This window comes from Janthinobacterium paucivorans, from assembly GCF_051380805.1.
Classification (GTDB): Bacteria; Pseudomonadota; Gammaproteobacteria; order Burkholderiales; family Burkholderiaceae_D; genus Janthinobacterium; species Janthinobacterium lividum_D.
Genome location: NZ_JBNYXR010000012.1, coordinates 115,344 through 166,325 on the forward strand (window position 1 = coordinate 115,344; position 50,982 = coordinate 166,325).

Genomic DNA, 50,982 nt, shown 5'->3' on the forward strand with positions numbered 1-50,982 from the left:
GCGTCAGGCGCGGCATCAGCGTTCGCCGCGACAGCCGCGCTGCCGTCGGCCAGGGCCGGATTGCAGAGCAAGGTGGAAGAAATAGTCAGGCACAGCAGGCGCGCGGCAAAGGCGATGCGACGGGGTGTAGGCAGGAATATCATGGAGCATCTTCACCTAGTTGAGAATGATTCTTATTATTATATGTAAATTCTGGTAAAGATGCCATGGTGATCTTGTTTTACGCGCCGTTTTCCAGCCTTGGCCAGGGTTGCATGTCGGCACAGGCAAAAAAAATGCCGCGCATGGCGGCGCGGCATTGTCATGCGTTTTCCTGATCAATCGTTTTTAATCACAATGCTCGGAAACTTGTTGCTCATATCCTTGGCTTTCTCCACCACCTTGATGGCGATGGTGCGGGCGATCTGCTTGTAGATCGCGGCGACGGGGCCATCCGGCTCGGCCACGACGGTCGGCGTGCCTGAATCGGTCTGCTGACGGATCGCCATGGTCAGCGGCAAGGCGCCGAGAAATTCCACGCCAAAGTCGGCGCACATCTTTGCGCCGCCGCCGGCACCGAAGATTTCTTCCGCATGGCCGCAATTCGAGCAAATGTGGGTGCTCATGTTTTCCACCACGCCCAGAATCGGAATGCCGACTTTCTCGAACATTTTCAAGCCCTTGCGTGCATCGAGCAGCGCGATGTCCTGCGGCGTGGTGACGATGACGGCGCCGGTGACGGGCACTTTCTGCGACAGCGTCAATTGAATGTCGCCCGTGCCTGGCGGCATATCGACGATCAGATAGTCGAGGTCGCGCCAGTTGGTCTGGTCCAGCAATTGCTGCAAGGCTTGCGTGACCATGGGGCCGCGCCACACCATCGGCTCGTCCGGATCAATCATGAAGCCGATCGACGATACTTGCAGGCCATGGTTTTCCATCGGCTCCATGCTCTTGCCATCGAGCGTCTTCGGCTGGCCGCTGATGCCCAGCATCATCGGCTGCGATGGGCCATAGATATCGGCGTCCAGCATGCCGACGCTGGCGCCTTCGGCAGCCAAGGCCAGGGCCAGATTGACGGCAGTAGTCGATTTGCCAACTCCGCCCTTGCCGGAAGCCACCGCAATGATGTTTTTCACGTTGCTCATCGGCTTCAAGCCGCGCTGCACCGTGTGCGAAATGATTTTCGACGACACGCCCACGCTGATATTTCCCGCGCCCGGCAGCACGCGCAGCGCGGCCAGCACGGCTTTACGGATCAGGTCGATCTGGCTTTTGGCTGGGTAGCCCAGCTCGATGTCGAGGGAAATATCACTCCCATCAACTTTCAGATTCTTGACGGTTTTACTGGAAACAAAATCTTTATGTGTATTGGGATCAATAACCTGGGCCAGCGCGGCCTTGACGTCTTCTACTGTGATGCTCATGTAAATCTCCATGTGTACTACCTACGTGCAATATGCGCAGTCTAGCGCAAATTCGCCAGGCGCGATCAAGACAAAAGCATCCGTTGCCAACGCTGCATCTGCTCATATTGCGTTTCCGCTGTTAAAATGACCTATTATCCATCCCAAAAGTGCATCAATCATGACTCGCAAGCTGTTCGTCACCACTGCCCTGCCTTACGCAAACGCCGCTTTTCACATTGGCCACATCATGGAATACATCCAGGCTGATATCTGGGTCCGGTACCAGCGAATGCAACGCGATGGCACAGCTAGCCGTGAAGTGCACTTTGTGGGCGCCGATGATACACATGGCACACCCATCATGATCGCTGCCGAAAAGGAAGGCATCACGCCGCAGCAATTCGTCGCCAACATCGCCGCCGGCCGCGCCCAGTACCTCGATGGCTTCCATATTGCCTTCGACAACTGGTATTCGACCGATTCGCCGGAAAACGTTGATCTGTCGCAATCGATCTACCGCAAACTGCGCGATACGGGCTTGATCGTCACGAAAACCGTCGACCGTTTCTTCGACCCAGTCAAGGGCATGTTCCTGGCCGACCGCAACATCAAGGGCGAATGCCCGAAATGCGGCGCCAAGAACCAGTACGGCGACAATTGCGAAGTGTGCGGCGCCGCTTACCAGCCTACCGACCTGGTCAATCCGTTCTCCGTGTTCACCAACGCGACACCGGTAATGAAGCCGTCGGAACAGTATTTCTTCAAGCTGTCCGACCCGCGCTGCTTCGAGTTTCTCAAGGATTGGCTCAACACGCCAGGACGCTTGCAGCCGGAGATGGTCAACAAGGTCAGCGAATGGCTGGGCGAAGCGGGCGAAAAGCTGGCTGACTGGGATATCTCGCGCGATGCACCCTACTTCGGCATCCCGATTCCCGATGCACCGGGCAAGTTCTTCTATGTGTGGATGGACGCACCGGTCGGCTACCTGGCCAGCCTGAAAAACTATTGCGACAAGAAAGGCCTCGATTTCGACGCCCTGTTGAACGATCCTGCCACGGAACAAATTCACTTCATAGGCAAGGATATCGTTTCCTTCCACTTGCTGTTCTGGCCCGCCATGCTGAAGTTTGCCGGCCACCCGGTGATCGACAAACTGAAAGTCAATGTCCACGGCTTCCTGACGGTGAATAACGAAAAAATGTCGAAATCGCGCGGCACGGGCATTTCGCCGCTGCGCTACCTCGATCTGGGCATGAACCCGGAATGGCTGCGCTACTACATCGCCTTCAAGCTGAACTCGAAAGTGGAAGACCTGGACTTCAACGGTGAAGATTTTGTCGCCCGCGTGAACAGCGACCTGATCGGCAAGTATGTCAACATCGCCAGCCGCTGCGCCGGTTTCATCGCCAAGCGTTTCGACGGCAAGCTCGCATCGATGCTGTCGCCAGGCGCGCAAAGCTGGATCAAGCGCGCGCTGACGGTGGACGTGAATGGCGTCATCGTCGAGCGCCAGGCCAGCATCGCAGCGCACTTTGAAAACCGCGAGTTCGGCAAGGCCTTGCGCGAAATCATGGAGATCGCCGACATCACCAACCAGTATGTCGATGAAAACAAGCCGTGGATCCTGGCCAAGGACGTCGAAAAGACGGCCGAACTGCACGACGTATGCACCACGGCCCTGATCCTGTTCCGCCAGCTGACGATTCTGCTGTCGCCGGTACTGCCGGGCGTGGCAAAGAACGTCGCGTCCTTCCTCAACGATGCCGAATTCACCTGGGCCGACACGCAAGTGTTCGGTGACGCCGTCTCGAACAGCATGCTGGGCCGTACCATCGGCGCCTACAGCCATTTGATGACGCGCATGGATGCGAAGATGATCGAAGCGCTGTTTGATGCACCCGCAGCCGCTACTGCTGCTGCACCAACTGGCGATGCCGTGCTTGACGCCGCCGCTCCCGCCGCCGCCGCCATCGAAGAACTGGCGCCCGAAATCAAGATCGACGACTTCCTCAAGGTCGATCTGCGCATCGCCAAGATCGTCAACTGCGAACTGGTGGACGGCTCCGACAAGCTGCTGCGCCTGACCCTGGATGCGGGCGAAGGTCGCCTGCGCAATGTGTTCTCCGGCATCCGTTCGGCGTATCAACCGGAAGAACTGGTCGGCAAGCTGACGGTGCTGGTGGCCAATCTGGCGCCGCGCAAGATGAAGTTCGGCATTTCCGAAGGCATGGTCATGGCGGCGTCCGCCGCCGATGAAAAGGCGAATCCGGGCATCTACATCCTGAACCCTTGGCCAGGTGCCGAACCTGGCATGCGCATCCGCTAACGATCGACACCAGGACCAACAGGAACCGATGATGAATATCGTGGTGCGCGAAGCAACGAATGCCGATGCACAACTGATGGCCGACCTGACCCGTGCTGCGTGGGCCGGCAAGGTCGCGGCCTCGTCCAGCGGACACCACGAGACGGCGCAGCAGGTACAAGCCCAGCTGCGCCACGGCGGCGGTTTTGTGTTGTTGATCGACGACATTCCAGCCGGTTCGCTGCGCTGGATGCCGCTCGATAGCGACTCCGCCATCTGGAAGATTTCACGCATGGGCGTGCTGCCAGCTTACCGCGGCAGCCACGTCTCGCAACACTTGCTCGAAGCCATCATTCATCACGGCCTGTCGTGCCAGGCCGAGGAATTGCGCCTGGCCGTGCGGCGCGACCAGCGCAAGCTGATCGATTTTTATGCGGCCTTCGAATTCGAACTGGCCGAAGAACTGGAATATTCGCACGCCAATCCCGCTGAACCGGCGCCGATGGTGATGCGACGCCTGCTGCGTTATTGATTTTTAGCAATTTCGCCCCCGGACTGACCGATACAACAACCCGCCAAGCGACATGGCGCGGTAAAATACGGCCGCCTGACCTTACTTATAAGACACTCAGAAGAAAATATGAAACTGCCTGCAAAACACAACAACTACGTATCCGACCATACCTTGTTCATCGCCGAACTGAAAGCCAAAAACCCTGGCATGGAAGCGGGCCAGCAAGCCGGCCGCGCCCTGCTGTGGGACAAGCCGGCTGTCAGCATCGATGAGCAGGAGCGCCAGCTGGCATCGGCCGTCAAGCAACAGCCTTACGTCTACCAGAACAAGAACTAAGATCTGGAACCGGCACGATGTTGCCTGAAGATTCTGCAGTGACGCCGCAAGCCGACGCTGCCGGTGCCGGCGCGGTCATCGAGTTGCCGCAGCCGCTTATTGGCGTCGATGGTGGCGTTGATGGTGGCGGCCCTGCAGCCCCTGCGACAGCGCCAACGGACGCAGCGCCCGCCGCCGATGCCCTGGGCATTGCCCGCCTGTATGGCGAGCCCATGCTGCGCATGCCGACGGATTTATACATTCCGCCGGACGCACTGGAAATCTTCCTCGAAGCCTTCGAAGGCCCGCTCGACTTGCTGCTCTACCTGATCCGCAAGCAAAACTTCAACATTCTCGACATTCCGATGGCGCAGGTCACCCTGCAATATCTGAAATATGTGGACCAGATTCGCGTGCGTAACCTGGAGTTGGCCGCCGAGTACCTGCTGATGGCAGCCATGCTGATCGAGATCAAGTCGCGCATGCTATTGCCATCACGCAAGAGCGACGTCGAGGAAGACGGCGGCGACCCGCGTGCCGAACTGGTGCGCCGCCTGCTCGATTACGAGCAGATCAAGCTGGCAGCCTACGACCTGAACGCCATCCCGCAGTTCGAACGCGATTTCGTGCGTACGCAGATTTTCATCGAGCAAAGCCTGACGCCGACTTGGCCGGAGGTGGAGCCGGTGGACTTGCAGCAGGCGTGGCTGGACGTGCTGAAACGCGCCAAACTGACCCAGCATCACCGCATCAGCCGCCAGGAACTATCGGTGCGCGAGCACATGTCGAGCATCCTGCGTCGCTTGCAATCGTCGCGCTTTGTCGAATTTAGCGAGTTGTTCGACATTGCCGGCGGCGTGCCCGTGGTCGTGGTCAACTTCGTGGCACTGCTGGAACTGGCCAAGGAAACCCTGATCGAAATCACGCAAGCAGAACCGTTTGCCCCCATCTACGTCCGGCTGGCATATTCGCCCGCCTGATCCTCTCCCTTTGTCACTGACCACCGTACAACGGGGTTTTAGCGAAAGCAATCCATGAAAATTATTTCCGACATTGAAGAATTGCGCGACCAGCTCAGCGGACAGCTGCGCACGGCGTTCGTCCCCACCATGGGTAACCTGCATGAAGGCCATTTGTCGCTGATGCGCCTGGCGCGCAAGCATGGCGACCCCGTCGTCGCCTCGATTTTCGTGAACCGCCTGCAATTCGGCCCGAACGAAGACTTCGAGAAATATCCACGCACCATGGCGGCCGACATCGCCAAGCTGGAAAAGGAAGGCGTCTACGTGCTATTTGCGCCGACGGAAAAGGAACTGTATCCGGAGCCACAGGAATACCGCGTACGCCCACCCGATGACCTGGGCAATACCCTCGAAGGCGAATTTCGCCCCGGCTTCTTTGAAGGCGTATGCACCGTCGTCACCAAGCTGTTTTCCTGCGTGGGCCCGAGAGTGGCCGTGTTCGGCAAGAAGGATTACCAGCAGTTGATGATCATCCGTAACATGGCGCGCCAGTTCGCGCTGCCGACAGAAATCATCGCTGCCGAAACGTACCGGGCCGACGATGGCTTGGCCTTGTCCTCGCGCAATATGTATCTGTCGGAAAGCGAACGCGCGGAAGCACCGGAGCTGTACCGTGGCCTCACAGTCGTCGCCGAAGAAGTGCGCAAGGGCAACTTGGCGGTGGGTGAACTGGAACAGGCGGCGATGCGTGTGCTCGACGGGCGTGGCTGGAAGTCGGACTATATCGCCGTGCGCAAGCGCGCCAACCTGCAAGCGCCAAGTGCCGCCGAACTGGCCGCCGGCGAGCCGCTGGTGGTCCTGGCGGCCGCCAAGCTGGGACAGACGCGCTTGATCGATAATCTGGAAATCTGATATCAAGTTCGACGGGGACATTCGGCCCCGTCTCTTTATCGCCCCAGCACTTTTCCATTCCTGCCAGCTGGAACTCGGCAAACAGCCGCTTGTCGTGGCCGCGTGCAGCCTGCCACATGTCATCGCTACCGCATCGAGCACAACGTCCTCTCACGCCCACAGCTTGTGCTGGGTCGCAGGCAGCCTCCGGCTGCGCAGAATGGCCTTTGCCTGGGCAAAAACTAAAGGTACTCAGCGCATCGGCCATCCATGACGCCCACCGTACTGACTGCGATGGCGGCCACGCATGAGGCCACCAGCCGGGGCAGCGTCGACGCCATTGCCCCCACGCGAGCGTTGGACAAACCAACAAACTGCGCGCGCGGACGGCTTGGTGCCGTCAAGGGACAAACCGATGAAAAAAACGCTGCCAGTTCACACGGGCAGCGTTTTTTTTAAGTGTAGCAAACCGGGATCAGGCGCCGGCTTTTTCCAGCTTCTCGAAAATCTTGTTCAGCTTTTCATCGAGGGTCGCGGCCGTGAACGGCTTGACAACATAACCGCTGGCGCCGGCTTGCGCGGCGGCGATAATGTTTTCTTTTTTCGCTTCTGCGGTGACCATCAGCACCGGCAGCTTGGCCAGTGCGGGATCGGCGCGGATATGCTGCAGCATCGTCAGGCCGTCCATGTTAGGCATGTTCCAGTCCGAGACAACGAAATCATACGATTCCGCGCGCAGCTTGGCCAGGCCCATCACGCCGTCTTCCGCCTCATCGACGTTGGCATAACCCAGTTCCTTCAACAGATTCCTGACAATGCGGCGCATCGTCGAAAAATCGTCAACGACTAAAAATTTCATCTTTGGATCAGCCATGAATAACTCCGTTGTTTCTGTAGCGGTTTGTTAATAATATCGACATGAATGCCGACATTATGGTCGACACTACGGCAGCAAGTTGTAGGATAGCATTTTCGTTGCTTTTAGGCGAACAAACTTGCCCCAGATCATACAAAACGTGGCTTACACGCGCAAAGCACGCATGCCATGCGCAGCCAGGTATCCCAGCACCATGCCCGGTAGCGCCGTCAGAGCGCCGACCTCATGCGTAGCACCGACGGCGATCGCCTCGCGTGGCATGCCGAACACCACGCAACTTGCTTCATCCTGCGCGAAATTATACGCTCCTGCAGCCTTCATATCCAACATACCTTGTGCGCCATCCTTGCCCATGCCGGTCAGGATCACGCCGACGGCATTCTTGCCCGCCGATTGCGCGGCAGAACGGAATAATACATCGACCGAGGGGCGGTGACGATTGACCGGTTCGCCCTGGTCGATCTTGGTCATGTAGTTGGCGCCGCTGCGCGTCAGTGTCAGGTGCGAATGGCCGGGCGCAATATAAGCATGGCCGGGCAGCACGCGTTCGCCGCCTGCTGCTTCCTGCACCGAGATCTTGCACAGTGAATCGAGACGACGCGCAAACGAGCGCGTAAATCCCTCCGGCATATGCTGCGTGATGAGGATGCCGGGACAATCGGACGGCATCTGCATCAGGAATTCACGGATCGCTTCCGTGCCGCCGGTGGAGGCACCTACGATGATCAGTTTTTCGCTCGACGTCAAGGGACTGCGCAGCGCGGGCAGCGGCGTGGCAACCTTGTCACCGGCCGCCGGCAGGGTGCGCGGGCGGATACGTGCCTTCGAGGCGGCGCGGATCTTGTCGGCGATCATGTCGGTGTACTCGCGCATGCCGCTCTGGATCGACATCTTCGGCTTGGTGACGAAATCGACGGCGCCCAGTTCCAGCGCGCGCATGGTGATTTCCGAGCCGCGCTCGGTCAACGACGACACCATCAGCACCGGCATCGGACGCAAGCGCATGAGTTTTTCCAGGAAGTCGAGGCCGTCCATCTTCGGCATCTCGACGTCAAGGGTCAGCACGTCTGGGTTGGTCTGCTTGATCATCTCGCGCGCTACCAGCGGATCGGGCGCTGCCCCCACCACTTCCATGTCGGGTTGGCTATTCACGATTTCCGTCATGACGCTGCGTATCAGCGCCGAATCATCCACGATCAATACTTTGATCTTCATAACATATCCTTCCAGGCCTTGCGGCCCTTATTCTTAATCGGTAAAACGCCAGACAAAAACGTTGCAAGGCGCACAGCGCGACGCGCAGTAGATTTGGTCTGGTGTTACTAGAACAGCTCGATCTCGCCGCCCACAGGCGCCACCTTGAGACGGCTTGCGTAATCGAGTTCGCGGCGTACCAAGGTGTCATTGTGCGTCTGCATCAGCTTTTTCACCAACACCTTGCCGGTGCGGGGGAAAAAATATACCTTGCGCGGGTGAATATCATTCAAGTCCTCGGCCACCACGCGCATTTTTTCGGCTTTCAGGTAATTGATGACGAAGGCCGCGTTGCGTTCCCCGACGTTAATCGCCGTGAAGCCGCGCAGCACGGCACCGCCGCCAAACACTTTCGCTTCCATGTTCTCGCGCCGCGCGCCGGCCTTCAGCAAATCGTTGATCAGGATCTCCATGGCGTAGGTGCCATAGCGCATCGATGCTGAAATCGGGCTGTTAGGATCGCTGCCGCCGTCGGGCAGCATGAAATGGTTCATGCCGCCCAGGCCCGAGACACGATCGCGGATGCAGGCTGAAACGCACGAGCCGAGCACGGTGACGATCAGCATATCCTTGTTGGTAAAGTAGTACTCACCAGGCAAGATCTTGGCGGCCTCACAATTGAACGTCCTGTCGTAATAGACGTTAGTGGCGAATTGCTCTTTGGATTCCATGCTCATATTTCACTCTCATGTACGATGCGACGATGCCTTGGGCGCGGCGTCCCGCGACTGGTCGAGCTCATAGACTGTTTTACCGCGTAGCTTCAATGAATCCGACACGTACAGAAAATTCTCCGAGTGGCCTGCAAACAACAGGGCATCGGGCTTCATCAGCGGCACAAAGCGCGACAGTATCTTGCGCTGCGTTGCCTTATCAAAATAAATCATCACGTTGCGGCAAAAGATGACATCGAAATGTCCCGTCAAGGGCCAGCTGTCGGCCAGCAGGTTGAGCGGCTTGAACGTGATCATCTGGCGCAGTTCCTGGCGTACCCGCACCTGCCCATCGCGATCGCCCTTGCCGCGCAAGAAAAAGCGCCGCGCACGCTCGGCCGGCATCTTCTCGAGCCGGTCCAGGTTATAGACGCCATTGGCGGCCGTGGCCAGCACATTCGTATCGATATCCGTGGCGATAATGGTGACCGGCGGCGTGAGCGTGTTGAACGCCTCGCACACCGTCATGGCGATCGAGTACGGCTCCTCGCCGGTGGAACTGGCTGAACACCAGATGGTGATCGGCCCACTCAATTTTTTCACATGCTCGGCCAGCAGAGGGAAGTGATGCGCCTCGCGGAAGAATGACGTCAGATTGGTCGTCAGCGCATTCGTAAACGCCTCCCACTCGTCGCCCATGCGGCCAGCTTCCAGGTCGTCCAGGTAGCGCACGAACGAGGAGATGCCCGTGGCGCGCAAGCGCCTGGCCAGGCGGCTGTAGACCATCTCCTGCTTGCTGTCGGCCAACGCGATGCCCGCTCGCTTGTAAATCATGGCGCGGACTCGTTCAAAGTCCTTGCCAGTGAAATCGAACTCCTTGACCGAATCCATTTTATTTTGCGGCATTTTATTTTTACCTCTCTATGACTACTCTGACCAATGCCTTTGCAAGTATAACTAGCGGGACCGGGTTGTCGTCAGAATTCTTCCCAATCGTCGCCACTGGCCGCTGCCGGCTTTTTTGCGGGCGGTGGCGTGCCGGCCTGCGCCGTCTTGGCCAAGCGCCGCGTATTTGTCGCCACTGCCGGCACCAGCCGTGCCGCCGCCTTCACCGGTACGGGCGCGGGCGCGGACACCAGCGCCGCGCTCTCGCCGTCGAGCTTGAAGATGCTCACGGCGTCGGCCAGCTTCTGCGCCTGGTCCTGCATGCTTTCGGCGGCCGCCGCCGCTTCCTCGACCAACGCCGCATTTTGCTGCGTCATCTGGTCCATCTGCGCGATGGCCTGGTTCACTTCCTCGATACCATGGCTCTGTTCCTGCGTTGCCGCCGTGATCTCACCCATGATGTCGGCCACCTGTCGTATCGACGACACGATCAGTCCCATGGTCTGCCCAGCCTCATCCACCAGACGGCTGCCAACATCGACCTTGTCGACCGAGTCGCCGATCAGGCCCTTGATCTCTTTCGCTGCGCCAGCGGACCTTTGGGCAAGATTACGCACCTCGGACGCCACCACCGCAAAACCGCGACCCTGCTCGCCTGCGCGCGCCGCTTCGACGGCCGCATTAAGCGCCAGGATATTCGTCTGGAACGCAATGCCGTCAATGACGCCGATGATATCGACAATCTTGCGCGAACTTTCCTTGATCGAGCCCATGGTATCGACCACTTGCGCCACCACCTTGCCGCCCTGCTCTGCCACCGACGATGCCGACACGGCCAGCTGGTTGGCCTGGCGCGCATTGTCCGCGTTCTGCTTCACGGTCGACGTCAACTCTTCCATCGACGATGCCGTCTCTTCAAGCGAACTGGCCTGCGTTTCCGTGCGGGCCGACAGGTCAGCATTGCCGCTGGCGATCTCTCTGGACGCTACGGTGATGGTTTGCGTTCCGTTGCGCACGTCGCTGACCGTCTGCACCAGGCTATCGTTCATGTCTTTGAGCGCCTGCTGCAATGCGCTCGTTTCATCCTTGCCCTCGACCACCACGCGCGATGTCAGCTCGCCGGCGGCGACCTTCTGCGCCACCGCCACGGCACCGGACAGCGGCACGGTAATCGAGCGCGTGATGAAGATGGCGCACCAGGCGCCGATCGCCACCGCCGCGCCGCCCAGAATGAACAGTATCATCATCAGGCGCGTATCGGCCGCCAGCGAGTCGTCCATGAAGCTTTGCTGGGCCACATGCTGCAAGTCGAGCAGCTTGTTGATGTCGGCCAGGGTGGTCTTGTTCAAGGGGTCGATGCGGGTGGCAATCACCTTGGCAGCGCCCTCGCTGTTAAACGCCAGCACCTGCCCCATCGCTTCCTTGAAGGCGGCATCGACTTCGCCGTCGACCTTGGCGACATTGGCCAGCAGCGTCTTTTCGCCATCGGACAGACCCAGGCTGGACAGCTTGCCGCGCGCACCTTCGTACAGCTTGCGTTGCTCGCGCACTTTGCCCTCTTCCACCTGCATCAGCCCCACATCGCCCTGCAGGCCGATATTGCGCATGGCGATGCCGGTTTCGAGCATCGCGCTTTTCATCAGCGACGCCTGCGTATTCTTTTCACTTGCCAGTGCCAGGCCCGTGAGCAACTGGGACTTGTTACGGTAATTCAATGCATTCGCCGAAACGATCACCACCACCAGGATGGCGAGGATGCTACCGAAACCTATTCCCAACCGGGTGCCTATCTTGAAATCACGCAAACTCATTACAGTCTCCAATATTTCTGTGAACGGCACCCTTTCAACCGTAAGGCGCCGTGTTGTGGCCTGGCCTCTGTCGGACCTTGCAGCCTGCCAGCGCGCGTTAAGCATTAAGATACTGCGCGCGTCGGCACATGCATATTTGCAGTGATGCTTGGCGTGGTAAAGCGGCGACGCACCGGGCGTCGCCTTGCTGCCATCGGGCCGCTTACGCCGCCAGCTTGTCGATCAGGCCCATCTCGCTGCTCGACATCAGTTTGTCGATGTCGACCAGGATCAGCATGCGTTCGTCGATGGTCCCCAGGCCGATCATATAGTCGGTCGAGAAGGCCGTGCCCATTTCCGGCGCCGGCTTGACCTGCTCAGGGCTGAGGGTGGTCACGTCGGAGACGCTGTCGACCACCATGCCGACGATGCGCCCGCCGATGTTCAGGATGATCACTACCGTGAACTGGTCATACACAGGTGTGCCCAGGTTGAACTTGATGCGCATGTCGACCACGGGAATGATGATGCCGCGCAGGTTGATCACGCCCTTGATGAATTCAGGCGCGTTGGCGATGCGGGTGACCGCTTCGTAGCCACGGATTTCCTGGACCTTCAGGATATCGATGCCGTACTCTTCTGAGCCAAGGGTAAAGGCCAGGAATTCACGGCCGGCGATGTCATTGCCGTCGCCCGCATTGCCTGCGGATTTTTGTTGAGTATCTGACATGGTGTGTTTTCCTATCTTAATCTATCGGTATTACGAAAAAATGGACTCGTCAGCCAGCTGGCGAGAGGAACGGATCAGGGCGGCAACATCGAGAATCAGCGACACGCCGCCATCGCCCAGGATAGTGGCTCCAGAAATGCCCACCACCTTGCGGTAGTTCGACTCGAGGTTTTTCACCACGACCTGCTGTTGCCCCACCAGGTCATCAACGAACAGGGCCGCCTTGCGCCCTTCCGTCTCGAGAATCACGCAGATGCCTTCCGAGGGACTGGTAAAGCGCGGTGCGATATCGAACATCTGGTATAGCGGGATCAAGGGCAGGTACTCGCCGCGCACCTTCACCACCTGGCCACGGCCAGCGATGTCCTTGACATCCTCAACGGCTGGCTGCAGCGATTCGATGACGAAGCCCAGCGGTAAAATATATACTTCGTCGCCGACACGGATCGACATGCCGTCCAGGATGGCCAGGGTCAGCGGCAGAGAAATCGAAATCGTCGTGCCAAAGCCCTTCGCCGAACGGATGTCGACGACGCCGCCCATGGCGCTGATATTGCGCTTGACGACATCCATGCCCACGCCTCGTCCCGACACGTCGGTGACCGCCTCGGCGGTGGAAAAGCCGGGCGCGAAGATCAACTGCCATACTTCGGCGTCGCTCATCGTGTCGGACACGTCTAGTCCCTGCTGCTGCGCCTTGGCCAGGATGCGCTCGCGGTTCAGTCCCGCGCCATCATCGGATACTTCGATGATGATGTTGCCACCCTGGTGACTGGCCGAGAGGAACAGGCGGCCAGCCTCGGTCTTGCCGGCTGCCACGCGGGCGGCCGGCATTTCCACGCCGTGATCGATGCTGTTGCGCACCAGGTGCGTCAGCGGATCGACGATGCGCTCGATAAGGCCCTTGTCCAGTTCCGTGGCGGCGCCATTGGTGATGAAATCGACCTTCTTGCCCAGCTTGGTCGCCAGATCGCGCACCATGCGCGGGAAGCGCGAAAAGACGAAATCCATCGGCATCATGCGGATCGACATGACAGCTTCCTGCAAGTCGCGCGTATTGCGCGTCAGGTGACTGACGCTGTCGAGCAATTTCTCGTGCAGCATCGGGTCGAGCGCACCTGCGCGCTGCTCGATCATCGCCTGCGTGATCACCAACTCGCCCACCAGGTTGATCAGCTGGTCGACTTTTTCAATCGAGACGCGGATCGACGACGATTCGGCACCAGCCTTGTCGCCCTCTTTCTTGGCCGGTTTCTTTTCCTGCTCTACCTCGGTCGCGGCGCTCGCCACGACCGGCACGCCGGCAGCGCCGGCGTTGCCTGCCTTGGCGGCGTCGGCGCGGATCTGGTCCAAAGGCTGGAAAAAACCATAGCCCTGTTCGGTGTCGCTGCGCACATCGGCGGCGGCGCGAATCTCCTCGAGCGGCTGAAAGAAGCCATAGCCGGGGTCCATCGCGCCCGCAGCGCCAGGCGCCCCAGGCAGCGGATCGAAGAAACCATAGCCCTGGGCTTTTTCCTGCGCCTTGCGGGCCGCTTCAGCTTCGCCTGGTGCCAATGGTGGCGCCTGGGTGATCACCATGTCGTCGGGATTGAGTACGAACGAACAGATGGCCAGGATATCGTCGAGGCTTTCATGCGTCGTCACTTCCAGCATCTTGCGCGCATCGGCCAGCGTGGACACGGCGACGTCACCCAACAAGCCCAGTTCGGCCGCCAGCGCATCGACTTCGCGCTCTTCCATCTGCGGCAGCGCGAGACGATAACGCTGACCACCGGCATGGTTGACAGCTTCTTTTTCCGCCGTATGGAAAGCTGGCGCGACGGGCGTGAGCGCAGCCACGGGCACGTCCGACGAGAACGACTGCAGCATCATGCGCACATTGGCCACGGCATCCTGGTCGACGGCGCTGCCCAGGCGATGGCCGTCGAGCTGCATCTTGAGGATGTCCTTGGCGGCCAAAAAGGCATCGACGTGATCCGCCGTCAGAGCCATCTGGCCCTGGCGGATACGGTCGAGCAGCGACTCGAGGATATGCGTCACCTCGCTCATGTCGGAAAGGCCGAAGGTCGATGCGCCCCCCTTGATCGAATGAGCGGTACGGAAAATAGCATTCAAGTCTTCGGCGTCAGGCGCCGCAATATCGACGGCCAGCAGCAGTCGTTCTTTTTCAGCCAGCAGTTCTTCAGCCTCATCGAAAAAGACCTGAAAAAACTGGCTAATATCGATGGTCATAGGGTGACTCCGTCATTTGCATCGTTGCGCTGCGCGGCTAGCATCAGCCGATCACCTTCTTGACCACTTCAATCAGGCGTTGTGGATCGAAGGGCTTGACCAGCCAGCCATTGGCACCGGCGGCACGTCCTTTCGACTTCATTTCGTCCGACGACTCTGTCGTCAGCATCAGGATGGGTACCTTCTGATAATTCGGCAGTTCGCGCAGCAGCTTGATCAGCTCCAGGCCATCCATGCGCGGCATGTTCTGATCCGTCAATACCAGGTCCACGCTTTGCAGCTTGGCTTTTTCCAGTCCGTCCTGGCCGTCGACGGCCTCCACCACCTGGTAACCGGCGGCTTTCAGACTGAACGCCACCATCTGGCGCAATGAGCTGGAATCGTCCACTGCAAGTATCGTTTTGGCCATCTTTGCTCCCACTTATTCCGGGCATCCTGCCCGAGTATTTGATTAAACAATCCACGCAACCGCAAGCGTTTCGCACTGGTATGCTAGAACAGCTCGATGTCGCCACTTTCCAAATGCTGTTGACTGACAGCCTTGCGCAGTACGCTGCGCAACTCCAGGCTTTGAATCGCCAGCGCCATGCTGACCCGCCCCAGCAAGGCGACAATTTCTTCGTTGTCGCTTTCCGGCAACATCTCCGCGCTATGCGAGCCCAAGGTGCCGAGGAACTCGCGCAAGCCCGTCACGCGCTTCAAGGTGCGGGCGATCAGCTGGCTGGTCATATCCTGGAACTGCAGGCTAGTGATGGCAGCATTGACATAGCCCCCCACTTCGTCCTGCAGTGCCAGCAATTTTTCCCGCTGCTGCTCGGCCGGAATACCACCTTCGAGCAACATGGCGATGGTATCTTGCTGCGCAGCGACAGCGGCATGTATCGCCATAAAATTGAAGGACAGCTTCTCGATCGCCTCTTCCAGCAAGATGCCGGTCTGCATCAGGTCGGTTTCCACCTCCGTCAAGTGCTTGCCGCCATGGTCCGACACGCCAGACATCAGGCGCTTTACATGCGAGCCAAGTATTTTCTTTCTTGTCATAAAGGTCTCATTGTTTCAATACACCACGCGTTGACATCATTACGTGTTATTTTTTCACCGCTGCCGGGCTGGCAGCTGGTGCCGCCGCAGGCGGCGCACCCGATACCAGCCCTGAAGCGACAGCGGCGGAAGCGGCATCGGTTACCGGCAGCTCTATCGCCGCCCCATCGCGCAGCACATTTTCTTCCGTGCGCTTGTTCATGACGATGATGCTGATGCGCCGGTTGATCGGATTGAAAGGGTCGAGCTTATCCAGGTGGGCGGCCGAGCCCAGTCCCACCACGCGCAATACTTTTTCTTCCTTCATGCCGCCTATCACCAGTTCGCGCCGCGACGCGTTCGCGCGATCAGCCGACAACTCCCAGTTGCTGTAGCCGGCATCGCTCATGTAGGGCGTCGAGTCGGTGTGTCCGGACAGGCCGATGCGGTTCGGTACTTCATTGAGCACGAAGCCGATGGCATGCAAGATTTCCTTGGTGTACGCTTGCAGATTAGCATTGGCGAGCGCAAACATCGGACGGTTCTGCTCGTCGACGATCTGGATGCGCAAGCCTTCGCTGGTAATATCGAGCAGCAATTGATTCTTGTACTTTTTCAGCAGGGGATCGGCATCGATGGTCGCCTCAATGCGCGCCTTGAGCGCCTGCAGGCGCTTGCCCTCCTCGCGCTCGAGCGCGGCCTTGGCGGAATTGAGGTCAAACGACTTGCGCTGCTGCTCTTCCTGCGCCTTGCGCACTTGCCCATCCTGGCGTGACAGATCCTGGCCACCGCCCTGGATCACGGAATTGCTTTCGCCGCTGCCTGAGCCGCCCGCCATCGCCACTTTCAAGGGGGTCTTGAAGAATTCGGAAATGCCGTTCAAGTCGCCCTTCGAGGTGGAGCCCAACAGCCACATCAGCAGGAAGAAAGCCATCATGGCCGTGACAAAATCGGCGTAGGCGATTTTCCACGCCCCACCATGGTGGCCGCCAGCCGTCTTCTTGATACGCTTGACGATAATCGGGCGCATGCCTTCATCGGCCATGGCGTCCTCCTTTCGTGTCCTGCAAATAAATCATAGTGTCCATACGTATGTACACAGCTTACTTCGTTTTCGATTTCTTGATATGGTCTTCCAGCTCGTTGAACGTCGGACGCTCCGTCGAGTAGAGGACCTTGCGGCCGAACTCCACGGCCAGCGCCGGCGCATAGCCGTTCAGGCTGGCCAACAGGGTGACTTTGACGCACTGGAACATCTTGCTCGACTCTTCGAGCTTCTGCTCGAGCAGGCTGGCCAGGGGCCCGACGAAACCATAGGCCAGCAAGATGCCGAGGAAGGTACCGACCAGCGCGTGCGCGATCAACATGCCCAGTTCGGCTGGCGGTATGCCCACCGATTCCATCGTGTGCACCACGCCCATCACGGCGGCGACGATACCGAAGGCGGGCAAACCGTCGCCCACCTTGGCAATCACGTGGGCTGGCACGGCGCCTTCGTGATGGTGCGTCTCGATTTCATTGTCCATCAGATTTTCAATCTGGAAGGCGTCCATATTGCCCGATACCATCAGGCGCAGGTAATCGGTCATGAATTCGACGATATGGTGGTCGGCCAGCACAGCCGGGTACTTGGAAAACAGAGGGCTCTCTTCAGGCTTGTCGATATCGCCTTCGATCGACATCAAGCCTTCCTTGCGCACCTTGCTCAGTACTTCGAACAGCATGGACATCAGTTCCATGTACATGTCTTTGGTATAGCGCGAGCCTTTGAACAGGCTGGGCAAGGCGGCAATCGTCGCCTTGATCGACTTGTTATTGTTACCAACAAGGAAGGCGCCCACAGCGGCGCCGCCGATCATCAGCAACTCCAATGGCTGGAACAGCGCCGCAAGATGCCCGCCCGCCATCGCGAAGCCGCCAAAGACCGAGGCGCAGACGATGATGTATCCGATTATGACTAACAAGTGCCCTGACTCCCAATAATGGCCGGGACTGCGTACCCGGCATGTTCAAACCTGTTCGCGCCCTCTGGCGACTGCGCCGACGAAGAAGGCCGCGACAAAAATGACTAAAAGTCAATAAACATGGCCGCTTTTCAATGCAATTTCGAGAAAATGCCTTCTGGAACTACAATAACGTGAGATTGCCCTATGGGCAAGCAAATAACGCAGACAATTGCTTAAAAGCACCATATGTAAAGCAAAGGGCCGCCCTCTGTGGCGGCGATGGTCTTGTCGGGTCGGCGTGCCGCAATCTGGAATTCGTAACTAAGAAGCATACTTCCGGGCAACATTTCTCTTTCCGCCTTGCGCCACAGGGCCGCCATGGCCGCCGGCGACAGATAGGCAAAGACCGCATCGTAGCAACTGAAATCGAGCGCTTCGTAGTCGCCGCGCAGGAAGCGCGCGCGACTGCCTGACAGCCGCGCACGCAGACGGCTCGCCAGCCACGGCAGTGGCGCCAGTTCGATGCCGGAAAACTGCCCATCGGGCCGACGCTGGGCCAAGTCCAGCACCAGGCCGCCCAGGCCGCTGCCTATATCGATCAGCCGCACGCCGGGACGGTCCGCGATCAACGCGGCGACCGCATGCCATACGCGCGGCCCCGACGGGTAAAACGGCACTTGCGTACGAAACGTCGACCAATACAGGCTCAACAAGAAAATAAACGCCGCCAGGAACACCGTCGGCGGCCATTCCAGCAGGCTGGCCGCCAGCAGCGCAGGCGCAAACAGCAGGCCGATGGCGCACCACCAGCGCGCCAGGCGCGCGCGCCAGGTAATGAGCGCCGCCAGGATGCCTTGCAGCATGGCGACGACTGGCAATGAGACGGTCACGCCTGCGCGCACCAGTCCATATACCAATAGCAATAGCAAGGGAAAGGCCAGCAGCTGGACCAGGATGGCCTTGAGCGCAGGCGCGCGCAGGATTTGTTGCAGCATGAGACAGTTATCGGAGGAAAACGCCAGTGTAAGCGAAAGCACGATGAAAAAACCGGAGTCCGGTATGGCGAGCGGCTCCGGCTTGTGCGATGCAACTAATATCAGGCGTTCATATCCTGCGGCGCGACAGCGGCAGCTTCGTCGCGCGCCTTCTTGGTCTTGCCCGCACGCGAAGGCATGTGGCACAGGCCGCAGACATAATCGGCATTCAGGTCGAGGCAGTTGACGACAAACTTGCCGCCGCACTTGCCGCAAGGCGCCATGTTCAGCATCTTGCTGCTGAAAAAGCGCACCAGAGTCCAGGCGCGCGTCAGCGACAGCAGCGGCTCCGCCCCCGCCTCGGGTGGCATCTGTTCCAGATACAGTTTATACGCCTTCATCACGGCTTCGATACCGGTGGCACCGGCGTGGTCAACGAGGAATTTGTGGATATTGATGAACAGCGATGAATGAATATTCGGCTGCCAGGTGAGAAACCAGTCGGTGGAAAAGGGCAGCATGCCCTTCGGCGGCGAGACACCTTTCAACTCCTTGTAGAGATTCAACAGGCGTTCGCGCGACAACGACACCTCTGTCTCCAGCAATTGCAGACGCGCGCCCAACTGTATCAACTCGATGGCCAGCTGGATTTCCTGCGCTTCCGATACGACACTTTTCTTGGCCATGCTGACTGCTCCGCGACTGAAGGACACTAATTTAACAAGGTTTCCGGCGAAAAGTTCAGTGCAACACGTGTTACCGAAGACAGTAAAAATATCGGGCGAGGCAATGCGCCGCCATGGACATTGAGGAAACCTTAGGCGATTTCTTCGACGCCCTGACCGGCCATCAGAATCGCTGCGTGCGACTGGGCCAGCGAACGATCCTTATTATAGTTCGTTAACATGCCCAGGATGGCGCTGTCGTCAAAGCGGAAGCGGGCCAGCATCATGTTGCCACCAGCGAGCTTCAGGATCTGCGCATTGCTCATGCCTTCGATCAATTCTGCGATGTCGGCGGCTATGCCCAAACGGAAGATGGCCGTTACCTTGTCTGCACGAATCATTTGCTGGGCCAGCATCAAGTAGCTCAGGTTAGCGTCGCGAATCTCAGCCATCATGTCGTTAGCAGTCATTTCCATCTCCTCAATCCGTTGAATTCAGCTGGCGTTGTTTGTTGCCAGTGAGATACATTCTGCAGGAGCGACATGAAACGCAACAGAGGCGGATCGCTGTATTTTTGGTCAGGCAATAGAGGATGCGATCGTAGGTGTTTGTCTGACAAACACTGCTCGATCATGCTCGCACGCCAGTAAAGGCGCGGATGTGGGAGGTGGGCACTGGACCTGATTTACCCAACTTCAGGCTTGTAAAAAATACCGCTTCTTTACAACAACTTGACCGGAATCAAGTCTACTTACCTAGATAACGGCTGCCTAGGCAGGAACTTTAGGGCTTTTTTGAAAAATATTTAAAAAGACCTAGATTCTTTTTGAACGGTTTACCACCGTTCATGTAGTCGTTCACGGCTGCGCCTGGCAAAACTTTAGGGTGATTTGAAAATATTTTTGAAAATCGTGCATTTTTTTGCTGCAGCACGATAGAGAGACACTTCGCGTCTCCATCTGTGACGGAAATTGCGCTTTTTGGCGGGGATTTGTTACACTGCCTGCTCCAAAACAATACTTTAAGCCTCAAGCAATATAGTACTATTGAGACAAGTATCAACCTGAAAGCCACCATGATTTCTCGACATGACTGCAGCGCGCGCGACCTCGATGATCCCCTGGCGTCCTTGCGCCAGCAGTTCGATTTGCCGCAAGGCGTGATTTACCTCGATGGCAATTCCCTGGGCGCACGACCGAAAGCGGCCCTGGCACGCGCCCAGCATGTCATCACGGCCGAATGGGGCAATGACCTGATCCGCAGCTGGAATACGGCTGGCTGGTTCGACTTGCCCAAGCGCCTGGGCGACCGCCTGGCACCGCTGCTGGGCGCTGACTGCGGCGAAGTGGTGATCACCGACACCACCTCCGTCAACCTGTTCAAGGCCCTGGCCGCAGCCCTGCAGATGCAGGCCACCACCCCCGCCCATGCCGCGCGCAGGATCATCGTCAGCGAACGCAGCAACTTCCCCACCGACCTGTACATGGCACAAGGCCTGGCCGCCTGGCTCGATCGCGGCTACCAACTGCGCCTGGTCGACAGCCCCGAGGAACTGACGCAGGCCATCGATGCCGATTGTGCCGTCGCCATGCTCACGCACGTCAATTACCGTACCGGCTACCAGCACGACATGGCCTTTGTCAGCAGCCATTGCCACGCGCAAGGCGCGCTGGCGCTGTGGGACCTGGCCCATTCGGCTGGCGCCGTCCCGCTGGACCTGAACGGCGCTGGCGCCGATCTGGCCGTCGGCTGCACCTATAAGTACCTGAATGGCGGCCCCGGCTCGCCAGCCTTCATCTGGGTACCGGCTAAGCATCAGGCGCGCTTCCATCAGCCGCTGTCCGGCTGGTGGGGCCACACCACGCCGTTCGCCATGGACCCGCTCTTTGTTCCCGCCGACGGCATCGCCCGCGCCCTGTGTGGCACCCAGCCCATCGTCTCGCTGGCATTGATCGAATGTGGCCTGGAGATCTTTGCGCAAACGAGCATGGAGGCAATCCGCCGCAAGTCGCTGGCACTGACGGATCTGTTCATCGCGCTGGTAGAACAGCGCTGCAGCAGCCATCCGCTAGGCCTCGTCACGCCGCGCGAGCATGCTCGGCGCGGCAGCCACGTCAGCTTCACGCACCCGCACGGCTATGCCGTAATGCAGGCGCTGATCGCGCGCGGCGTGATCGGCGACTACCGCGAGCCAGCCATCATGCGCTTCGGCTTCACCCCTCTCTACACCAGCTTTGCCGAAGTATGGGATGCAGTGGAAATCCTGCGCGACATCCTCGACACACTAGCGTACGACATCGCCGCCAAGCGCGACGCAGTGACCTGAACCTTCCCATGAGCGACGACAAGACTATGAACCAGGAAAACACCAGCGGCTGCCCCATGCATGCGGGCGGCCAGGACGCGCAGTGGCATGGCGCGCAGATGGATTTCAGCGAATCGATGAGCTACGGTAACTACCTGGCGCTCGATCGCATCCTGACGGCCCAGCATCCGCTCTCGCCGAATCACAACGAGATGCTGTTCATCGTGCAGCACCAGAGCAGCGAATTGTGGATGAAGCTGATGCTGCACGAAATGCATGCCGTACGCGCCAACCTGCAAAGCGGCGACCTGGCGCCCGCCTTCAAGATGCTGGCCCGCGTGGCGCGCATCATGGACCAGTTGGTGCATGCCTGGGACGTGCTGGCCACCATGACGCCGCCCGAATATACGGCCATCCGTCCCTACCTGGGCGCCTCGTCCGGCTTTCAGTCCTTCCAGTACCGCGAAATCGAATTCATTTTAGGAAACAAGAACTCGGCCCTGCTGAATGTACATACGACGGCGCCCGATACCTACAAAGTACTCGATACCGCCCTGCGCTCGCCATCCGTCTACGATGAAGCCATCAAGCTGCTGGCGCGCAGCGGCCTGCCCATTGCCCCCGAGCGCCTGGACGCCGACTGGACCTTGCCGACCGCCGCCGACGCCTCGGTAAAAGCGGCCTGGCTGGAAGTCTACCGCGACCCGTCGAAACACTGGGCCTTGTACGAGCTGGCAGAAAAACTGGTGGATCTGGAAACGGCCTTCCGTTTCTGGCGCTTCCGCCATGTGACAACGGTGGAGCGCATCATCGGCTTCAAGACGGGCACGGGCGGCACGGCCGGGGTGAGCTATTTGCGCAAGATGCTCGACGTCGTGTTGTTCCCCGAGCTCTTCGCCCTTCGCACGGAGCTCTGATCGCAAGAGGAGAACTGATGCCGGCCATGGCTCCTGGCGCGGCATCAAGGCGCTGCTGGCCGCTGGCGCGCCGGCCACCTTGAAGAACCCGATTCTCGCGACGGGCAACAGGCAGCACGACGAAAAGGCCGGCCTTGACTGGTATCAGCGACCGGCCGCCAGCTTGTGCTGCCACAGCGCCACGTCGATCATCACGCCATCGACGCCCGTGTTACGGATATACACGCGATAGCTGCCCTGCCCCATATCACCATCCAGATAGGCGGTGCGCTCGTTACGCTGCAGCCTGGCACCCTTGGCCAACTGGCGGTAACGCGCCACCACCGCGTCGAAACTGGCGTAGCTGCGCAGCGCCACTTCCAGGTCACGCGGCGGGCGGCCTTCTGCATGGTCCAGCACATTGTTCTGTTTCTTGCCCTTGAGCGTAAGCGGATAGGCAAATACGCCAGCGCCGGCCGACGTCAGCACCGTGGATTTATCGAGCAGCAGCGGCAAGAGCGCGGGCGGATAGGCAGGCGGCAACTGGGCGCGGTTCCAGCCTGGCAGGGCCGGCTGCGCCAGCACATATTCGACGCTGGCGATCTTCTGCCCATCGACGCCCGCTTCCTTGTCGCCCGCGATCAGCGCCAGCATGGGCGGCAATTGCCGGGCCCAGGCCAGCAAAGGCGCCGCTTCGCCAACCAGCATGCCTTTGCGGTGGAACACCGTCAGTACCGCATTCGGATCGGGGTTGCAGACTTTCGCCAGCGGCTGGCCCTCCAGGTGGCAATGCCCGTTGACCAGGCCAAAGGCAATGATGACACCACGCTTGTCGAGCAGCATGGCGCCCCGTTCACGGCCCTGCTGGCGGTCATTCATCGACGCCAGCAACTGGCGCCCGTCGGCCAGCGCGGTGCGCGTGGCGTCGCGCTTTTCGCTGATCGCTTCCAGCGCCTGCACCAATAGCAGTTCGTCGTCTTCCGTGTAGCTGCCGCGCGCGTAACCAAAGAAATCGAACAGGACCGCGCGCACCTGCGCATCGTCGCTCAAGCGCGGCAAGGGACCGCCAGCAGCGAGGGAAGACAGGCTTTTCCCGGCCGGCGACGAGGGTGCCGCCATGGCGCGGGCAGGCTGGGCAAGAACACAGGCCGCTGCCAGCAAGGCGCCACCCAAGCTGCGGCAATTGGAAAAGATGATATGCATGATTCTGTCTGTCGGGGATTTGGCCGCTATGACGGCCACGCATGAGGCGGCGACGATTCTAGCATGGCGCCAGCGCCCATGCGGTGCCGCTGGCAGCCGCAGCTTTGATCGCGGACCCGTCAGCCCGGCAGGCGCCTGCCAAGGCGCGCGCTGGCCAGCACCGCCAGCGAGCTCAAGCCACCAGAGAGCACGCTGAAGTAAATGGCCCGCAGCGGATGCTGGGGCAGCAAGTACGCGAGCACGGCCGCGCCCAGCAAGGCGCACAGCAGCGGTTTCAGCCTGCCGGGCGGCAGCAGCGCCAGCAGCAGATTCGTGCCCGCATACATGTAAAACACCAGCAGCAGGGCACGGCTACCAGCCACGCCGCGCGAATCGAGGCTGCCGAACAGCTGCGTGTACAGGAAAAACCCCAGCCAGCTCAACACAATAAACAGCAGACAGCCGAGCGCATGCGCGCCCAGGCCCGCCATCAAGCGCATTTTCATGCTGCTCCTTAAAGAAAAAGCCGGCCCTTGCACGCAGAAAGGGCCGGCTTGCTGACGCTGACAATAAGACGATTACTTCGCCGTATTGAGCAGCAATTCGTTCAGGCGCTTGACGAAACTGGCCGGATCGGCCAGCGAGCCACCTTCGGCCAGCATGGCCTGGTCGAACAGGATGTTGGCCCAGTCGCCGAACTTGCCGCCTTGCGCGTCTTCGTACTTCAAACGCGTCACCAGCGGGTGGTTCGGGTTAATTTCCAGAATCGGCTTCGATTCCGGCGCACTCTGGCCAGCAGCTTTGAGCATGCGCAGCAGGTTACCCGACAATTCGTTTTCATCGGCCACCAGGCAGGCTGGCGAATCGGTCAGGCGGAACGTCACGCGCACGTCCTTGGCCTTGTCGGCCAGCACGGTCTTCATCTTGCCCACCAGGTCGGCGTACGAAGTTTCCGTTTCTTCGTGCTCTTTCTTTTCCGCTTCGTCTTCCAGCGCGCCCAAGTCCAGGCCACCTTTTGCCACGGAGACCAGTTCCTTGCCTTCGAAATCTTGCAGGAAGGACAGCATCCATTCATCGACGCGGTCCGTCAGCAGCAGCACTTCGACACCCTTCTTGCGGAAGATTTCCAGGTGCGGGCTGTTTTTGGCAGCGGCGTAATTGTCGGCCGTGACGTAATAAATCTTGTCCTGGCCTTCCTTCATGCGTGCCACGTAGTCGGCGAACGCGGTGATTTGCCCATCGCTGTCGTTGCCGGTAGAAGCAAAGCGCAACAGCTTGGCCAGACGTTCCTTGTTGGCAGCATCTTCGCCGATGCCTTCTTTCAGCACCTGGCCGAATTCCTTCCAGAAGACGGCGTACTTGTCTTTCTTGTCCTGCTCGTCCGCATTTGCCAATTCTTCCAGCATGCCCAGCACACGCTTGGTCGAGCCTTCGCGGATCACCTTGACGTCGCGCGATTCCTGCAAGATTTCACGCGATACGTTCAGCGGCAGGTCGGCCGAGTCGATCACCCCGCGCACGAAGCGCAGGTAGGTCGGCATCAGTTGCTCGGCATCGTCCATGATGAAGACGCGCTTGACGTACAGCTTGATGCCGCCACGCTTGTTGCGGTCCCACATGTCGAACGGCGCCTTGGCCGGGATGTACAGCAGCTGCGTGTATTCGCTACGCCCTTCCACGCGGTTGTGCGTGTGACTCAAAGGCGACTGGAAGTCGTGCGAGACGTGCTTGTAGAATTCGTCGTACTGTTCCGGCGTGATGTCGGCCTTGTTGCGGGCCCACAGGGCGCTGGCCTGGTTGACGGTTTCGAATTCGTCTTTCAGGACGGTTTCTTTTTTCTCTTCGTCCCACTCTTCCTTCTGCATCACGATCGGCAGCGAGATATGGTCCGAGTATTTGCGGATGATGGACTTGATCTTCCAGCTCGACAGCAATTCATCCTCATCCTCGCGCAGGTGCAAGATGATATCCGTGCCGCGCGATGGTTTGTCGATGTTCTCGATGCTGTAGTCGCCTTCGCCGGCCGACTCCCAGCGCACGCCCTCAAGAGCGTCCGCGCCGGCACGGCGCGTTTCGACGGTGATCTTGTCGGCGACGATGAAGCCCGAATAGAAGCCCACGCCGAACTGGCCGATCAGGGCCGCGTCCTGCTGCTGGTCACCCGACAGCTTGCCGAAGAATTCCTTGGTGCCCGACTTGGCGATGGTGCCCAGGTGCGAGATCGCCTCGTCACGGGTCATGCCGATGCCGTTGTCGGAAATGGTGATGGTGCGCGCATCCTTGTCGAAGCTGACCTTGATCTTCAATTCGTGATCGTTGCCATACAGGGCGTCGTTATCGATCGCTTCAAAGCGCAATTTATCGGCCGCGTCGGACGCGTTCGAGATCAATTCGCGCAAGAAGATTTCCTTGTTCGAGTACAGGGAATGGATCATCAGGTGCAGCATTTGCTTCACTTCGGTCTGAAAACCCAGGGTTTGCTTTTCGGAGACAGCCATTTTTACCTCATAGTCTTGTGGCGTGGATGGAAACGTTTTCTCTCAATTGGGGATGCTGCAAGCGATTTCAAGAGCCCCTGCCGAATGTACCGCAATGCCGCGCCATGTCCCGCCTAAGCCAGTACGCGGGCAAAAAATGCCCAAATGCGCGGGTCCTGCACGGTCGCCAGGTTCAGGCGCATGCGGGTCGACGGTAACTGGCGCGGCGAAAACAGGCTGCCGGGCGCCAGCACCAGCCCTTCGGCCAGCGCCTTTTCGGCCAGCACATTCGTGTCGCAGCCCGCGTCAGCCCACACAAACATGCCCGCCGATGCCGGATCGAAGCGCAAGCCCGCTTGTTCGGCCTTGCGGTACGTGCCCTCGCGCACCTTGTCGAGCCGCGCGCGCAGGCGCTCGGCATGCTTGCGGTACAGTCCCTGCGAAACAATTTTATACACCACGCGCTCGCCGATGTCACTGGTGGTGAGCGTAGCGAGCATCTTGCGGTCGGCCAGGCGCTGCGCCCGCTCCTTTGATGTGGCGATGAAGCCCACGCGCAGGTTCGCCGCCAGGCTCTTGGAAAAGCCGCCCAGGTAAATCACGCGGCGCAGTTGGTCCAGCGCGGCCAGGCGCGTGGCAGGCTGCACCGCGCCGCCCGGGTGCATATCGCAATAGATATCATCCTCGACGAGCAGGAAATCGTGCTGCTCGGCCAGGCGCAGCACCTGGAAAGCCTTGGCTGCCGACAGCGACGTCGAACTGGGGTTGTGCAGCACCGAGTTGATCACATAGAGCTTAGGGCGGTGCAAGGCCGCCAGTTCGGCCAGCACGGCGATATCGGGGCCGTCACCCAGGCGGGCAATGCCGATGACGTTGATACCCATGGCGGCAAAGGCGCCAAACATCAGCCAATACGCGGGATCGTCGACGAAAATGGTTTCACCGGGACGGACGAACTCGCGCGCCACCAGGTCCAGCGCCTGCATCACCCCCACCGTCGTGACGATCTGCTCGGGCGGACAGGCGATTTCCAGCCCCGCCAGTTTCAGTTGCAACTGCTGGCGCAGCGGCAGGAAACCCTGCGGCGCGCCATACCCCAGCAGCAAGTTGCCGGGCTGGCGGCTGACGTCGCGCAAAGCGCGCGCCACCAGGTCGCCGTCGAGCCACTCGGCGGGCAGCATGCCGGAGCCGGGCGCGGGGATGGCGGGCGCCTGGCGAAACATATTTCGGATCAGCCAGACCACATCCATCGTCTGCGCCGCCGCATCCTGCGCGCCATCTGATGGCGCCGGCGCGTTCAGCGGCAAGCGCTCGCGCACGAAAAAGCCGGCGCCGCGCCGCGATTCGAGGTAGCCGCGCGCCACCAGCTTGTCGTAGCTGGCCACGACCGTGGCGCACGATACACTCAAGCTGGCGGCGCACCGGCGGATCGAGGGCATGCGCGCGCCGTCGCGCAGCAGCTTGTCGTCGATGCGTGCAGCCAGTGAACGCACGATCTGGTCGATCAGCGTTTCGCCCGAGGCGCGTGACAGCAAGGGGAGAGGCGGCGATGCAGGTGTATTGCTCATATGACCATGACAGTGTGTGAAATTATGTGCGAAAGTGTATTTGTACTGTATCGCTATTGAGCTCTAGGATAACAGCATTGGGCGCCTTCATTCAGCCCGCCGATAGACCCACGCCACCGGTACTAGGACAGCCATGCCATCGCACGCCACCACCTCCCCCAGCCACCTCCTGCGCCTAGCCGCAGACCGCAAGGGCCTGTTACTGGGATTGACAGCCGTCGCCATCTTCAGTCTCACCCTCCCCTTTACGCGCATGGCGGTGGCCGAACTCGACCCCACTTTTGTCGCCCTGGGCCGTGCCCTGGTCGCTGCCGCCCTGGCTGGCCTGTGGCTATGGCAGCAGCGGGCAGCGTGGCCGCGGCGCGAACAATGGCTACCACTGGCGCTCGTATCGCTGGGCTGCGTGCTGGGCTTCCCCTGGCTGACGTCGATCGCCATGCGCAGCCTGCCCGCCTCGCACGGCGCCGTGCTGGTGGGCATTTTGCCGCTGGCCACCGCCGTGTTTGCCGTGCTGCGCGGCAAGGAGCGCCCTTCTCCGGGATTCTGGCTGATGGCCCTGCTGGGCACGGCGCTGGTGGTGGCGTTCGCACTGCGCCAGGGTGGCGGCAGCTTCCACCAGGCCGACTGGCTGATCTTTGCCGCCGTGCTGCTAGCGGCGCTCGGCTATGCCGAAGGGGGGCGCTTGGCGCAAGTCATGCCGGGCCAGCATGTCATTTCCTGGGCGCTGCTGCTGGCCGCACCCCTCGTGCTGCCCGTGGTGCTATGGAACGCCTGGCCACAGCGCGCGCTGATGGCGCAGGCCAGCGCTGCGGCCTGGCTGGGCTTTGCATACATTTCCGTCTTTTCCATGTTTATCGGCTTCTTTTTCTGGTACCGGGGCATGGCGCTGGGGGGCGTGGCGCGCGTGGGACAGACGCAACTGCTACAGCCTTTTCTTACGCTACTGGGCGCGGCCGTGCTGCTCAATGAGCCACTGACAGGCGCAAGCCTGCTGTTTGCCGGCGCCGTGATCGCCGTGGTGGCCATTGGACGCAAGCTGAAATAGGCCAGCTTGACGCCCGTTTGCAACGCCCGTGCGCGTACGGATGGGCAGAGCGGCGTGCAAGCCGTACAATAAGGCGGCACCATGGCGACGCCTACCCGGCGCCGCTTGCGCACGCACCGCCACAAGCGGGCCAAAAAAACCAGCCGGCGCAGCTCGGCATCTTCTGTGAGACTCGTATGAAAATTGAAAATCCGAATCCGATCCAATGGCGCTTTGCAGAACGCGCGGAACAGCTGCAAAGCTCGTTCATCCGCGAAATCCTGAAGATCACGCAGCGTCCCGAGATCATTTCATTTGCCGGCGGCCTGCCCTCGCCAGCCACCTTCCCCGTGGAAGAAATGAAAACCGCTTTCGACAAGGTCCTGTCGAACAACGGCAAGGTGGCCCTGCAATACGGTCCCACCGATGGCTATCTGCCGCTGCGCCAGTGGATCGCCGACTCGCTCTGCGCCCAGGGCAGCAGCATCTTGCCCGAACAAGTGTTGATGACCTCCGGTTCGCAGCAGGCGCTGGACTTGCTGGGCAAGGTACTGATCGATGAAGGCAGCCGCGTACTGGTGGAAACCCCCAGCTATCTGGGCGCACTGCAGGCGTTTTCCGTCTATCGTCCCGAATTCGTTTCCGTCGATACCGATGACGAGGGGCTGGTGCCGTCGTCGGTCGACCCTGTCGCCGATGGCGCACGCCTGCTGTACGCGCTGCCGAACTTCCAGAACCCCACGGGCCGCAGCCTGTCGGTGGCGCGCCGCGTGGAACTGGTGGAGACCTGCGCCCGCCACGGCCTGCCGCTGATCGAGGACGATCCGTACGGCGCCCTCAGCTATAGCGGCGAGCCGTATCCGAAGATGATCAATATGAATCCGGACGGCGTCATCTACATGGGTTCATTTTCCAAGGTGCTCACGCCAGGCATCCGCCTCGGCTACGTGGTGGCGCCGATGCCGCTGGTGCGCCGCCTGGAACTGGCCAAGCAGGCGGCCGACCTGCACACGTCGCAGTTGACGCAAATGGTCGTGCATGAAGTGATCAAGGATGGCTTCCTGGAGCGGCATATCCCCAGCATCCGCAGCTTGTACGGCAAGCAATGCCAAGCCATGCTGTCGGCGCTGGAAGAGCACTTCCCGGCCGGCGTCACATGGACGAAACCGGAAGGCGGCATGTTCATCTGGGTCACTTTGCCGAAACACATCGACGCCATGAAACTGCTCGATGAAGCCATCGCCAACAAGGTCGCCTTCGTGCCAGGCGCGCCGTTCTATGCCAACACGCCGGAAACGCACACCCTGCGTCTGTCCTTCGTGACGGTGCCGCCGGAACGCATCGTCGAAGGTATCGCCATCCTGGGCAAACTGATCGCCGCAAAAATGTAGTGCCATTGTCCACGCCCCGCCTGCTGCGGGGCGTGTCTTGCTACCCCTTCCGAGCCAACGACTCAGCATCTTTCTCACGCAAAAGCCATCTTCACAACAGCAACTTCGTGTATCTATTTTCAAAAAATTCACACAAGTATTGCTTTAAGCTCTACGGCAACAACGATTTTTAACCCAAAAAATTGGCGAAGCGGTATGATTTGAGCACCGCATCAAATTTGAATCGGCTCAGCTTTTGACTATACATGCACAGGTGCCCGAGGTGCGGCCAGGGCCGCACCTCGGGCACTACTTTGTTCGCCGCCGCACGTGGCGGCCAAGGCGTGCAGGACTTCGGCATCACCGAAAGTACAGCAAATGCTGGCATCGCAGAGTACATCCAAGAAGGCCGGCAGCAATGAGTACAGGTAGTGTGGGGCATTCCCAGCGGCGCGAAGCCGCTATTTTGATAGTCGATGATGCGCCAGCCAACCTTGAGCTGCTGCGCAAGCTGATGACTGAACAGGGCTATCAAACCTATGTCGCCACGTCAGGCGAACGGGCGCTGGAGATCGCCCAGCGCGCCCATCCCGACCTGATCCTGCTCGACGTGCTGATGCCGGACATGGATGGCATCGAAACTTGCCGCCGTCTCAAGCAGCACCCGCTGACGCAGCGCATTCCCGTCATCTTCATGAGTGCCAGGACGGAAACGCAAGACGTGGTGGCCGGTTTCGACTGCGGTGCCGTCGACTACATCAGCAAGCCGCTGCGCATGGCTGAAGTGTGCGCGCGCGTGCGCGCCCATTTGCACATCCGCAACAACAATGAAAACCAGCAGGAACAGGCCGAGCGCCTTCGCACCATCGTCAACAATATGGCTGAAGGCTTGCTGATCATCGAGGCGGACGGGCGCATCCAGTACACCAATCCGGCCTGCGATCAGTACCTGGGCTATCGCGAAAACGAATTGGCTGGGCGCTCGATTGCCGAACTGCTCAGCCCTCTGGTGACGCAGGAATACCTCGATTACTTCGCCATGTACGCGGCCAATCCGGAAACGGCGCACAACCACGGCACGCGCGAAGTGGCAATCCGTCACCGTAGTGGCGCGTCGCTCAGCATGGACCTGACGCTGACCCCCATGTATCTGCGCCAGCCGCTGTACATCGGCCTGCTGCACGACATCACACACCACAAACAATCGGAAGACGCCTTGCAACGCGCCGCCTATCTGGACCCGCTGACAAAAATCGCCAACCGCCGGCATTTCGACAGCTTCCTGGAAAAAGAGTGGCAGCGCGCCGTTCGCGGCGGCGGCGCCCTGTCGCTCGTGGTGCTCGACGTCGACCACTTCAAGCTGTACAACGACAGCCTGGGTCACCCAGCCGGCGACATCTGCCTGCAACAGGTGGCGCAAGCCATCGCCTCGCATGCGGCCCGCCCGGGCGACTTGGCAGCCCGCTACGGCGGCGAGGAATTCGTCATGCTGTGTGCCGACACGGACGCCGACAGCGCACTGCTGCTGGCCGAAGCCATCCGCACGAACATCGAAGCACTGCAACTGGCGCACCCGCGCTCCATCACCTCGCCGTGGATCACCGTCAGTATTGGCGTGGCGAGCATCCACCCGCACCAGCTCGATGATCGCGAAGCGCTGTTCGTCGCCGCTGACCGCGCCCTGTACGCGGCCAAGGAAGGCGGCCGCAACCAGGTACGCACCACGCATTCAGGCAGCGCGGCCTGGGAAACGGTCAAGGCACTGGTGTTACGTTGACGTTTGAAGTTTGAAGTTGGAAGTTCAACGGAACATGCAACGGACCGGGAGTAGGCCCACGTCACAAAAAAAGGCACCCCGGGCCAAGCGAGCCTGAAAAATGTCGAGGGCAAGGCGCAGCGACGCAGACAGTACGCAAGTACGGCAAGGAAGCTGCAACGCCGCCATCGGCATTTTCTCAGGCCCGCGTCTAAGGCCCGCCGTTCTCAACGCGAATCAAAATTTTCTCGATACGCTCAACTTCGCATTGCGCCCCACGCCGGTGACCGCCTCGCTCAGATACGGCATATAGTTGCGGTTAAAGACGTTATCGACCGTCAGGCGCAATTGCGTGCCGTGCCAGATACCCTGCCCGCCATCCCAGGAAGCGAACAGCGTATGGAGCGCATAGCCTTTCGATGGCGGCAGGCGGTAGACATTCCCCAGCGGCAGGACGCGGTCCTGCTTCGCCACGAAACGGCCCTGCCAACCGATACTGGCCCCAAAGTCGGGCATGCGCCAGCCCACACCTGCCATCAATTTATTCGGCGCGATGGTCGACACGGGTTCGTCATGACCCCAGGGGTCGCGCTGGGATCCGGTGCGCGTGCCGCGCTGCTTCGACAACGAAGCGCTGGCAAACAGGCGCGGCGCGTTGTAGTAGGACTCGAGCTCCACGCCCTGCGTGTGGAAACCGGCCAGATTACGCTGGGTGGACAGGGCTGGCGGCAACATGCCCGAGCCAGGCACATAGCCTTCGATCAGGATGCCCAGGCGCGGGCCGATATTGTCGCTGACGCGGTTCTGGTAAGCCGTCAGGCGCAGCTGCACGTCGTCGCGCTCCATGAACACGTTCTGCCGGTGCAGCATGAAGCCCGTGCGCACGGCCGTCACACGTTCGACGGCCAGGTTGCGGCTGGTGCCCGGTGTCGATGAACCGAGCTTGGACGACACATAATATTCATTCGAATACATCTCGTCTATCGTCGGCGCACGCCAGGTGCGGCTCACATCGCCGAACAGCGCCACGCTGCTCGACGCCTTCCAGAACAGGCCCAGGCGGGGCGACCAGTCCGCGTGCACCTTTTCGCTGAAGTCGTGACCAGCCGCCGCCAGCGCGCTGTTGTAGCGCGGCGCCTTGTTCGGCACGCCCCCGGAAACAACCCGGTCATGACGCAGCGCCGCCGTTAGCGTCAGGTCGCCATACGTCATCGCATCCTGCAGATACAGGCCCGTGGTTTCCTGGCGCCCGGCCGGCATATAGTAAGGCTGAAAGTAGCCGTAGTTGTAGCTGGGATCCTTCAGCGCCGTCGACGATGGGTAATACATCAGGGTGTCGCGCACGTTCTTGTGCCATTGCAGGCCCATGAGCAGCACGTGCGAAATGGCGCCCGTCGTCAACACGCTTTCATTGCGCAGCTCCGCAATGCGGTCCACGTACGAGGCCCAGCTCTCGTTGCCCAAGGATCCCAGGTAAGAGCCCAGCGAAGCCGATGGCAGGCGCTTGTCATGTTGCTCCGTGTGCGAATAACCGACGCTGGCCGTCAGCTTGATCCATCGATTATCCTGCGGCGCGTACTGCCACTTCACGGCATACGTATCGTCGTCCTGGTCGCGATATACGGCCTTGCGCTGCCACGCCTCGTCCAGTCCATACTTCCTGATCTCCGCCTCGGTCGGCGTGGGCACGTCTTCACCCATGGCGGCGAACGGGCCCCAGCCCGCGCTACCGCTCTGCATGGCCGTCAGGGTCAGCAGCTGTTCCGGCGTCAGGCGGATATTCAGCTTCGCCAGGCTCGATGGCGCGTCGATGGCGGAAAAGCGGAATGGCTTGCCATCGGGTTTGCGCAAATCGTCGGACTTGCGCTGCGTGGTGAAGGCCATCGCATCGTAGCGGCCGTCTTCCGTGCGGCCATAAACGGCCACGGTGGCGTCGTTTTCCCCGTTATTGGAGTGGCGCGAGTACTTGAGCATGGCGCCCACTTTCTCGCCGCCTTCCAGCAAGTCTTGCGCGTCCTTGGTCTCGACCGTGATGACACCACCGAAGCCGCCATTGCCATACAAGCTCGTATGCGCGCCCTTGTTCACCTCGATCTGCTTGATCAGCTCCGGCTCGATGAAAATGGAACCCTGGCGGTATTTTTCGAAACCCTTGGGCACGCCGTCGAGGATGACTTTCACGTCCTGCACTTTATTGAAGCCCCAGATATTGAGGCTCTGGCCGCTGGGACGGGCCGTGCCGGCCAGGTCTACGCCGGGCAAGGTATCGAGCAAGGACGCGACATTGTCCGCCTGCTGGCGTTCGATATCGGCGCTGTTGATATACGAACGGCCCGCCGTGCCGGCGCTGATGGCGTCGCCAAATACGCTGATGGCGGGCATCGACACCTCATCGGCCTGGTCGGCCATCGCTGCCGCTCGCGCATGGCCCTGCGCGCCGCCCAATGCCAGCGCCAGCGCGGCGGCCAGCGGGGTCCATCCTTGCAGCGGGGTCCGTCCTTGTTTACTGCTACTCTTCATCGCTATCCTTGCCTGGTTTTCATACTGATGGAATGAAAAAATGCTGGGGCAGAGGAAGACTGTGCACGATCAAGCGGTGGCGTTGAAGCAAGCGTTGCGGCGCGACTCTGCCCGCACGGACGCGCCGCTGGCGCATGGCCGGCGGCGCACTGCAATCACTGGAATAAGTTGCCTTAGTGAAATGCAAAACACATCATATATCAGATGCGAATGATTCGCAATACGGTGTCATGCGTTTTATTCCGGATAGCCGGTGATATCGGCGATTTCGCGGTACAAGGGCTGCAGCCGCGCATACATCTTGCGATACACGCGCCGGTACAGCTGTTCGTAGATTTTGCAGTGCTCGGGATGCGGCTGGAATACCTTGCCCCTGCGCGTCATGGCTTGCACCGCGGCGGGGAAATCCGCATGCCAGCCCAGGCCCACGCTCGCGGCGATGGCCGCGCCCAGGCCCGAACTTTCATACACATGGGCGCGCGCAGCGGGCAAGCCGAAGATGTCGGCCGTCAGCTGCATGGCCGCGTCGCTTTGCGAGCCGCCGCCTGCGATGCGCAGCTCCGTAATGGCAATGCCGCTGCGCCGCTCGATGCGCTCCTTGCCTTCGCGCAGCGCATACGCAAGCCCTTCGAGGATGGCGCGGTACATATGCGCGCGCGTATGCACATCGCCAAAACCGATCATGGCGCCCTTCGCTTCCGGGCCAGGCACCTTGATGCCGGGACTCCAGTACGGCTGCAGCATCAGGCCCATGGAACCGGGCGGCACGGCCTCGACCAGGCACTCGAACAGCGCCTCGGCAGAGCAGCCCGTGCCATCTTCGGCAGCGGCCGCCCGTTCGCGGTCGCCGAACTGCTCCTTGAACCAGTTGACCATCCAGTAGCCACGAAAAATCTGCACTTCCGTGCTGTAGGCGCCCGGCATGGCGGCCGGATACGGCGGAATAAAGCGCGTCACTTCCACGTAGTTGCGGTTGGTCGTGTTGATGGTGGCCGTGGTGCCGTAGCTGAGGCACGCCACATGCGGCTCGACGCAGCCGGCGCCCAACACTTCGCAAGCCTTGTCGGCGGCAGCCGCCAGCAAGGGCGTGCCTTGCAAGATGCCCGTCGCCGCAGCCGCCGCAGCCGTGATGGCACCCATGCGCGTGCCCGGCGTCACCAGCTCCGGCAGCATGGAGCGCTTGATCGCCAGTGCCTGCCACTTCCAGTCGAAGCGCCCGGCCCAGGTGTGGCGCTTGTAGTCGAACGGGATGTAAGCCACCTGGGAACCCGTCGAATCGGCATAACGTCCGCAGAGGCGGTGGTTCAAGAAGCCAGACAGCAGCAGGAATTTATGCGTGCGGCGCCAGATGTCAGGCTGGTGCGCGCTAATCCAGTTGATCTCGGCCTCGCGGCGGAAATACGTGATCGTACCCTCGAGGCGCGTGACGCGAAAAGCGGCGCGCCACCACGGCGCCAGCGGCGGAATCTGGCGCGTGCAGCGCTGATCGAGCCAGGTGATGGCGGGGCGCAGGGGAACGCCATGCTCATCGACATTGACCACCGTGCCGCGCTGCGTGGTCACCGCCACGCCGACCACCGAGGACTTGGCTATGGCCGTGCTGCGCCACAGTTGCTGGCACGCTTCGCAGACGGCTTGCCAGTAGCCTTCGGCATCATGCTCGGCCCAGCCGGGATGCTCGGAATAATATGCCTCCAGGAACACCTGCGCCTTGGCCGCCAGGTTGCCGTCCCTGTCAAACAGAAGCGCGCGCACGCTTTGCGTGCCATTGTCGATGGCAAGAATGTAAGCTGCCCGGTCCGATACGCTCGCCATGACTTCAGCGCGCAACGTCGAGCGCGACTCGATACCAGCCGACGTCGACGAGGTCGCCATTCGCGCAGGTGATGTGCAGCAGGTCTTCGCCCAGTTCCTCGACGAGGGCGGCCACGGGCTGGCGCAACAGGATGGTCTCGATGATACTCTCCTCTTTTATATTTTTATGATCGCTTCAGTTGCTTTGCGGCACGCTGTAATGACTGCGCCACAGGGCCAGGTAGCGCGCCTGCTCCGCGTCCCAGCGCGCATCGTCCCAGCCCAATTCATGCTGGCAGATGGCACGCAGGCGCGTCATGATAGCAAGCGCGCCGCCGGCCAGCTGCACACCGAGGCGCGTGCGCCGCAGCAGCAGATCGTCCAGGTGCTGCACGTTCTCATTGCGCGCGCCCCAGCGCAGCTGCGCCCAGAGCGTCTGTGTGCCGGCAATTTGCGCCAATTCGCCCTCGTGCGACGCATCGCACAGGGCCTGCGCGGCCGCGCCATAACGCCCGAGCAGACGCGCGCGCTGCTCGCCATCGAGCAGCAAAGCCTTGCCCGACAAGGGCGGCGTTGCGTCAAAAATTGGCAATGGGCGCAGATCCGCCTGCCAGCCTGGCAACAGCGGCGCGGCGCGGCGCAATGCGTCAAGGGCGATCACACGAAACGTCGTCAGCTTGCCGCCCGCCACCGTCAACAAGCCATGCTCCAGCCATAGCGCATGTTCGCGCGCCTCCTTCGACGGGTCAAGCTGGCCGCTATCGATGACGGGACGCACGCCGGCATACGTGGCCAGCACGTCGTCTTCGCCCAGCGCCAACTGCGGAAACTGCCAGCGCAACGCCACCAGCAGGTAGTCGAGTTCGCCGCGCGTGATGGCAGGCTCCAGGTCGAGGCTGGCGTCATGGTCGACATCGGTGGTGCCCACCAGGGTCACGCCCTCCCACGGATAGGCGAAGACGGGGCGGCCATCGCGCGGGTGCATCAGGCTGACCGCTTGCGCCAGCGGCAGGCGCCAGGCAGGCAGCAGCAAATGGCTACCGCGCAGCGGCCGCAGCTTCGGCTTTTCTCCCACCTGGCCGCGCAAGCGGTCGGCCCAGGCGCCCGTGGCGCTGATCACCAGGCGCGCGCGCGCCGTCAATGTTGCGGCGCCGATGCCATCGTTCAAAACGGCCCCCACGACCCTGCCATCTTCGCGCAGCAGCGATTCCACGCCCAGATAATTGACGGCCACGCCGCCATGGCGGCGCGCTTCCTGCAGCACGCGCAGCACCAGGCGCGCGTCGTCCGTCTTGGCGTCCTGGTACAGCATGCCGCCGCGCAGTCCTTCGCGCTGGACATGCGGCGCCAGCATGGAAAAATCGGTCGCATCGACATAGCGGCGCGCCCGCTGCCCCGCCATCACGTCATAGATGGCCAGGCCCAGCATGAACTGGCGCCGTCCCGGTTTCCTGCCCGCGTAGTCGCCAAAGGCGAAGCCCTGCGGCTCGACCAACCCGGCCGCGTCGGCCAGCAAGGCTTGCCGTTCATGCACCGACTCGCGCGTCATCGCGAACTGCCCCTGCTTGAGGTAACGCAAGCCGCCATGCACCAGCTTCGAGGAGCGGCTCGACGTGCCCCAGGCGAAATCGCGCTGCTCGACCAGCAGCGCCTTCAGGCCGCGCCGCGATGCTTCCAGCAAGATGCCAGCGCCGGTGATGCCGCCGCCGACGATCAGCACATCCCAGTGGCGCGCCAGGACGCCAGGCAAATCGTCGCGGTTCACGGCGCACCCGCCACTTCGGGCAGCAGTTTACCGGGGTTCATCATGCCCTGCGGGTCAAACTGATGCAGTAGTGCGCGCATGGCGGCGATGCCCAGTGGACCCTTTTCGGCAGCCAGCCACGGCGCATGATCGCTACCCACGCCGTGCTGGTGGCTGATGGTGCCGCCGTTGGCCACGATGGCAGCGCAGGCCGCCTCTTTCAGGCTGCGCCAGCGCGCCATGTTTTCTTCATACGTGGGCGCCAGCCGGTACACATACGTGGTGTAGACGCTGGCGCCCTGCGCATACACATGCGACAGATGCGTGTAGGCGTGCACCTGCTCGCCATGCGCGGCCAGCGCCCTGGTGCCGGCCTGCTCCAGCGCTGCCATCATGGGCGTGACGCGGGGCCAGTCGACGGCAGTTTCCACCGTGTCGATGACATAGCCGTGCTCCCAGGCGCCATTGCGCAGGTAGACGTTGCGAAAGCGACCCTGCTTCCACTTGTCGCCCATGTGCCGCCCCACATGCACGCCCTTGTGCCGCCGCGCCAGCGCCAGGGCGTCGCGCAGGGCCGCGCGCGCCGGTTTTGCGTCTCCGCTGACGCCCACCATCAGCATGCACTTGCCTTGCGCGCAGCCGCGCAGGGACAGGTAGCGCTCCAGCAGTGCCACCAGTTTCTTGTGGCCGGCCAGGGTCAGCATGGTTTGCGTCTCGAGCGCGTTCGACAGGCGCAGCATGCATAAAGGCAGACGCGACTGGGCCAATGCCCGCACGGCCGCCTGCGCCTGGCCCCAATCGGCGAAAAACACGGCATGGAATGCTTCATGGGGCGGCAGCGGTGAGATGCGCACGGTAGCTTGCGTCAGGATGCCCAGGCGCCCTTCGGAACCGAGCACCATTTCGCGCAGGTCGATGCCGGCCGCCGAGGCGGGAAAGGTGGGAATCGTCAAAGTGCCGGATGGCGTTTCTACTTCACCGCCCGCGAACAGCTGCTCGATGCGGCCATAGCGCAGTGATTGCTGGCCCGACGAACGCGTGGCGATCCAGCCACCCAGGGTGGAATATTCGAACGACTGCGGATAGTGGCCCAGGGTATAACCCTGCGCGCGCAGCTGCGCTTCCAGGTCGGGGCCGTAGACGCCGGCGCCGAAAGTGGCCAGCTGCGCTTCGCGGTCCAGATGGCCCAGCGCGCACAGGCGCACGAGGCTCAACGACAGCACGGGGCGCGCGCCCGCAGCCACCGTCAAGTGCCCGGCCACGCTGGTGCCGCCGCCGTGGGGTATCACCGCCACACCGGCATGGTGCGCATACGCGAGCAGCTGGCGCACCTGCAGCGCACTGTCGGGAAAGGCCACGCCGTCGGGTACCGCGCCGATGCGGCCGTGGCGCAGCTTGAACCAGTCGGGCAGACTTTGGCCGAGCGCATGACGCACGCGCGTGGCAGGCTTGGTATCGATCAGCGGATGCGGCGCCAGGCGCGAGGCGGGAACTGCCGCACAGACGGCGTCAAATGTGGCATCGTGCATGCCGCTACCCGGCCCCAGGCGCTCGCCCAACAAAGCCAGCGCCGCCGCGCTCAACGCAAACGTGACGCTCTCGTCACCCCAGCCATTCCAGCGTTGCATCGAAATCCCCTGTAGTTGGCCAGTTGCACGCCACGGCGGCTTGCTATACTGTGCTTGCCTGATTTTCTTGCTAGATGAATAGCATATGCCGCCAGAGACGAAAGATATTGGTTTTTCATGACAATTGCATTGTTGCATCATGCCAGGCACTGACAGCGACCACGCGCAAGGGCGGGTCGCGGGCGCCTATCTGCAGCCGCTGCTGGAAGCGGCCGGCGCGCACGGCATCGCTGCCGCCACCCTGGCGCAGGCGGCAGGCATAGCGCCGCACAGCCTGGAAGCGTCAACGGCCAGCCTGGCCGCACGCGACTACGTGCGCCTGCTCGATGCAGGCGCACAACTGGCGGGCGACGCGCATTTTGGCCTGCACGTGGGCCAGCGCGTGCGCATGGGTACCTATAGCGCGTATGGCTTGATTTTGCTCAGTTGCAAAAATATGGGCCAAGCGCTGGAACAGACGGCGCGCTATGAACGGCTGGCGCACGACCTGGGCCGCTCGACCCTGCAGCGCGATGGCGCCGTCGCGCATTACGGCTGGAGCAGCCACTATCCGGGCGCCAGCCGGCACTTGGTCGACAGCGTCTTTGCCGGTGTCAAAGTGTGCGGCGACTGGCTGGCGGGCGTACCCCTGCCGCCGGCCCGACTGGCGTTCACCCACGATGGCGGCGGCGACTTGCTGCGCTGCGCCACGCACCGCGACGAATATATGCGCGTGCTGGGCAGCCTGCCCGCGTTTGGCGCCAGCACGAACACGGCCAGCTTCGAGGCGCAATTGCTGGACTGGCCCGTGCCGAACGCCGACGTCAGCCTGTACCCCGTGCTGTGCCAGCACGCGGAGCAGTTGCTGGCACAGCGCCAGGCCACAGCAGAAAGTAGCGGCGCCATCGAGACGCAAGTACATGCGGCCATCGTGGCGGGCTTGCGCCTGGGTTCGGCGCGGCTGGCCAGCGTTGCCGCCATGCTGGCCGTCACGCCGCGCACCCTGCAGCGCAAGTTGGCCGACGCCGGCACCAGTTTCCAGGCCTTGCTGGACCAGACCCGCTATAGCCTGGCGCGTGATTATTTGCGCACGCCGGACCTGTCGCTGGTCGACATCGCCTTTCTGCTCGGCTACCAGGAACAAAGCGCGTTCAACCACGCGTTCCGCGTCTGGGCGGGCACCAATCCCGGCGCCTGGCGCCTGCATCAATTGCAGGCGAGACAAGCCCGATTCTAGGCATGGGCGCGCCGTGCCCGGCGCATTTTCTGGCTATACTGACATGCTCTGACTTCCCACGATCACTCCAACCCGCAATGCAAAGGATTAATATGCAACTCAAAGACAAAGTCGCACTGATTACCGGCGCCGCCAGTGGTATCGGCAAGGAAATAGCCATTGAATATGCAAAACAAGGGGCCAAGGTGGTCATCGCCGACCTGGCGCTGGAAGCGGCCAGCAAGACGGCCGAGGAAATCAAGCAATCGGGCGGCCAGGCGTTTGCCGTGGCCATGGACGTTTCCAGCGAAGCACAGGTCGAGCAGGGCGTGGCGGACGCCGCGGCCCACTTCGGCGGCATCGATATCCTGATCAGCAATGCGGGCATCCAGATTATCAGCCCCGTTGTCGACTACCCGTTCGATCAGTGGAAAAAAATGCTGGCCATCCACATGGACGGCGCCTTCCTCACCACGCGCGCCTGCATGCGCGAAATGATCAAGGCCGGCCGCGGCGGCGCCATCATCTACATGGGCTCCGTGCACTCGCACGAAGGTTCGCTCTTCAAGAGCGCCTACGTTGCCGCCAAGCATGGCTTGCTGGGCCTGGCCAAGGTGGTAGCCAAGGAAGGTGCGAAAGATGGCATCCGCGCCAACGTCATCTGCCCCGGCTTCGTGCGCACGCCGCTGGTCGACAAGCAAATCCCGGAACAGGCAGCCCAGTTGAACATCAGCGAAGAAGACGTGATCAAGAAAATCATGCTGAAAGACACGATTGACGGCGAATTCACCACCACCGAGGATGTGGCACAAACAGCCGTCTTCCTGGCAGCCTTCCCATCGACGGCGCTAAGCGGCCAGTCCATCGTCGTCAGCCACGGCTGGCACATGCAATAGTGCCAACTGCCGCAGGCAGCCACGCCATTTGCCTGCTGCGTGACACGGTGAACCTCAAGGAGCGGACAGGGCGGCGGCTGTCATGTGGCGGCGCGGCGGCGCGGCGCGCAGGGACGTGGCCGTGGCCGCCTGGCCGTCGCGCCGCCGTTCCAGCTTGAACAGGGCCATCGCTTGCTCCAATTGCATGGCCTGGTCTTGCAGCGAAGCCGAGGCCGCCGCCGATTGCTCCACCAGCGCCGCGTTCTGCTGCGTCACTTCATCCATCTGCGTGACGGCCATATTGACCTGACCGATGCCATGGCTCTGTTCGCGCGAGGCTGAAGCAATCTCATCCATGATGCCGTGCACGCCCTGCACGGCGCCCAGCATCTCGGCACTGCTGACGCCTGCCTGTTGCGCCAGTTTCGCGCCCGCCTGCACTTGCGCCAGCGATGCCGTGATCAATTGCTTGATCTCCGTGGCGGCCGACGCGCTGCGCTGGGCCAGGCTGCGCACCTCGCCTGCCACGACGGCAAAGCCGCGCCCCTGGTCGCCTGCGCGCGCCGCTTCGACAGCCGCGTTCAGGGCCAGGATGTTGGTTTGGAAGGCAATACCCTCAATAATTCCGGTAATGTCGCCTATCTTCTTGGAAGCGGCGTTAATTTCATCCATCATCATCACTACCTGGCCAACGATTTCACCGCCGCGCCCCGCCAGGCCATGTACCTTGCCCGCCATGTCGCTGGCCTGCACGGCATTGCTGCTGTTTTGCTGCACCGTAGCGGCCAACTGCTCCATGCTCGACGCCGTCTGCTCCAGGGCCGACGCCTGCGCTTCCGTCCGGCCCGACAAATCCATATTGCCGGCAGCGATTTCCTGGCTGGCCATGCTGATGCGCAGGAAATTACCGCGCACATCACCGACGATGGAGTGCAAATTGACGCGCAACTGGCGCAACGAGCGCAGCAGTTGCCCCATCTCGTCGCGCCGGGCGGTATCGAACTCGCCCGTCAGGTCGCCGCCCGCCATCACGTCACAGGCCTGGCGCGCCTGTTGCAAGGGCTGCAACACGGCGCGGTGCAAGCCACGCCAGAAATACAGGGTCGCGCACAAGGCCACCGCGGCCAACCCCGTTATCCAGCCTCCCGCTCTGGTCGGCAACAGACCCGCATCCCACGCCAACTGCAACAGCAATAGCAGGCTCAGCGAGCCCAGGTTCCAGCCTATGCGCTTGCCCAGTGCCAAGTCACGCAAGCTGAGCACCTTGGCCAGCCAGCCCGTGCGCACGGCTACGCCCTGCCTGATGATGATGCCATTGGCCTGCCCCGCCTTCATGCGCGCGTACAGGGCGCACGCCTGCGCCACCTGCTGGCGTGTCGGCTTGGTGCGCACGGACATATAGCCGACAGCCACGCCATCCTCGACTACCGGCGTCACGTTCGCCAGCACCCAATAGTAATCGCCATTCTTGCAGCGGTTCTTGACCATGCCGCTCCACGAACGCCCCGCGCGGGCGGTGGCCCAGAAATCGGCAAACGCTTCGACCGGCATATCCGGATGGCGCAAAATGTTCTGCGGCGCGCCCATCAATTCGTCCGCACTGTAACCGCTGATGGCGATGAAGTAAGGGTTCGCATACGTGATATTACCTTGCAAGTCAGTAGTCGAGACGATGGTCTCGGTATCGCTCAGGGTGATCTCGGTATCGGTGACGGGAAGATTGAGTCGCATGGTTACACCCTCAGAATGAGCCCGTGCGGTGACGGGTAAGCGGACAAGGAACGATCACCAGGCAGGAAAACGGATGCGGCACTGGCACCCTTATTCTAATGTTTTATTATAAATAAAATATCCTTTATTCCGGCTATGCCGCGGCAGGTTCGCCGGCCCAGTAACGGTCGACGTCCAGCAAGCCCCACTGGGCGGCGCTTTCCGTGGAAACAATACGCTCCTGACAACCCGGCGCGGCCAAGTCGATGACGCTGGGCACGATGCAAGTGCCGGCGCGGATGGAAAAGAATGCACGCACGGTCGGCGAGGTCAGCGTCTTGCCCTCCGCCTGTCCCACCACCACGGCCAGGCGCTCCGACTGCAGCCGCACCAGAGTACCGAGCGGATAGATGCCCAGACATTTGACGAAAGCGGCAAACAGTTTCGCATCCAGGTGCCCGCCGCGCCAGGCGGCCATGCGGCGCAGCGACTCGGCCGGGCACCAGCCCTGCTTGTATGGCCGGTTCGAGGTGACCGCGTCGTATACGTCACAGATGGCGCCCATGCGCGCATACAAGCTGATTTCGTCGCCACGCAATCCTTTGGGATAACCGCTGCCATCGAGTTTTTCATGGTGGTGCAAGCACACGTCCAGCGCCACCGGATCGATATCATCGACTTCGAGCAGCAAGCGATGGCCGGCCGCCGCATGGGTGCGCACGCAGGAAAACTCCGCGTCGCTGAGGCTGCCAGGCTTGTTCAGGATGGCCGATGGCACAGCCATCTTGCCGATGTCGTGCAACAATCCCGCCAGGCCGGCCGAGCGCACCTGCTCGGGCGCCAACTCCAGCTCCCGGGCCAACGCCGTCATCAGCGCACATACGGCCACCGAGTGCATATAGGTATAGTTATCGGCGGTTTTCAGGCGAGCCAGGCCCAGCAACATGCCGCCGCCCAGCAGCACCGAGGCGGCGATATCATCGACCAACTCGTAGGCATGCCCGACGGGTAGGGCCTTACCCATGCGCGCTTCGTCAAACATCGTTTGCACGGCTTGGCGCGTGCGCTCGATCAACCGCCGGGCATGCGCCATTTGCTCGTCGCGCGACAGGCTGGGCGCGACTTTCGCAACGGCGACGTCTATCACATGCGCTTTGGCTTCGGTGCAAACTGCTGCGGCTGCGGCTGCGGCTGCGGGTGCTTCTGGGGGCGGTGCGGCAACGACAACAGGTTCAGGCGGCGCCAGGCCGCGTGCGGTATCGATCCACACTTCGTTCAGCCGGGCCGCCAGGATACGCTCCAGGTCAGCCGGCGATTCGAGCAAAAAAGAACGCTTCCAGAACGGCGTCTCAAGCCAGGAGCGGCCGAGGCGCTCGATATACATACCCAATACCAAGTCGGTACTCGCTATTTTTTTCAGCACGGAGGCTCTCCAGACATTCAGGTTGCGACAGCGCATTGCGTGTGACACATCATACGCTGGAATAAATGATTCAACCAAATATACCACTTTACATTGCACATTCGCAACATATTGGGGATAAACGAACACAAAATAATGAATTTTGATCATTAACACCAATTACATGCCAAAAATAATTAAATTTAACAATTTAATTGATTTTATATTGACACGGGGCAATTTTTTGGGCATGACATGGCTATCGGTGCACATTGGCGCGCGCCATTGAGCGTGGCGAGCCGATGCTCACTGCTGACAACGCCAGCACGCCCAGCAATGCCGTCGGCGCGGCCGGGGGCAGCGTGGCGCCTAGCGCGGCACGTAACGCCAGCCGGCGCTTTCCAGCATGAAGGTGAGTTCCGTCTTGATGCCATCAGGACGGCTCGGCACGCTCAACTCGGTGTCGCACACCAGGTAACCCGTCTTGCTCTTGACCTCGCACTCGTTGATGGCCTTGACCTGCATGGTGCTCTGCGCCTCCTGCATCTGCACATCCTTGGCCGCTTCCGGATCGCGCGCCACTTCCTCTTTGGCCCAGGCGCGCAACATGGCTTGCGCCTCGGCCGGCGATGGTCCGGCGAACTTGGCGTGCTTGCGCTCGACGCCGACCCAGGTATCATTATCCTTGCGCAGGGGCAACACTTGAAAGCCATCGCGCATGCCGGCGCGCATGCCCACCAGGCACACCACCTCGCCTGGCACTTCCTGCGATTCGCGACAACCGTGCAAGCTGCTCACCTTGACGCTGATCGGCAGGCTCGATGGCGCCTTCGCTTGTGTCTTGGCCACGCCCGCCTGCACGGCCGCCTGGATTTGTTCCTGCGTGGGCATGGAGGCGGCATGGGCCGGCAAGGTGGCGAACAGGGCGGCAAAGGTCAGGGCGAGAGTCGTCAGGCGCATGGGCATGGGCATGGGCACCAAGAGTGGTCGTTAAAGATCGAAAGTCTAGCACTTTGCATAAAAACAGCTGTTTCTGTACAGACATGTTCCCAGCGTCCGGCGCGGGGTGGCTCGCCTCACAGTAAACGGGAGCCTGGCGCAACTGCGGCAACTGCGGCAACTGCGGCAGCTTGCGCCATTGCGTAGCGTGCCAGCAACTGGCACTGCCAGCCGGCTAAGCGACGCTCAACTCGTCATGCAAGCACCTCTTTATTGCTATGATATCGGGCTGCCGGCGGTACAGCCGGCCACGTCGATACCATATCAATAACGTCGTCATCAGAATCGGGAGTTTGAATGAGTTTACGTCTGCTGCTCTTGGGAGCATTCAGTGCCGCCATGGCCACCACCGCCATTGCTGCAACACCGGCGCTAGCGGCGCCGCGCGGCTTCACCGTCGAAGACATGGTGGCCATGGAACGCGTGGGTAGCCCCGTGCTGTCGCCGGACGCCACGCGCGTCGTCTACACGGTGCGCAGCACCAACCTGGACAAAAACCGTGGCAACACGCAGCTGTGGATGATCGACCTGCGCGCGCCGAACGCGGCGCCACGCCAGCTCACGCGCGGCGAATCGAGCGCCAGCGACCCGCAATGGTCGCCGAACGGCGACGCCATCTACTTCCTCTCGGGCCGTTCCGGCTCCTCACAAGTGTGGCAACTGCCCCTGAACGGCGGCGAAGCGGCCAAGGTCACCGACCTGGCGCTGGACGTCGACACCTACCGCTTATCGCCGCAAGGCGACCGCCTGGCGTTGAGCATGGGCGTCTTCCTCGATTGCGCCGATATCGCCTGCACCAAGAAGCGCTTGAATGAAAAAGCCAGGAACAAGGCGAGCGGCATGGTCTACGACCAGATGTTCGTACGCCACTGGGATAGCTGGGCTGACGGCCGCCGCAACGCGCTGTTCTCGGCGCCCATCGACGCCAGCGGCAAGGTCAGCGCCGAGCCTGTCAGCCTGAGCGGCAGCCTCGATGGCGACGCCCCCTCGAAACCGTTCGGCGACAACGGCCAATACCACTTCAGCCCGGACGGCAAGACGGTGGCATTCTCGGTGCGCGTGGCCGGCAGCAAGGAAGCGTGGTCGACCAACTTCGACGTCTACACGATTCCAGCAACGGGCGGCCAGGCGCCGCGCAACCTCACCGCCGACAATCCGGCCTGGGATGCCAAGGCCACCTATTCGCCCGATGGCCGTACGCTGGCCTATGTCGCCATGACCAAGCCGGGCTTCGAAGCAGACCGTTTTCATTTGGTGCTGATGGATGTTGCCACGGGCAAGAAGCGCACCCTGGCCGATGACTGGGACCGCTCCGTGGCCGATTTCCGCTGGACGCCGGACGGCAAGGCTTTCCTGGTCGCCGCCGATGACGTGGGCCAGCATCGCCTGTTCCACATTGACGCGGCCAGCGGCAAGGTCAATGCGCTGACCGGCAAGGGCGCCGTGGGCGACTTCGACGTGCGCGGCAATACCATCGTGCTGGCGCAAGCCAACCTGGCCTCGGGCGCGCAGCTGTACACGCGCAAACTCGACGCCAAGTCGGAGACGGCGCCGATGCTCCAGCTGACGCAGCAAAATGCAGCCGCGCTGGCCAACGTGCGCTTCGGCGAGTACGAGCAATTCTCGTTCGCGGGCGCGAATGGCGAAACCGTCTACGGCCACGTGATGAAGCCATGGAATGCCAAGGCCGGTGAAAAGTATCCGATCGCCTTTTTGGTCCACGGCGGCCCGCAAGGCAGCTTTGGCAACGGCTGGAGCTACCGCTGGAATCCGCAAGTGTATGCGGGCGCCGGCTACGCCACCGTCTTCATCGACTTCCACGGCTCCACCGGCTATGGCCAGAAGTTCACGGACTCCATCAGCGGCGACTGGGGCGGCAAGCCGCTGCTCGACTTGCAGAAGGGCCTGGAAGCGGCCACCAAGAAGTTCCCGTGGCTGGACCGCGAACGCAGCTGCGCACTGGGCGCCTCGTACGGCGGCTACATGATGAACTGGATCGCCGGCAACTGGCCGGACGGCTTCAAGTGCCTGGTCAACCATGACGGCGTGTTCGACAACCGCGGCATGGCTTACGCGACCGAAGAACTGTGGTTCACCGAGTGGGAAAACGGTGGCACTTACTACGACGCGCCAGCCAAGCACGAACAGTTCAACCCCGTCAACTTCGTGAAGAACTGGAAGACGCCGATGCTGGTGGTGCAGGGTGACCTGGACTTCCGCATCCCTACCGCGCAAGCCTTGGGCACTTTCACGGCGCTGCAGCGCCAGGGCATTGCGAGCAAGCTTCTGGTCTTCCCGGACGAGAACCACTGGGTGCTGAAACCGGCAAACTCGCTGTTGTGGCATCACACGGTGCTGGACTGGCTCAATACGCATACTAAAAAGTAAGCCTGGCGCAAAATAACAAAGCCGCACAGTTCGCACTGTGCGGCTTTTTTTCATCGGTCAAACTGCATCAATACGCCATCAATACGCAGCGAGCGCCTTGGCGAACTTCACGATCCACAAACGGCTAGGACGCTCGCGGTCGTCGCCGCGCGCCACGCGGATACTGTTGGCAGCGTTGCAGCCGACCGCGCTGCTGGTGACGATGGCGCCGTTCGCATCAACCGTGCACTTGGTCACGTCGGCGTCTGCTACTTCCATGCCATTGGCGTCAAAGATCTTGGTTTTCAGGCCGAAGTCGTTGTCATTCGCCAGCGCGATGGTGGAGTCATCGATCAGGGTCAGGCCTTCGGCCTTTTCCGCCGCCCAGCCGATGGCGTTCAAGTCCAGTAGCAGGGTTTTCTTGAGCGGCGTGACAGCAGCCCAATCGGCGCCGTTGACGGCTGCGCCACCCATGCTGCTTTTTTCCAGGTCGGACGTCGTCGCGTTGAAGGCGGCGGCCGCGATATCGGTAGCGCCCTTCAATTCGACCAGCATCAGCTTGTTGAAGACCTTGCCCGAAGGTGCAGCACCTTGCTCGATGACGAGGAACTTGCCGCCGCCCAGCGCCACCATGTCGCCCAGCTTGGCGTTGCCCGTGCGGCCATCCTGGTAGTCGGCGCCATTGAGCGGATACGCATACATCTTGCCGCTGCTGCCCGTCGTCGGATCGAATTCGATCCAGCGCGTGAAGCGGGCGAAGCGTTCGACCTGTTCATTCTTCTTCGTCACCGTGTACGGCGCACTGCCGTCCGACAAGGGGCTTTGCAGGAAGGCATACAGCTTGTCGTTGCTGGTGTCGAGTGTCATGCCTTCCATGCCGCGATTCGCGCGGCGCTTGGCGAACAGCGCCGGCAAGCCCTTGCCCGGCTCGTACTTGGCCTGGATGACGCCCGTGGCGGCATCGATCTTGATGATGAAGGGGCCGTATTCATCGGACACCCAGAGCACATTGCGCTTCGCATCGACAACGATGGCTTCCGAATCGAGACCGCCCGCATTGAAGACAGCCTTGCCGGTCGCGTCGAACTTCATCGCATCCATGACGGGAATTTCGGCCGAATTGCCGACCTCGCCGATGGGCACGGGCAAGCCCGAACTGTTGACGCTGGCCGATACCTTGATCGGCGTGCTCGCTGTCAGCATGGCGCCATTTTTGCCCACCGTGATCACGCCGAACGAAGGGGTAAAACTGGGCGACGGGAAGATCTTGCTACCGCTGCTGCCCTTGCCCGATGGGTCAGGTACCTGCGGGCCATCGCCGTTCGGTCCGCGATCCGTCAAACCATAGAATTCCAGCTCGCCAGCGGCGTTCTTGCCCTTGTAAGCCAGTCCCGAGCCATACGACGGCAGGAAGCCTTTCGGGAATTCGCCCTTGATCTTAACGTTCGCGCCTTCGTACGGCACATAGTATTTGTCGGCCGCCTGGATCTGGTAGCGCGTCACGGTGACTTTTACTTCACCCACCGGGTTGGCCTGCGTCAGCGCTTCATTCACGGGCGCGCCCGCCTTGGAAGCGAGCGTATCTTCAAAGTGCTCGCGCACGAGGGTACGGCGCTCGGCATCGACCGTGCGGCTGGCGAATTTGCCACCCACGCTGCTCAAGTGTGCGGCCAGGGCCGCGTTAAAAACGGCCGGGGCGCCAGCAAAGTCGAGCGTCTTGCCGGCCAGCGCCGTCTTCACTTCGGCCGTCAGCTTGATGCCATTCGACGGATCGCTGTCCTCATCGAGCAGTTGCAACGCCAGCAGGCGGTTGACGACCTTGTCGTCGGCGACATTCGTGCTGGCCGCCAGCGCCAGCGGCGTGACGATAGCGCCACATGGCGCCGAACCCAGGGCCAGGGCGCCGATACTGAACGCTAGCGTATCGCCGGGGTTGCAAATGAATTCGCCCTTGGCATTGGTGCTGGCCTTGACCGCACTGCCGGCCACGTAATCGAGGCCTTCCACCGCGCCGTCGAGGAACACGCCCGTCTGCGCCACGGGCTTGGCCGGTTCCGCCGGCGTATTATCGCTGCCGCCGCAAGCGGACAGGCACAGGCTGGCGGCAATGGCCAACAGGGTCAGTTTCGGGGTCGACATTACAGCATTGTTCATGCATTCCTCGGCTAGGGTGAAATTCAATCCTGCAGAGTAACTGGCCAAAGTGACAAGCCCATGACAGCCTTCACGCCAGTGGCGTATCCGCGACAAGCCGATGCCGCCAGAACGGTCATCGGCCTGGCACCGGCACGCCTTGGGCGTGACGCCTTTCACCTGCGGGTAGCGGCGCTTGAAGTTGGCCCCGTCATTCAATCCCACTGCGCAACAGACGTTGCTGACATAAGCGTCCGTCTGCTCCGGAGCAGTATGTGCAAGCGTATCGATATGCAGTAAAAACAACACTCTGAAGGAAAGTATTGTCACTTATTCGTTTTGTGTCAGGCCGCCTAAAAAAGCGCTGCTAGACTTGGTTTGCGGCATTAGACCGTCTGCGCTCGCCGTCCCCCGGGGAGGCCAGCGCTACCAACCACATTATTTTGGAGAACGCATGAATCGCCCTGCATTGCAAACTTTAGCTGCCTTACTTCTGGCCATCACCAGCGCTTCCGTCATCGCCGATCCCATGTATCCATCCGACGCCGAAGGCTTCCACGGCTACCTGCGCGCCGGCGCCGGCAGCAATACCTCGGGCGACGGCGGTTCGCAAGGCTGCTTCGGCCTGGGTGGCAA

The 50,982-nt window shown here is 61.1% G+C and carries 41 protein-coding genes and 1 pseudogene (1 of these 42 cut by a window edge); 14 read left to right on the forward strand and 28 right to left on the reverse strand.

Features of this window, described 5'->3' with window-relative positions; translation table 11 throughout:
* Both ACQ4V8_RS15505 and apbC read right to left on the reverse strand, forming a co-directional pair.
* Positions 1-143, reverse strand: the 5' portion of a protein-coding gene (locus ACQ4V8_RS15505) for a TonB-dependent siderophore receptor (protein ID WP_010396693.1). 2,023 nt of this gene lie to the left of the window's left edge; 143 of the gene's 2,166 nt are visible here — the first part of the coding sequence; its start codon is at positions 141-143; the stop codon falls past the left edge of the window.
* A gap of 174 nt (positions 144-317) precedes the next feature.
* On the reverse strand, positions 318-1,406 hold the full coding sequence (apbC, locus tag ACQ4V8_RS15510) for an iron-sulfur cluster carrier protein ApbC (protein WP_436571766.1): 1,089 nt from the start codon (positions 1,404-1,406) through the stop codon (positions 318-320).
* A gap of 160 nt (positions 1,407-1,566) precedes the next feature.
* Between apbC and metG the strand changes: the two genes are divergently transcribed.
* The 5 genes from metG to panC all read left to right on the forward strand — a co-directional run bounded on the left by metG (position 1,567) and on the right by panC (position 6,396).
* Complete coding sequence (gene metG, locus ACQ4V8_RS15515; RefSeq protein WP_070347024.1) at positions 1,567-3,714, forward strand: methionine--tRNA ligase; 2,148 nt, start codon at positions 1,567-1,569, stop codon at positions 3,712-3,714.
* Between the two features lie 31 nt (positions 3,715-3,745).
* Positions 3,746-4,225, forward strand: coding sequence for a GNAT family N-acetyltransferase (locus ACQ4V8_RS15520; protein ID WP_010396689.1), 480 nt, complete (start codon positions 3,746-3,748; stop codon positions 4,223-4,225).
* A 108-nt stretch (positions 4,226-4,333) separates the two neighbouring features.
* Positions 4,334-4,543 (forward strand): DUF3460 family protein, encoded by a 210-nt coding sequence (locus tag ACQ4V8_RS15525; RefSeq protein WP_010396687.1) that lies wholly within the window; start codon positions 4,334-4,336, stop codon positions 4,541-4,543.
* Between the two features lie 17 nt (positions 4,544-4,560).
* The gene (locus tag ACQ4V8_RS15530; protein ID WP_010396685.1) at positions 4,561-5,502 is read left to right on the forward strand and encodes a segregation and condensation protein A; all 942 of its coding nucleotides are present in this window, start codon (positions 4,561-4,563) and stop codon (positions 5,500-5,502) included.
* A 54-nt stretch (positions 5,503-5,556) separates the two neighbouring features.
* Positions 5,557-6,396: a pantoate--beta-alanine ligase gene (gene panC / locus ACQ4V8_RS15535; protein WP_010396682.1), complete on the forward strand. Its 840-nt coding sequence runs from the start codon at positions 5,557-5,559 to the stop codon at positions 6,394-6,396.
* A gap of 454 nt (positions 6,397-6,850) precedes the next feature.
* On the opposite strand, the gene cheY is transcribed toward panC, so the two are convergent.
* The 14 genes from cheY to flhD form a co-directional block, all read right to left on the reverse strand.
* Positions 6,851-7,249, reverse strand: coding sequence for a chemotaxis response regulator CheY (cheY, locus tag ACQ4V8_RS15540; protein WP_010396677.1), 399 nt, complete (start codon positions 7,247-7,249; stop codon positions 6,851-6,853).
* A gap of 147 nt (positions 7,250-7,396) precedes the next feature.
* A complete protein-coding gene (locus ACQ4V8_RS15545) occupies positions 7,397-8,467 on the reverse strand; it encodes a protein-glutamate methylesterase/protein-glutamine glutaminase (protein ID WP_436571767.1) in 1,071 nt (356 codons plus the stop codon).
* Between the two features lie 107 nt (positions 8,468-8,574).
* A complete protein-coding gene (cheD, locus tag ACQ4V8_RS15550; RefSeq protein ID WP_010396674.1) occupies positions 8,575-9,183 on the reverse strand; it encodes a chemoreceptor glutamine deamidase CheD in 609 nt (202 codons plus the stop codon).
* A 9-nt stretch (positions 9,184-9,192) separates the two neighbouring features.
* The gene (locus ACQ4V8_RS15555; protein ID WP_010396672.1) at positions 9,193-10,065 is read right to left on the reverse strand and encodes a CheR family methyltransferase; all 873 of its coding nucleotides are present in this window, start codon (positions 10,063-10,065) and stop codon (positions 9,193-9,195) included.
* A gap of 71 nt (positions 10,066-10,136) precedes the next feature.
* On the reverse strand, positions 10,137-11,855 hold the full coding sequence (locus ACQ4V8_RS15560) for a methyl-accepting chemotaxis protein (protein WP_436571768.1): 1,719 nt from the start codon (positions 11,853-11,855) through the stop codon (positions 10,137-10,139).
* Between the two features lie 202 nt (positions 11,856-12,057).
* Positions 12,058-12,564 (reverse strand): chemotaxis protein CheW, encoded by a 507-nt coding sequence (locus tag ACQ4V8_RS15565; RefSeq protein WP_010396668.1) that lies wholly within the window; start codon positions 12,562-12,564, stop codon positions 12,058-12,060.
* A 30-nt stretch (positions 12,565-12,594) separates the two neighbouring features.
* On the reverse strand, positions 12,595-14,796 hold the full coding sequence (gene cheA, locus ACQ4V8_RS15570) for a chemotaxis protein CheA (protein WP_010396665.1): 2,202 nt from the start codon (positions 14,794-14,796) through the stop codon (positions 12,595-12,597).
* 43 nt (positions 14,797-14,839) lie between these two features.
* Positions 14,840-15,205 (reverse strand): response regulator, encoded by a 366-nt coding sequence (locus ACQ4V8_RS15575; protein ID WP_010396662.1) that lies wholly within the window; start codon positions 15,203-15,205, stop codon positions 14,840-14,842.
* A gap of 83 nt (positions 15,206-15,288) precedes the next feature.
* The gene (locus ACQ4V8_RS15580; RefSeq protein WP_029496290.1) at positions 15,289-15,837 is read right to left on the reverse strand and encodes a hypothetical protein; all 549 of its coding nucleotides are present in this window, start codon (positions 15,835-15,837) and stop codon (positions 15,289-15,291) included.
* A 46-nt stretch (positions 15,838-15,883) separates the two neighbouring features.
* Positions 15,884-16,861: a flagellar motor protein MotB gene (gene motB / locus ACQ4V8_RS15585; RefSeq protein WP_010396656.1), complete on the reverse strand. Its 978-nt coding sequence runs from the start codon at positions 16,859-16,861 to the stop codon at positions 15,884-15,886.
* Positions 16,862-16,919: 58 nt separating this feature from the next.
* Positions 16,920-17,780, reverse strand: a complete 861-nt coding sequence (gene motA / locus ACQ4V8_RS15590) for a flagellar motor stator protein MotA (RefSeq protein ID WP_010396655.1) — start codon at positions 17,778-17,780, stop codon at positions 16,920-16,922.
* Between the two features lie 215 nt (positions 17,781-17,995).
* Entirely contained in the window at positions 17,996-18,757 is a 762-nt protein-coding gene (locus tag ACQ4V8_RS15595; protein WP_436571769.1) for a class I SAM-dependent methyltransferase, read from the reverse strand.
* Positions 18,758-18,858: 101 nt separating this feature from the next.
* The gene (flhC, locus tag ACQ4V8_RS15600; protein ID WP_070347028.1) at positions 18,859-19,422 is read right to left on the reverse strand and encodes a flagellar transcriptional regulator FlhC; all 564 of its coding nucleotides are present in this window, start codon (positions 19,420-19,422) and stop codon (positions 18,859-18,861) included.
* A 131-nt stretch (positions 19,423-19,553) separates the two neighbouring features.
* Entirely contained in the window at positions 19,554-19,871 is a 318-nt protein-coding gene (flhD, locus tag ACQ4V8_RS15605) for a flagellar transcriptional regulator FlhD (protein WP_010396649.1), read from the reverse strand.
* A gap of 605 nt (positions 19,872-20,476) precedes the next feature.
* Here flhD and kynU point away from each other — a divergent pair.
* A complete protein-coding gene (gene kynU, locus ACQ4V8_RS15610) occupies positions 20,477-21,727 on the forward strand; it encodes a kynureninase (RefSeq protein ID WP_010396647.1) in 1,251 nt (416 codons plus the stop codon).
* Between the two features lie 8 nt (positions 21,728-21,735).
* On the forward strand, positions 21,736-22,623 hold the full coding sequence (kynA, locus tag ACQ4V8_RS15615) for a tryptophan 2,3-dioxygenase (RefSeq protein ID WP_010396645.1): 888 nt from the start codon (positions 21,736-21,738) through the stop codon (positions 22,621-22,623).
* A 144-nt stretch (positions 22,624-22,767) separates the two neighbouring features.
* On the opposite strand, the gene ACQ4V8_RS15620 is transcribed toward kynA, so the two are convergent.
* From ACQ4V8_RS15620 to ACQ4V8_RS15635, 4 genes are all read right to left on the reverse strand, one after another.
* Entirely contained in the window at positions 22,768-23,805 is a 1,038-nt protein-coding gene (locus ACQ4V8_RS15620) for a hypothetical protein (RefSeq protein ID WP_436571770.1), read from the reverse strand.
* 119 nt (positions 23,806-23,924) lie between these two features.
* Entirely contained in the window at positions 23,925-24,290 is a 366-nt protein-coding gene (locus ACQ4V8_RS15625) for a hypothetical protein (RefSeq protein ID WP_436571771.1), read from the reverse strand.
* Between the two features lie 72 nt (positions 24,291-24,362).
* Positions 24,363-26,282 (reverse strand): molecular chaperone HtpG, encoded by a 1,920-nt coding sequence (gene htpG / locus ACQ4V8_RS15630; protein WP_010396637.1) that lies wholly within the window; start codon positions 26,280-26,282, stop codon positions 24,363-24,365.
* Between the two features lie 113 nt (positions 26,283-26,395).
* A complete protein-coding gene (locus tag ACQ4V8_RS15635; protein ID WP_436571772.1) occupies positions 26,396-27,829 on the reverse strand; it encodes an aminotransferase-like domain-containing protein in 1,434 nt (477 codons plus the stop codon).
* Between the two features lie 133 nt (positions 27,830-27,962).
* Between ACQ4V8_RS15635 and ACQ4V8_RS15640 the strand changes: the two genes are divergently transcribed.
* The 3 genes from ACQ4V8_RS15640 (at position 27,963) to ACQ4V8_RS15650 (ending at position 32,000) form a co-directional block, all read left to right on the forward strand.
* Positions 27,963-28,874, forward strand: coding sequence for a DMT family transporter (locus tag ACQ4V8_RS15640; RefSeq protein WP_436571773.1), 912 nt, complete (start codon positions 27,963-27,965; stop codon positions 28,872-28,874).
* Between the two features lie 176 nt (positions 28,875-29,050).
* On the forward strand, positions 29,051-30,244 hold the full coding sequence (locus ACQ4V8_RS15645; protein ID WP_010396631.1) for an aminotransferase-like domain-containing protein: 1,194 nt from the start codon (positions 29,051-29,053) through the stop codon (positions 30,242-30,244).
* Positions 30,245-30,641: 397 nt separating this feature from the next.
* A complete protein-coding gene (locus ACQ4V8_RS15650; protein ID WP_029496288.1) occupies positions 30,642-32,000 on the forward strand; it encodes a diguanylate cyclase domain-containing protein in 1,359 nt (452 codons plus the stop codon).
* A gap of 216 nt (positions 32,001-32,216) precedes the next feature.
* Here the strand turns inward: ACQ4V8_RS15650 and ACQ4V8_RS15655 are convergent, their stop codons facing one another.
* The 4 genes from ACQ4V8_RS15655 to ACQ4V8_RS15670 all read right to left on the reverse strand — a co-directional run bounded on the left by ACQ4V8_RS15655 (position 32,217) and on the right by ACQ4V8_RS15670 (position 39,665).
* Positions 32,217-34,499, reverse strand: a complete 2,283-nt coding sequence (locus ACQ4V8_RS15655; protein ID WP_010396627.1) for a TonB-dependent receptor domain-containing protein — start codon at positions 34,497-34,499, stop codon at positions 32,217-32,219.
* A gap of 237 nt (positions 34,500-34,736) precedes the next feature.
* A complete protein-coding gene (locus tag ACQ4V8_RS15660) occupies positions 34,737-36,314 on the reverse strand; it encodes an FGGY-family carbohydrate kinase (RefSeq protein WP_436571774.1) in 1,578 nt (525 codons plus the stop codon).
* Between the two features lie 175 nt (positions 36,315-36,489).
* Positions 36,490-38,058, reverse strand: a complete 1,569-nt coding sequence (locus ACQ4V8_RS15665; protein ID WP_436571775.1) for a glycerol-3-phosphate dehydrogenase/oxidase — start codon at positions 38,056-38,058, stop codon at positions 36,490-36,492.
* Positions 38,055-39,665 (reverse strand): FAD-binding oxidoreductase, encoded by a 1,611-nt coding sequence (locus tag ACQ4V8_RS15670; protein ID WP_010396620.1) that lies wholly within the window; start codon positions 39,663-39,665, stop codon positions 38,055-38,057. The genes ACQ4V8_RS15665 and ACQ4V8_RS15670 overlap by 4 nt, the downstream gene beginning before the upstream one ends.
* A gap of 139 nt (positions 39,666-39,804) precedes the next feature.
* Here ACQ4V8_RS15670 and ACQ4V8_RS15675 point away from each other — a divergent pair, with 139 nt between their 5' ends.
* Both ACQ4V8_RS15675 and ACQ4V8_RS15680 read left to right on the forward strand, forming a co-directional pair.
* Positions 39,805-40,881: an AraC family transcriptional regulator gene (locus ACQ4V8_RS15675; protein ID WP_436571776.1), complete on the forward strand. Its 1,077-nt coding sequence runs from the start codon at positions 39,805-39,807 to the stop codon at positions 40,879-40,881.
* Between the two features lie 92 nt (positions 40,882-40,973).
* The gene (locus ACQ4V8_RS15680; protein WP_010396615.1) at positions 40,974-41,756 is read left to right on the forward strand and encodes a 3-hydroxybutyrate dehydrogenase; all 783 of its coding nucleotides are present in this window, start codon (positions 40,974-40,976) and stop codon (positions 41,754-41,756) included.
* A gap of 54 nt (positions 41,757-41,810) precedes the next feature.
* Here ACQ4V8_RS15680 and ACQ4V8_RS15685 read toward each other — a convergent pair whose 3' ends face one another.
* From ACQ4V8_RS15685 to ACQ4V8_RS15695, 3 genes are all read right to left on the reverse strand, one after another.
* Positions 41,811-43,466, reverse strand: a complete 1,656-nt coding sequence (locus ACQ4V8_RS15685) for a methyl-accepting chemotaxis protein (protein ID WP_436571777.1) — start codon at positions 43,464-43,466, stop codon at positions 41,811-41,813.
* A 133-nt stretch (positions 43,467-43,599) separates the two neighbouring features.
* Positions 43,600-44,868 carry an HD-GYP domain-containing protein gene (locus tag ACQ4V8_RS15690; RefSeq protein ID WP_436571778.1) on the reverse strand — a complete coding sequence of 423 codons (1,269 nt, stop codon included), beginning with the start codon at positions 44,866-44,868 and terminating at the stop codon, positions 43,600-43,602.
* 348 nt (positions 44,869-45,216) lie between these two features.
* Complete coding sequence (locus ACQ4V8_RS15695) at positions 45,217-45,819, reverse strand: hypothetical protein (protein ID WP_436571779.1); 603 nt, start codon at positions 45,817-45,819, stop codon at positions 45,217-45,219.
* Positions 45,820-46,143: 324 nt separating this feature from the next.
* Between ACQ4V8_RS15695 and ACQ4V8_RS15700 the strand changes: the two genes are divergently transcribed.
* A complete protein-coding gene (locus ACQ4V8_RS15700) occupies positions 46,144-48,234 on the forward strand; it encodes a S9 family peptidase (protein ID WP_436571780.1) in 2,091 nt (696 codons plus the stop codon).
* 78 nt (positions 48,235-48,312) lie between these two features.
* Here ACQ4V8_RS15700 and ACQ4V8_RS15705 read toward each other — a convergent pair whose 3' ends face one another.
* Complete coding sequence (locus ACQ4V8_RS15705) at positions 48,313-50,367, reverse strand: esterase-like activity of phytase family protein (RefSeq protein ID WP_436571781.1); 2,055 nt, start codon at positions 50,365-50,367, stop codon at positions 48,313-48,315.
* A 433-nt stretch (positions 50,368-50,800) separates the two neighbouring features.
* Between ACQ4V8_RS15705 and ACQ4V8_RS15710 the strand changes: the two are divergent.
* Positions 50,801-50,982, forward strand: a pseudogene (locus ACQ4V8_RS15710) (carbohydrate porin); the annotation flags it as partial.

Excerpts from the sequence above, each read along its gene's own strand:
- ACQ4V8_RS15525 (WP_010396687.1), top strand. The coding sequence starts at position 4,334 with ATGAAACTGCCTGCAAAACACAACAACTACGTATCCGACCATACCTTG.
- ACQ4V8_RS15660 (WP_436571774.1), bottom strand. The coding sequence starts at position 36,314 with ATGGCGAGCGTATCGGACCGGGCAGCTTACATTCTTGCCATCGACAAT.
- ACQ4V8_RS15580 (WP_029496290.1), bottom strand. The coding sequence starts at position 15,837 with ATGACAAGAAAGAAAATACTTGGCTCGCATGTAAAGCGCCTGATGTCT.
- ACQ4V8_RS15545 (WP_436571767.1), bottom strand. The coding sequence starts at position 8,467 with ATGAAGATCAAAGTATTGATCGTGGATGATTCGGCGCTGATACGCAGC.
- kynU (WP_010396647.1), top strand. The coding sequence starts at position 20,477 with ATGATTTCTCGACATGACTGCAGCGCGCGCGACCTCGATGATCCCCTG.
- cheY (WP_010396677.1), bottom strand. The coding sequence starts at position 7,249 with ATGGCTGATCCAAAGATGAAATTTTTAGTCGTTGACGATTTTTCGACG.
- cheA (WP_010396665.1), bottom strand. The coding sequence starts at position 14,796 with ATGACCATCGATATTAGCCAGTTTTTTCAGGTCTTTTTCGATGAGGCT.
- ACQ4V8_RS15655 (WP_010396627.1), bottom strand. The coding sequence starts at position 34,499 with ATGAAGAGTAGCAGTAAACAAGGACGGACCCCGCTGCAAGGATGGACC.
- ACQ4V8_RS15530 (WP_010396685.1), top strand. The coding sequence starts at position 4,561 with ATGTTGCCTGAAGATTCTGCAGTGACGCCGCAAGCCGACGCTGCCGGT.
- htpG (WP_010396637.1), bottom strand. The coding sequence starts at position 26,282 with ATGGCTGTCTCCGAAAAGCAAACCCTGGGTTTTCAGACCGAAGTGAAG.
- ACQ4V8_RS15520 (WP_010396689.1), top strand. The coding sequence starts at position 3,746 with ATGAATATCGTGGTGCGCGAAGCAACGAATGCCGATGCACAACTGATG.
- ACQ4V8_RS15560 (WP_436571768.1), bottom strand. The coding sequence starts at position 11,855 with ATGAGTTTGCGTGATTTCAAGATAGGCACCCGGTTGGGAATAGGTTTC.
- apbC (WP_436571766.1), bottom strand. The coding sequence starts at position 1,406 with ATGAGCATCACAGTAGAAGACGTCAAGGCCGCGCTGGCCCAGGTTATT.
- ACQ4V8_RS15555 (WP_010396672.1), bottom strand. The coding sequence starts at position 10,065 with ATGCCGCAAAATAAAATGGATTCGGTCAAGGAGTTCGATTTCACTGGC.
- ACQ4V8_RS15645 (WP_010396631.1), top strand. The coding sequence starts at position 29,051 with ATGAAAATTGAAAATCCGAATCCGATCCAATGGCGCTTTGCAGAACGC.
- ACQ4V8_RS15650 (WP_029496288.1), top strand. The coding sequence starts at position 30,642 with ATGAGTACAGGTAGTGTGGGGCATTCCCAGCGGCGCGAAGCCGCTATT.
- motB (WP_010396656.1), bottom strand. The coding sequence starts at position 16,861 with ATGGCCGATGAAGGCATGCGCCCGATTATCGTCAAGCGTATCAAGAAG.
- ACQ4V8_RS15620 (WP_436571770.1), bottom strand. The coding sequence starts at position 23,805 with ATGCATATCATCTTTTCCAATTGCCGCAGCTTGGGTGGCGCCTTGCTG.
- ACQ4V8_RS15575 (WP_010396662.1), bottom strand. The coding sequence starts at position 15,205 with ATGGCCAAAACGATACTTGCAGTGGACGATTCCAGCTCATTGCGCCAG.
- panC (WP_010396682.1), top strand. The coding sequence starts at position 5,557 with ATGAAAATTATTTCCGACATTGAAGAATTGCGCGACCAGCTCAGCGGA.
- ACQ4V8_RS15675 (WP_436571776.1), top strand. The coding sequence starts at position 39,805 with ATGCCAGGCACTGACAGCGACCACGCGCAAGGGCGGGTCGCGGGCGCC.
- cheD (WP_010396674.1), bottom strand. The coding sequence starts at position 9,183 with ATGAGCATGGAATCCAAAGAGCAATTCGCCACTAACGTCTATTACGAC.
- ACQ4V8_RS15640 (WP_436571773.1), top strand. The coding sequence starts at position 27,963 with ATGCCATCGCACGCCACCACCTCCCCCAGCCACCTCCTGCGCCTAGCC.
- flhD (WP_010396649.1), bottom strand. The coding sequence starts at position 19,871 with ATGACTGCTAACGACATGATGGCTGAGATTCGCGACGCTAACCTGAGC.
- ACQ4V8_RS15695 (WP_436571779.1), bottom strand. The coding sequence starts at position 45,819 with ATGCCCATGCCCATGCGCCTGACGACTCTCGCCCTGACCTTTGCCGCC.
- ACQ4V8_RS15670 (WP_010396620.1), bottom strand. The coding sequence starts at position 39,665 with ATGCAACGCTGGAATGGCTGGGGTGACGAGAGCGTCACGTTTGCGTTG.
- ACQ4V8_RS15680 (WP_010396615.1), top strand. The coding sequence starts at position 40,974 with ATGCAACTCAAAGACAAAGTCGCACTGATTACCGGCGCCGCCAGTGGT.
- kynA (WP_010396645.1), top strand. The coding sequence starts at position 21,736 with ATGAGCGACGACAAGACTATGAACCAGGAAAACACCAGCGGCTGCCCC.
- ACQ4V8_RS15565 (WP_010396668.1), bottom strand. The coding sequence starts at position 12,564 with ATGTCAGATACTCAACAAAAATCCGCAGGCAATGCGGGCGACGGCAAT.
- ACQ4V8_RS15595 (WP_436571769.1), bottom strand. The coding sequence starts at position 18,757 with ATGCTGCAACAAATCCTGCGCGCGCCTGCGCTCAAGGCCATCCTGGTC.
- ACQ4V8_RS15685 (WP_436571777.1), bottom strand. The coding sequence starts at position 43,466 with ATGCGACTCAATCTTCCCGTCACCGATACCGAGATCACCCTGAGCGAT.
- ACQ4V8_RS15635 (WP_436571772.1), bottom strand. The coding sequence starts at position 27,829 with ATGAGCAATACACCTGCATCGCCGCCTCTCCCCTTGCTGTCACGCGCC.
- ACQ4V8_RS15625 (WP_436571771.1), bottom strand. The coding sequence starts at position 24,290 with ATGAAAATGCGCTTGATGGCGGGCCTGGGCGCGCATGCGCTCGGCTGT.
- metG (WP_070347024.1), top strand. The coding sequence starts at position 1,567 with ATGACTCGCAAGCTGTTCGTCACCACTGCCCTGCCTTACGCAAACGCC.
- ACQ4V8_RS15700 (WP_436571780.1), top strand. The coding sequence starts at position 46,144 with ATGAGTTTACGTCTGCTGCTCTTGGGAGCATTCAGTGCCGCCATGGCC.
- ACQ4V8_RS15705 (WP_436571781.1), bottom strand. The coding sequence starts at position 50,367 with ATGAACAATGCTGTAATGTCGACCCCGAAACTGACCCTGTTGGCCATT.
- flhC (WP_070347028.1), bottom strand. The coding sequence starts at position 19,422 with ATGGCCAAGAAAAGTGTCGTATCGGAAGCGCAGGAAATCCAGCTGGCC.